Raw genomic sequence first — 55917 nt, 5'->3', positions numbered from 1 at the left:
GTCTCGACAAAGAAGGGTGGGGCAACGAGGCCGCCGACGTCGTCGGAAAGACGGCCACAGCCGTCGACTGGGGCTACTCGGTGGGCGGCTACGTCGGAGGTGCCGCGATCGGCGGATGGGACTGGAGCTGATCAACTGCGAACAGGAAGGGGCGCAAGCGTGGAGAACCTCGATCTGGCAGCCGGAGGGGGCAGCGGCTTCTGGCCCACCGGCGTCGTGATGCTCGTCGTCATCACCGTCATCGTGGTGCTGGTCGGTGTCTGGCGAAGCCACAACGCCAAGAAGGGAACCGGAAGAACGGGGAAGTAGGAACAGCAAAGCCCCGTACCCGCTGCCGGGTACGGGGCTCCGCTGTTCCCTCTTGCCCGACCAGCGACATCGCGGGCCGGACTGCCTTGAGGGAGATCAGGCCTTCTTGGTCTCCCAGAAGATCTTGTCGATCTGGGCGATGTAGTCCAGAGCCTTCTGGCCGGTGGCCGGGTCGGTCGAGCCCTTGGCGGCCGAGAGGGCCTTCAGGGTGTCGTTGACCAGCTGGTGCAGCTCCGGGTACTTCTCGAAGTGCGGGGGCTTGAAGTAGTCGCTCCACAGCACCGAGACGTGGTGCTTGGCGAGCTCGGCGCGCTGCTCCTTGATGACGGTGGCGCGCGCCTGGAAGTGCGGGTCGTCGTTGGCGGCCATCTTCTCCTGCACGGCCTTCACCGACTCCGCCTCGATGCGGGCCTGGGCGGGGTCGTACACACCGCAGGGAAGGTCGCAGTGGGCACTGACCTTGACCTTGGGGGCAAACAGGCGGGAAAGCATGGAGCATTCCTTCCTCGTGATCGTCTTCTCACAGGGGACATTACTCCGTGACGGACGGCTTTTGGCGGGTGCCCCCATGGGCTTAGGACAAAAGTCCGGGGTGAGACTGAGACTGGTGGAGGAAGAACCGGGGAGGTGCCGGGTGATGCCGGAGCTGTCGCAGGAGTCCGAGCGGGGGAGGCCCGCCCCGCCCTTCGGGGTGGCCGAGGTGACCGGGCCGTCCATGGTGCCCACGCTGTACCACGGTGACCGGCTCCTGGTGCACTACGGGGGCCGGGTCAGGCCCGGGGACGTCGTCGTGCTGCGGCATCCCTTCCAGCAGGACCTGCTGGTCGTCAAGCGGGTGGCCCAGCGGCGCGAGAGCGGCTGGTGGGTGCTCGGGGACAACGCGTACGCCGGCGGCGACAGCACCGACTACGGCGTCGTCCCCGACGACCTGGTGCTGGGGCGGGTCCGGTTCCGCTACCGGCCGCGCAGGTCCGGCCGGAGGTCGCCCTGGGCGCTGCTGGGCTGGGCGCTGTCGGCCGCCAGGCCGGTCCTCTCCGACCGGTCGGCCTCCAGGCGTTTGCGGGCCCGGTAGGCCGCCACGTTGGCCCGGGTCGCGCAGCGGTCGGAGCAGTAGCGCCGGGAGCGGTTGGTGGAGGTGTCGAGGTAGGCGTTGCGGCAGGGCGCGGCCTCGCACAGCCCGAGGCGGTCCACGCCGTACTCGGTCAGGTGGAACGCCAGGCCCATCGCCGCGATCGCCGCGTAGCCCGCCGTGGCGTTCGACGGGTGGTCCGCCAGGTGCATGTGCCACAGGGGGCGGCCGTCGTCGTCGCGGAAGTCGTGCCCGGAGATCTGCGGGCTCACCGGGAACTCCAGCAGCAGCGAGTTCAGCAGGTCGACGGCCAGCCTCTCCTCGCCCGCGTCGGCAGCCTCGAACACCGATCGCAGCCGGGCCCGGACCGAGCGGAAGCGGGTCACGTCCGCGTCGGTGGCCCGGCGGGCCGCCGACTGGCTGGGCCCGAACAGATCGCGGACGGCCTCGACCGACGTCAGGGCGTCCTTGCCCCGGGCCGGTTCCTCGGTGTTGACGAGGCGCACGGCGTAGTCCGAGTAATAGGCCAGTTCCACTTGTAGTCCTTACGGAGGGGCTTTAGGGTCGTGAGCGTGCACTTGTAACAGCTGATGGTGCTTCCAGGGTATTACGAGGGAGGGGCTCGATGACGGACGCGGACATCACGGCGACCACCACCGACTGGCAGGCCTGGCAGGAGAGCTGGGACCGGCAGCAGGAGTGGTACCTGCCCGACCGCGAGGAGCGGTTCCGGATCATGCTCGACATGGTCGAGGCCACCGTGGGCACCGCCCCGCGCGTCCTCGACCTCGCCTGCGGCACGGGCACCATCACGGCCCGGCTGCTGGCCCGCTTCCCCGACGCCACCAGCACCGGCGTCGACCTCGACCCGGCGCTCCTCGCCATCGCCGAGGGCACCTTCGCGGGCGACGACCGGGTCGGTCTCGTCACCGCCGACCTCAAGGACCCCGACTGGCCGGAGAAGCTGCCGTACGACTCGTACGACGCCGTCCTGACTGCGACGGCCCTGCACTGGCTGCACCGGGAACCCCTCGCGGACCTCTACGGCCGGGTCGCGGGACTCGTCCGCACCGGCGGCGTCTTCATGAACGCGGACCACATGATCGACGAGTCGACGCCGCGGATCAACGCGGCCGAGCGGGCGCAGCGCCACGCCCGCATGGAACAGGCCAGGGAACCCGGGGTCCTCGGCTGGACGGAGTGGTGGCAGCTCGCCGCCAAGGACCCGGTCCTCGCCGGACCCACGGCCCGGCGCTACGAGATCTACGGCGACCACGCCGACGGCGACATGCCGTCGGTCCAGTGGCACGCGCGCGTGCTGCGCGAGAAGGGCTTCGGCGAGGCCAGGCCAGTGTGGTGCTCGCCCTCGGACACCCTGCTGCTCGCCATGAAGTAGCGCGGGCACAGACAGGCGAAGGGGGCGGTACGGAGTTCCGTACCGCCCCCTCGCCGTGCGTACCGTCAGAGCACCTTGGACAGGAACGACTTCGTCCGCTCGTGCTGCGGGTTCGTGAGCACCTCGCGCGGGTGGCCGGATTCGACCACCACGCCGCCGTCCATGAAGACCAGGCTGTCGCCCACCTCGCGGGCGAAGCCCATCTCGTGCGTGACGACGATCATCGTCATGCCGGACTCGGCCAGGTCGCGCATGACGTCCAGGACGTCACCCACCAGCTCCGGGTCGAGCGCCGAGGTCGGCTCGTCGAACAGCATCAGCTTCGGGTCCATGGCGAGCGCCCGGGCGATGGCGACGCGCTGCTGCTGGCCGCCGGAGAGCTGCGAGGGGTAGTTGCCCGCCTTGTCGGCCAGTCCCACCCGGTCCAGGAGCTCCTGGGCGCGCGTGCGGGCCTGGCTCCTGCTCACGCCCTTGACCTGGACCGGCGCCTCCATGACGTTCTCCACGGCCGTCATGTGCGGGAACAGGTTGAAGCGCTGGAAGACCATGCCGATGTCCCGGCGCTTGACCGCGACCTCGCTGTCCTTCAGCTCGTAGAGCTTGTCGCCCTTCTGGCGGTAGCCGACCAGCTCACCGTCCACGTACAGGCGGCCGGCGTTGATCTTCTCCAGGTGGTTGATGCACCTCAGGAAGGTCGACTTGCCGGAGCCGGAGGGGCCGATGAGGCAGAACACCTCGCCGGACTTCACCTCCAGGTCGATGCCCTTGAGGACCTCTACGGGACCGAAGGACTTGTGAACGCCCTCGGCCTTGACCATGGCGGTCATGCGGTGCCTCCCGTCGACGCCGAGCGGTTGGACAGGGACAGCACGTTCGCCTTGATCTTCTGGAACGGCGTGGCCGGGAGCGACCGGCTCGAACCACGCGCGTAGTACCGCTCCAGGTAGTACTGGCCGATGCTGAAGACCGAGGTCAGCAGCAGGTACCAGGCCGCTGCCAGGAACAGCATCTCGGCGGGGGCACCGGAGGTCTGGCCGATGTCCTGAGCCGCTCGCAGCAACTCGGGGTACTGGACGACCGAGACCAGCGAGGTCGTCTTCAGCATGTTGATGACCTCGTTGCCCGTCGGCGGCACGATCACGCGCATCGCCTGCGGGATGACGATCCGGCGCAGCGTCTTGGCGTGGCTCATGCCCAGCGCGTGCGACGCCTCGGTCTGGCCCTCGTCGACCGAGAGCAGACCGGCCCGGCAGATCTCCGCCATGTACGCGGCCTCGTTCAGACCCAGCCCCAGCAGCGCCGTCAGGAACGGGGTCATGAAGTCCGACCACTCGTCCTTGTAGAACGGTCCGAGGTTGATGTACTCGAAGACCAGGCCCAGGTTGAACCAGACGATCAGCTGCACCAGGACCGGGGTGCCGCGGAAGAACCAGATGTAGAACCACGCGATCGACGAGGTCACCGGGTTCTTCGACAGGCGCATCACGGCGAGCAGGACGCCGCCGATGATGCCGATCGCCATGGACAGCACGGTCAGCAGAAGCGTCTTGCCGACGCCGTCCAGGATGCGGTCGTCGAAGAAGTAGTCCGGGATCGCGTCCCAGTTGATCTTGCCCTGGGAGAACGCGTAGACGATGCCGCCCAGCAGGGCGAGCGCGACGACGGCGGAGATGTACCGCCCGTAGTGCCGGACCGGGATGGCCTTGATGGCTTCCGGTCCGGCCGGGGGCGTGTCAGCCGGCGTCTTGTCGATGTCAACAGTCACGGGTGTTGCCTTTCAGTGCCGCTGACCTGCGGTCACTTGCCGCCGTTGATGGTGGCTGCGTCGATGGAGCCGTCCGTGACGCCCCACTTCTTCATGATCTTCTCGTACTCGCCGTTCTTGATGACGGCGTCGAGGGCGGCCTTGAGGGCGTCCCGCAGCTCGGTCTGGTTCTTGGCGACCGCGATGCCGTACGGGGCGGCCTCGACCTGCTCGCCGACCAGCTGGAAGTCCTTGCCGCCACCGGAGGTCTTCACCGCGTACGCGGCGACCGGGAAGTCGGACGAGCCGGCGTCGGCACCGCCCGCGCGCAGGCGGGTCTGGGCCTGCTGGTCGTTGTCGAAGGGCTCGATGGCGATCTTCTTGCCAGCCGGGCACTTCTTCGACTCCGCCTTGGCGAGGTCCTCGGAGACCGTGCCGCGCTGGAGCACGATCTTCTTCCCGCACAGGTCGGACCAGGTCTTGATGCCCTGGTCGTCGCCCTTCTTGGTGTAGATCGAGACACCGGCGGTGAAGTAGTCCACGAAGTCGACGCCCTCGCCGACCTTCTTGCCGGTGTCGGAGTCGATGCCCTCCTGGCGGTCCTTGGTGTCGGTCATCGCGGACATCGCGATGTCGTACCGCTTGGAGCGCAGGCCCGTGATCAGCGTGTCGAACGTGCCGTTCTCGAACTGGAAGTCGACCCCGAGCTGCTTGCCCATGGCGGCGGCGAGGTCCGGGTCGATACCGACGACCTTGCCCGCGCTGTCCTTGAACTCGACCGGGGCGTAGGCGATGTCGGAGCCGACCTTGATGACGCCCTTGTCACGGATGGCCTGGGGCAGCTTGTCGGCGAGCGGGGCCGAGGCCGCCGTGTCGCTCGAACCGGTGTCCTTGGTCTGGTCACCGCAGCCGGTGAGCATCAGCGCGCCTGCGACCGCGATCGCACCGACCGCTGCTAGCCGGGAGTGCGCGGCGGTCGTACGACGGGTGGAGCTTGCGGTCATGGTGGGTTCCTCCGGCGGATGGGTGGAGTTGCCGATGGGGCGGGCGGCTGCCGATGGGTTCGGCAACGCCGTGGCACGCCGAAGGTTTCGGCAGTGCCGTGGGTCGACGAGAGCACACCTCTTCGAGTGTCGCGACCTCGTGTGATTACGGCATCTTGCCATTCGGACTGCGCGATTCTGGGGGCCAGCCATGTCAAAATCGGATAACGGGCGACCCCCGAACCGCGCCACCCCGGTACATCACGGCCGGACCTTCTATAGGAATCACCCCTTCCGGCCGGAAGAACTTCGGCGTATCCCGGGATTTCAAGACGGGGCATGCGAGCTTCGCTGATGGTTGAGTGGTTGTGGCTGGTTTGTCCAGGGCTTGTCCCGATTTTGGACGAAGAGTCAGGGCGCTGTCATGTGACCTTCGCGTTATGGACTCGTCGTCGATGCCATCCGTCCGGTAAGAAGGGTCTTTACACCCCTCATCCGGGGCTCAGGGCGCGTGTGCGGCGCGCCCGTCGCGTACGCGCCCGTACGTATACACGTACAAGCACGACATGGGCCGGCGCGGTGCCCGCCCACCCCTCACCAGGAGTGGCCACCCTCAAAACAATGAAGATTTAAGGGGTAAAACGAAGTGGCAGCGGAGATCGTCAATCCTCGCAGCGAGAGCAAGACCGGCGATACGGATCACGAGGGCGGTGCGGAGCCCCTCGACTCCTTCGACCCGGCGTTCGCGTTGCACCGCGGCGGCAAGATGGCTGTGCAGGCCACCGTGCCGGTCCGTGACAAGGACGACCTGTCCCTGGCGTACACGCCCGGCGTCGCGAAGGTGTGCAGCGCGATCGCGGAGCAGCCGGAGCTCGTGCACGACTACACGTGGAAGTCATCGGTCGTCGCCGTCGTGACGGACGGTACGGCCGTGCTGGGGCTCGGTGACATCGGGCCCGAGGCCTCCCTCCCGGTGATGGAGGGCAAGGCGATTCTGTTCAAGCAGTTCGGTGGCGTGGACGCGGTTCCGATCGCCCTCAACTGCACGGACGTCGACGAGATCGTCGAGACCGTGGTGCGGCTGGCGCCGTCGTTCGGCGGAGTCAACCTGGAGGACATCTCGGCACCCCGGTGCTTCGAGGTCGAGCGGAAGCTGCAGGAGCGGCTTGACATTCCGGTCTTCCACGACGACCAGCACGGCACGGCCGTGGTGACGCTGGCGGCCCTGCGGAACGCCGCGCGGCTGAGCGGGCGGGCGCTGGGTGAGCTGCGGGCCGTCATCTCCGGCGCCGGTGCGGCCGGTGTCGCCATCGCGAAGATGCTGGTCGAGGCCGGGATCGGGGATGTCGCGGTGGCCGACCGCAAGGGTGTCGTGTCGGCGGACCGGGACGACCTCACGCCGGTGAAGCAGGAACTGGCCGGGTTCACGAACAAGGCCGGGATCACCGGGTCGCTTGAGGCGGCGCTGGAGGGTGCCGACGTGTTCATCGGCGTCTCCGGTGGCACGGTCGCGGAGTCCGCGGTGGCGACGATGGCCAAGGGCGCGTTCGTCTTCGCCATGGCGAACCCGAACCCCGAGGTGCACCCCGAGGTCGCGCACAAGTACGCGGCGGTCGTCGCGACCGGACGGTCGGACTTCCCGAACCAGATCAACAACGTGCTGGCGTTCCCGGGGATCTTCGCGGGGGCGCTGCAGGTGCGGGCCTCCCGGATCACCGAGGGGATGAAGCTGGCCGCCGCGGAGGCGCTGGCCGCTGTGGTCGGGGAGGATCTCGCCGCCGACTACGTCATCCCGTCGCCGTTCGACGAGCGGGTCGCTCCGGCGGTCACGGCCGCGGTGGCGGCTGCGGCTCGGGCCGAGGGTGTGGCCCGGCGCTGACGTGACGCCGGTGTTCGTGTGATGTGGCCCCGCCCGGGATCGGGCGGGGCCATTTCTTTGCTTTGGGGTGGGCTGTTCGGGTGGTGCGGCGGTGGCGGGGTGCAGGTCTTCGCCTTCCGCCGGGGTGTGGGTCGGGGCCGCGCCGGGGGGTGTCCGTCCTCGGAACGGCGCGATGGGGTCTCACGCCGGCTGACTGGCGTTGACGCGCCAACCGCTGCGGGCGGACACCCCCCGACACGTCCCCTTCTCGCCGTACGCGGGTGCGCAGCTACATCGCCCCGCCCACCTGGCAAGAGGGCGTGTCTCACAGGGCCGGATGGTTCCTTCAGCCCCCCGAGGAACCTATCGTCAAGGCCATGTTCGCTGTCTACGCCGCCCGAATCGACCGCGACCAGCCGCTCTCCGGACTGGAGTTGGGAGAGCGTCCGGCTCCCGAGGCCCGTCCCGGCTGGAGTACCGTCACGGTCAAGGCCGCCTCCCTCAACCACCACGACCTCTGGTCCCTGCGTGGCGTGGGCCTCGCAGAGGACAAGCTGCCGATGATCCTCGGCTGTGATGCCGCCGGTGTCGACGAGGACGGCAACGAGGTCGTCCTGCACTCCGTGATCGGACAGAGCGGGCACGGGGTCGGCCCGAAGGAACCCCGCTCCATCCTCACCGAGCGCTACCAGGGCACCTTCGCCGAGCAGGTTGCCGTGCCGACCTGGAACATCCTGCCCAAGCCGAAGGAGCTCTCCTTCGAGGAGGCCGCCTGTCTGCCCACGGCGTGGCTGACGGCGTACCGGATGCTGTTCACCAACGCGGGGGTCCGGCCCGGTGACTCCGTGCTGGTGCAGGGCGCCGGCGGTGGTGTCGCCACCGCCGCCATCGTGCTGGGCAAGGCCGCCGGCCTGCGGGTCTTCGCCACCAGCCGGGACGAGGCCAAGCGGAAGCGTGCCCTGGAGCTGGGGGCCGTGGAGGCCCTGGAGTCCGGGGCGCGGTTGCCTCAGCGGGTCGACGCGGTGATCGAGACCGTCGGGGCTGCCACGTGGTCGCACTCGGTGAAGTCGCTGAAGCCCGGCGGCACGCTGGTCATCTCCGGTGCCACCAGTGGCGACCGGCCCTCGCACGCGGAGCTGACCCGGATCTTCTTCCTCGAACTCAAGGTCGTCGGTTCCACGATGGGCACGAAGGACGAACTGGAGGATCTGCTCGCGTTCTGTGCCGCGACGGGAGTGCGGCCCGTCATCGACGAGGTGATGCCCATGGACCGTGCGCGTGAGGGCTTCGAGAGGCTGGCTTCGGGTGAGCAGTTCGGGAAGGTCGTGCTGACGAATCCCTGAGTCCTCCTGAGGGTGTGTCGACGGCCGGTCCCGGGTGGGCCGGCCGTTTTCGTGTGTCAATGATGGTTGACGCATGCCGGGGTGTCAACGTAGGTTGACGGTATGACCGAAGCAACCGATCTGGCCGAGCGTGCCGGTGACCGTGATCCACGGGTCGGCCTGCGGGCCGTCGCCGCGCTGCGCCGGCTGCTGGAGCAGTTGGAAGCCGTGCAGGTGCGCAACGCGCGCAACCAGGGCTGGTCGTGGCAGGAGATCGCCACCGAACTCGGTGTGAGCAGGCAGGCCGTGCACAAGAAGTACGGGAGGCATTGATGTTCGAGCGGTTCACGAAGGACGCCCGCGACGTGGTGAAGAGCGCGTACGAATACGTGGACGGGGGTGGTGAGGGCGGGCAGGTCGTGGAGCCGGAGCATCTGCTGCTGGCGCTGCTCGACCGGGAGGGCAGCCGTGGCTCCTTCGCGCTCGTGGCTCTCGGCCTCGGTGACCGGCGGGAGTCCGTGCGGGAGGCGTTGCGTGAGGCGCGGCGGCGGGCCGGGCTGACGCAGGCCGAGACCGATGCGCTCGCCGGGCTGGGGATCGACGTGGAGGAGATCGTCGCCCGGGTGGAGGAGGCGCATGGGGTCGGCGCCCTGGCCGGTGACCGGAAGGACAAACGGTGGTGGTCGGGGCGTACCTCCTTCGGCCGGGGAGCCAAGGACGTGCTGGAACGCTCCCTGCGGGTCGCCCTCGCCCAGCGGGACCGGCACATCGGGGACGAGCACATCCTGCTGGCCCTGACCCTGCGCCCCGGTGTGCCGGCCGAGGTCCTCGCCGACCACGGGGTGACGTACGAGCACCTGGCGCGGGTGCTGTACGGCAGTGGTGGCGAGGCCAAGGCGGGCTGACGGACCGAGCGCGCGCTACGTGCCCTGTGTGCGCAGGAGGGCTCCTATGTGGGCCGCCGCCGTCGACAGATGGCGGCGGGCGTCGCGCAGCTGGTCGGGGGTGACGCCGTGGTCGCGGGCAGCGTCACGGATGTCGTCCCGGAAGCGGTCGAGCAGGCGGTCCAGGTCGCGGGCCGGGTCACCGGTGGAGTCCGCGGCGTCCTCATGGGCCCAGGCCGGTTCGTAGGCGGCCGGGAAGTCCTCCGGGGGCTGTGCGTGGCTCGGCTCCTCGGCCGACCTGCCGGTGCCGGTCCAGTCGAAGCCGAGGTCCTTGCCGAGGTCCTTGCCGTAGTCCTTTCCGAACTCGCCGACTTCCTTGACCAGTTCGGTCAGGCCCTCGCGCAGACCCGTCGGCCAGTCACCGCGGGCGAAGTGGTCCTGCACCTGCTCCTGGACGCGGCGGGTGATGCGCTGGACCTGCTCCTGGGCCTGTGCCCGGGCCTGTTCCTGGGCCTCCTTGGCCTGGCGGCGGGCGCGCTGGGCGTCCTCGCGGGCGCGGCGGCTCTCGTCCTTCGCCCGCCGGGCCTGCTCCTTCCACTCCTGCCGGGCGCGGCGCATCTCCTCCTTGGCGATGCGCCAGGTCTCCTTGTCGCCGTACTGCGAGAAGTCGCCGTAGGGGGCCCCGGCCGGGCCGTCGTCCTTGGTGCCGGTGTCCCGGCGGGCCTCCGTCGCCGCTGCGCGCATCTCGCGGCGCAGGTCGCCGGCGGCTCCGCGCACGTCGGCCTGGATCTCCGCGGCCAGTTCCGCGACGGACTCCCTGATCTCCAGTTCCAGGTCGGCCAGCTCGCCGCTGCGGTCGGCCAGTTCGGCGCGGCCCGCGTCGGTGATCGAGTAGACCTTGCGGCCGCCCTCGGTGGTGTGGGTGACCAGGCCCTCGGCCTCCAGCTTGGCCAGGCGCGGGTAGACCGTGCCCGCCGACGGTGCGTACAGCCCCTGGAACCGCTCCTCCAGCAGGCGGATCACCTCGTAGCCGTGGCGAGGAGCCTCGTCCAGCAGCTTCAGCAGGTAGAGGCGGAGGCGGCCGTGGGCGAAGACGGGGGGCATGTCAGAGCACCTTCTTGTCGGTCGTACCGTCGGCCGGGACGGTGGTGGGGGCATCGCCCGGGCCGGAGACGGAATTGTCTCCCGAGCCGCCCTCGGGGCCCCTCGCCGGGGCCGCCGGGGCGCTGTGGCCGGCGGGCGGGGTGTCCCACGGCTCGGCGGGCTCGTCCTCTCCGGCCGGGCGGCGCAGCAGGGCGATCGAGCCGGAGACGGTGGTGGCCCGCAGTCTGCCGGTGCCCGCGCCGAGGCGGCCGGTGATCTTGTGGGCGCCCCACTGGCCGTGCACCCGGAGGCCTTCGAAGGCGTTGGAGACGGAGCCGCTCGCGGTGTTGGCCTCGACCTCCGTGTCCGCCGGGTACGGCAGCCGGATCGCGATCTCACCCGAGACGCTGGTCAGCCGCACGTCCGTCGGGCCGTCCGGGTCGAGGTCGACGATCATCGAGCCGCTCACCGAGTCCGCCCGCACGGAGGGGCCGGAGCATTCGACCACCGTGAGGTCGCCGGAGACGGAGTTGAACCGGAGGTCGCCGGTCACGTCTTGGGCCTCCAGGCTGCCGGAGACCGTGTCGGCGCGGACCGGGCCGGAGAGGCCCACGAGCGTCGTGTCGCCGGTGACGCCCTTCACCACCGACGGACCGTGGATGCCGGAGATCACGGCTGCCGCGCCGACCACACCCACCTCGACGCGGGTGCCGGCCGGGACGGCCAGGGAGACCACCGCGCTGCGGCGCCAGCCCTTGCGGTCCAGCCACTTGAGGAAGCCCTTCCAGGGCAGGTCCTCGTAGGCCACCGTGAGGACGCCGCCCTGCTGGGTCACCACCAGGGGCGGCCCCTCGATCTCGGAGATCTCCAGGCGGGCGGAACCTTCGTCCGTGCCCACCACGTTCACCGTTCCGTTGACGAGACGCACGTGCAGATCGCTCACGGGCTCGTCGAAGGTGAGCTTCCTCGGTTCCGTGACGGACCACTCGGACATGGTGCAGACCTCCCCGTCTCGACGCGCCATATCGCGTCCTCTCGTATTCACGATATATCGCGGCTTGGGAAAGTCAAGACACCCGTTTCGGGGAGGGGTGAGCAGGTATAAGTGCTCACACGCCGACAATTCGCCCTAGCGTGTGACCATGTCGACGGAAGCCGCCCGTACCGGTCCCGCAGCCGGGGCGCTGCTGTTGTGCCGGGCGGCGCCCGGGCGCGTGGCCCCCGTCGCGGGTCTGCTGCGCGAGCCGATGCAGCTCACGCCCGCGGGCGACACCTGGAGCGTGCTCGTCCCCGAGGGCCGGCCCTGGCGGGACGGCGCCGAGCCCGTCGACCGCGTGGCCACCGGCTGGGCCACGGCCCTCGCCGTCGGCGCTCCCTGGCCCGTGCTCGCCCTGTGGTGGGACACCGACCACGCGGGCTTCACGCTCGCGTCCGGTTTCCGCCGCCCGGTCGGGTTCGTCTGGCTCGCGAGCGGTGTCCCGGCGGGGGAGGGCGAGGCGATGCGCACCTTCGCCGCACGGATGGGCCTCGACCCCGTCCTGGACGTCCAGGATCTCGACCGGCTGGCCGAACCCGACACCACGGCCGACGCACGAAGCCGCTTGCGCGGCCTGCTCGCGGTCCTGGCGCGCGCGGGCGTCTCCCTCCCCGCGGAGATGGCCCCCGGCGAACCCGCCGGCCGCCTCCGGGAAGCCGCCGCCCGCCGGCCCGACAGCAGGCCCGTCGAGAGCACCGGCCGACGCGAGGCGGGCGCTGAACGCGACCCCGTCGACCACCACACCCGCCTCGGCCCCTGGATGCCCTGGACGGGCGGCCCCAGGGCCCGCGCCCTGGCCCTCGCGCAGCTGGCGGCGGGCCTGCCGCTGCTGGTCAGGGGCCTGCGGCGGCGAGGCGGCGGCTGGGCCACGGCCGGGGCACTGCTCCTCGCCCACGGCGCCCTGGGCCTGACCTACGACCTCACACGCCCACGCGACTGACGCCCCCGCAGCGGCCGGAGCGGGTGCAACCGGTCCCTACTCGTCGTCCTCGTCGTCCAGCCGGGCGAGCCACGTCGCCAGCCGCTCCACCGGTACCTCGAAGTCGGGATTGAGATCGACGAACGTCCGCAGCTGCTCGGCGAGCCACTCGAAGGTGACTTCCTCCTCGCCGCGCCGCTTCTCCAGTTCCTCGATGCCACGGTCCGTGAAGTACATGCCCCCAAGGATATGTGCGCGCAAACGGCCGGGCCGCACCCCCCGAGCGGGGGATGCGGCCCGGCCGCGCACGCACTGCGCTGAGGCGCTTACGCCTCGAACACCTCGCGCACCAGCTGCTCCTGCTCGGCCTGGTGCCGCTTGGCGGAACCCACCGCCGGGGACGAGCCGTGCGGGCGCGAGATGCGCCGCAGCCGCTCGCCGTGCGGGACGTCCGCGCCGACCGCGAGGTCCAGGTGGTCGATCAGGTTGAGCGCGATGAACGGCCAGGCACCCTGGTTCGCCGGCTCCTCCTGGGCCCACAGGTACTTCTCGGCGTTCGGGTACTTCTTGATCTCCGCCTGGAGCTCGGCACCCGGCAGCGGGTACAGGCGCTCGATGCGGATGATCGCCGTGTCCGTCGCACCGCGCTTCTGACGCTCGGCTTCGAGGTCGTAGTAGACCTTGCCGGCGCAGAAGACGACCTTCTTGACGGCGGCCGGGTCGACCGAGGAGTCGCCGATGACCGGCTGGAACTGCCCGGTCGTGAACTCCTCCGCCTTCGCCGCCGCCGCCTTCAGGCGCAGCATCGACTTCGGCGTGAAGACCACCAGCGGCTTGTGGTGCGGGTTGTGCACCTGCCACCGCAGGAGGTGGAAGTAGTTCGACGGCGACGTCGGCATGGCGACCGTCATGTTGTTCTGGGCGCACATCTGGAGGAAGCGCTCCGGGCGGGCCGAGGAGTGGTCCGGGCCCTGGCCCTCGTAGCCGTGCGGCAGGAGCAGGACGACACCGGAGGTCTGCGCCCACTTCTGCTCGGCCGACGAGATGAACTCGTCCACGACCGTCTGCGCGCCGTTGACGAAGTCGCCGAACTGCGCCTCCCACATCACGAGCGCCTCGGGGCGGGCCAGTGAGTAGCCGTACTCGAAGCCCATCGCCGCGTACTCGGACAGCAGGGAGTTGTAGACGTTCAGCCGCGCCTGGTCCTCGGAGAGGTACTGCAGCGGCGTGTACTCCTCGCCCGTGCTGCGGTCGATGATGACCGCGTGGCGCTGGCCGAACGTACCGCGCTGCGAGTCCTGGCCCGCCAGGCGGACCGGGACGCCCTCCAGCAGGAGGGAGCCGATCGCGAGGGTCTCGCCCATGCCCCAGTCGATCGTGCCGTCCTCGACCATCGCCGCCCGGCGCTGCAGCTGCGGCAGCAGACGCGGGTGGACGGTGATGTTGTCGGGGATGTTGACCTGGGACTCGGCGATCCGCTTGACGACCTCCGTGGTCACCGCGGTGTTCACGGCGACCGGGAACTCGGCCTGCGGGTCCGTGGACTCGACCGTCCCCGGCTGGGACGTGGCCTCACGGACCTCCGTGAAGACCTTCTCCAGCTGGCCCTGGTAGTCCTGCAGCGCCTGCTCGGCCTCTTCCAGGGTGATGTCGCCGCGACCGATGAGCGACTCGGTGTACAGCTTGCGCACCGAGCGCTTCTTGTCGATCAGGTCGTACATCAGCGGCTGGGTGAAGGCCGGGTTGTCCGACTCGTTGTGACCGCGGCGGCGGTAGCAGATGAGGTCGATCACCACGTCCTTGTTGAACGCCTGGCGGAACTCGAAGGCGAGCCGCGCCACGCGGACCACGGCCTCCGGGTCGTCGCCGTTCACGTGGAAGATCGGGGCCTCGATCATGCGGGCCACGTCCGTCGCGTACATGGAGGAACGCGAGGACTCGGGGGCCGCGGTGAAGCCGACCTGGTTGTTGATGACGATGTGGACCGTGCCGCCGGTGCGGTAGCCGCGCAGCTGCGACATGTTCAGGGTCTCGGCCACCACGCCCTGGCCCGCGAAGGCCGCGTCGCCGTGGATCGCGACGGGCAGGACGGTGAAGTCCGTGCCGCCCTTGCCGATGATGTCCTGCTTGGCGCGCGAGACGCCCTCCAGGACCGGGTCCACCGCCTCCAGGTGCGAGGGGTTCGCGACCAGGGAGACCGCGATCTGCTCGCCGTCCAGACCGGTGAAGGTGCCCTCGGCGCCCAGGTGGTACTTCACGTCGCCGGAGCCGTGCATCGACTTCGGGTCGAGGTTGCCCTCGAACTCGCGGAAGATCTGCGCGTACGACTTGCCGACGATGTTGGCGAGGACGTTCAGGCGGCCGCGGTGGGCCATGCCGATGACGACCTCGTCCAGGCGGGACTCGGCGGCCGAGTCCAGCACGGCGTCCAGCAGCGGGATGACGGACTCGCCGCCCTCCAGGGAGAAGCGCTTCTGGCCGACGTACTTCGTCTGCAGGAAGGTCTCGAAGGCCTCCGCCGCGTTCAGCCGGCGCAGGATGCGCAGCTGCTCCTCGCGCTCCGGCTTGGTGTGCGGGCGCTCCACGCGGTCCTGGATCCACTTGCGCTGCTTGGGGTCCTGGATGTGCATGAACTCGATGCCGGTGGTGCGGCAGTACGAGTCGCGCAGGACGCCGAGGATGTCGCGCAGCTTCATCATCGACTTGCCGGCGAAGCCGCCGACGGCGAATTCGCGCTCCAGGTCCCAGAGCGTGAGGCCGTGCTCGGTGATGTCCAGGTCGGGGTGCTTGCGCTGCTGGTACTCCAGCGGGTCGGTGTCGGCCATGACGTGGCCGCGGACCCGGTAGGAGTGGATCAGCTCGAAGACGCGGGCGGCCTTCGTGACGTCGTCGTCGTGGCTGGCGTCGATGTCCTTGAGCCAGCGGACCGGCTCGTAGGGGATGCGCAGCGCCTCGAAGACGTCGTCGTAGAAGCCGTTCTCACCGAGGAGGAGGTTCGCGACGATCCGCAGGAACTCGCCGGAGGCGGCGCCCTGGATGACCCGGTGGTCGTAGGTCGACGTGAGCGTCATGACCTTCGAGATGCCGAGCTTGTTCAGCGTGTCCTGGGAGGTGCCCTGGAACTCCGCCGGGTAGTCCATGGAGCCGACGCCCATGATCACGGACTGGCCGGGCATCAGGCGCGGCACGGAGTGGACGGTGCCGAGGCCGCCGGGGTTGGTCAGGGAGACCGTCACACCGGTGAAGTCGTCCATGCCCAGCTTGCCGTCGCGGGCGCGGCGGACGATGTCCTCGTAGGCCTGCCAGAACTCGAAGAAGTTCAGCGTCTCGGCCTTCTTGATGCCCGCGACCACGAGCTGGCGGTCGCCGTTGGGCTTGACCAGGTCGATCGCGAGGCCGAAGTTGACGTGCTCCGGCTTGACCAGGGTCGGCTTGCCGTCCTTCTCCGCGAAGGAGTAGTTCATCGACGGCATGGCCTTGATGGCCTGCACCATCGCGTAGCCGATCAGGTGCGTGAAGGAGATCTTCCCGCCCCGGGCGCGCTTCAGGTGGTTGTTGATGACGATGCGGTTGTCGAACAGCAGCTTCACCGGGACCGCGCGCACGGACGTGGCCGTGGGGACCTCCAGCGAGGCGTTCATGTTCTTCGCGACCGCGGCGGCGGGGCCGCGCAGCACGACCTGCTCGGGGCCCGAGGGGGCCTCGGCGGTGGGCTCGGCCTTCTTCGGGGCCGCGGCCGGCTTGGCGGCGGGCTTCGCGGCCGGGGCGGCCTGCGCCGGAGCGGGGGCCTGGGCCGGAGCCTGCGCGGCGGGCTTCGTCTGGGCCGGAGCCGGGGCGGGCGCCGGAGCCGCGGCGGGCTTCTCGGCGGCCGGGGCGGGGGCCTGCGCGGGAGCGGCCGGAGCGGCCGCAGGAGCGGTGGTGGTCCCCGCGGCCCCCGCGGCCGCGGTACCCGCCGGAGCCGAGGCGGCGGCCGCCCCCGGCTTGTAGTCGGCGAAGAAGTCCCACCAGGCGCGGTCTACGGAATTCGGGTCCTGGAGGTACTGCTGATAGATCTCGTCGACGAGCCACTCGTTGGCACCGAACGACGCGGCAGGGTTCTTCCCCGCTTGGTCGGTGTCGGTCGAGATGCTCGAGTTACTGGGGGACTGTGGCGACACGGCGGCAACCGCCCTCTTCCGCTTCACAAGATGATGGACAGCGGGAATCAAGGCTACGCCCCTCCGACGGGGAAGGTCAGGCCGGGCCGGTGCAACGTCGTGCAAGTCACATCTGGAACCGTGTTTCGGGCCTTGAAATGGCGGGAAACAAGCGTGGTTCCGCTTCAGGAGGGAAAAGCGGGGCAGGGCCCCGGGCGCCGATGGCGCGGGCCTGTGCCTGATCACACGTGTCCGTCAGTGCGGACGCTCGTGGATCTTGTGGCTCCGCTTCGAACTTTACGTCAACTTGGCACAGATGACAGTCCCGGAAGAGTGACAAGAATCCGGCAACCGCGCTCGGATTCGGCCACTCCGATCCGGCCCCCGTGCAGGTCCACCGCCCAGCGAGCGATCGCCAGGCCGAGACCCGTGCCGCCGTCACTGCCCGGGCCCTGCGGCCGCTTGGCGCTGCCGCGGTTGAACCGCTCGAAGACGCGGTGCCACTCGGACTTCGGAATGCCGGGGCCCTCGTCCAGGACCTCCAGCTCCAGCGACTCCGGCAGCGGACCGCGCCGCGCCTTGACCGTCACCCGGCCGTGCGGCGGGCTGTGCTTGACCGCGTTGTCGATGAGGTTGGCGACGACCTGGTGGATGCGCTCCGGGTCCGCGTGCGCGGTCAACTCCGGTGGGTGCACGTCGAGATGCAGATGGACGTCCGTACGGGTGTGGCTGCCCGAGCCGGTGGCGATCCCCGCGCGCACCGAGGCGACCATGTTGGCCTCCTTCAGCACGCCCGACAGATAGGGCCACACCTCGAACCGCCGCTGTTTCAGCGGGACGACGCCGTTGTCCAGGCGGGACAGGTCCAGCAGCGTCTCCACCAGCCGGCCGAGGCGCTCGGTCTGCTTCAGCGCCGTGCGCATGGTCTCCGGATCGGCCTGTGTGACCCCGTCCACGATGTTCTCCAGCACCGCGCGCAGACCCGCGATGGGCGTGCGCAGCTCGTGCGAGACATTCGCCACGAGTTCCTTGCGCTGGCTGTCCTGGGCCTCCAGCTCGTCGGCCATGGCGTTGATCGTCACCGCCAGGTCGCCCAGCTCGTCACGGCGGTTCTCCCGCGTGCGGCGGGTGTAGTCGCCCTGCGAGATGGAACGGGCCACCGCCGTCATCTCGTCCAGCGGCGCGGTGAGCGAATGCGCCACGAACTGCGTAATGAGAAGCGTGGCGATCATCGAGAAGACCGTGATGAAGCGCAGCTCCGTCTTCGTGTGCACCGCGATCACCGACAGACCTGTGGTGATCAGCACCGAGATGACGACCAGCGCGCCCAGCTTGGTCTTGATCGAGAACGGGCTCACCCCGCCCCAGGGGTTCTCCCCGGGGTTTCTCCGTGCGGCCGGCCCGCCACTCATGGCGTCGGGGTCTCCAGGGCGTAACCCACGCCGTGCACCGTGCGGATCCGCTCGGCGCCGATCTTCCGGCGCAGCGCCTTGATGTGACTGTCGACCGTGCGGGTGCCGGAGGCGTCCGCCCAGTCCCAGACCTCGGCGAGCAGCTGCTCACGGGAGAGCACCGCACGCGGGGTGTTCGCGAGGCACACCAGCAGGTCGAACTCGGTGGGCGTGAGGTGGACGTCCTCGCTGCGCACCCGGACCCGGCGCTGCGCGTGGTCGATCTCCAGCTCGCCGAGGCGCAGGATGCCGGAGCGGGGAGTGGCCGCCGCGATCGCGGCCCGCTCCACCCGGCGCAGCAGCACGTGCACGCGCGCCGCCAGCTCCCGCATGGAGAACGGCTTGGTCATGTAGTCGTCGGCGCCGACCCCGAGGCCGACCAGCATGTCGGTCTCGTCGTCGCGCGCGGTGAGCATCATCACCGGCACCGGGCGGGCGGCCTGCACGCGCCGGCAGACCTCCAGGCCGTCGAAGCCGGGCAGCATGATGTCGAGGATCAGCAGGTCCGGCTGCCACGCCTCGGCCGTGTCGACCGCGGCCGGGCCGTCACCCGCCGTTTGCACGAGGAATCCCTCGGCCCGCAGGCGGGTCGCGATGGCGTCCACGATCGTCGCGTCGTCCTCGACCACCAGGACCCGGCGCTGTGCGCCAGGAGTAGCCGTCGCCGAACCGTTGTGGGAGGTCTGTGTCTGCTCCATCGCCCGCCCCTGGGGTGTGCTTTCCGGAATCAGTGGGGTGATTCCTTCTGACTGGCTATGCCTGCGCATGGTTGCGATTGACGCTTGAATGATCGGCGTCAGGGGAGCAGCGTACGGGGAGTCAGTACGCCTTTGCTATCCAGGGCTGATGGCGAGGTGCACGACGTCCGGAACGCCCCGGGCAACCGGGATCTCTTCGGTACGCACCTGTTGGAACCCGGCATTCCGCAAGGTTTCCTCGAACTCCGGGGACGGCTGGGCGGACCAGACGGCGAGAACCCCGCCCGGTCTCAACACCCTTGCACAGCTTGCCAGTCCGGCCTCCCCGTAGAGATGTCCGTTGCCGTCCGTGACGGTCCAGTCCGGCCCGTTGTCGATGTCGAGACACAGGGCGTCGTACGTGTCGGATGTCTCATTGACGTGTGCGACGAGATCGGTTTCGACGATCTCCGTGCGGGGGTCGCCCAGGGCCCGGGCGGAGAGCGCGGCGAGCGGGCCGTCGCGGTGCCATTCGACGATCGCGTGCTCGCGTTCGATCACCGTGATCCGTCCCCAGCGCGGGTCGGCCGCGGCGTGCGCGAGGGAGAAGCCGACGCCGAGTCCGCCGATCAGGACGTCGGGGCGGTCCCGGCCGGCCAGGGCGTCCAGTGCCGCGTCGACCAGCCGCCGCTCCGAGCGGCCGTCGGAGGTGTCCATCAGGAAACAGCCGTTGGCGATGATCTCCAGCCGGTCGCCGTGCCGGCGCAGCACCACCTCGCCGTGCGGCCCCTCGCGACGGTCCAGGACATCGGGAATGTCGTACGGGGTAGGCATGGGGGCATCCTGGCAGGGCAGGGGGGTGCGGTGCCCGGTATTTCCCCGCGGCCCGGGCGGGACGCGGAGCGAGGCTTTCGGGTTGCCGTGAATCGGCTCTCGCGTGGCGCGGATCACAGACAGCGGGGTGTCCAGGGCGAAGGCTGGGACATGACGGAAGGAGCGCCCGCTGTGGAACGGACCGCGCCGCCCCACGAGACGGCCCCGCCGCCTCCGCCCGTGGCCGACGTGTCGGGGCTGCTGGACGGAATGCCGCGGCAGCGGGGTCCGTACGGGACGGCGGACGCGGGGGTACGGGAGCCCGTCCCGGCGGCCGTGCCCCGGCTGCGGGCGCTGCGCCCCTGGCGGCTGCTGCCCACCCCCACGGGAACGCCGTTCACCTTCGGATACGCCACCCTCCTCTGCCTCACCTCGCTGATCTCCGCCTACGCGGACCCGGCCCTGGTGCACGCGCTGCTCCAGGGCTCCAGCACGGACGTGGCGCACCTGGTGCGCTCGCCGGAACTGGTGCTGATCGGCAGCGCGCTGTGGGTCGCGGGCGGGGTGACCTCGCCCTTCGCCGTCGCCTTCGTGCTGGTGCTGACCGCGCTGGAACGGCGGATCGGCAGTTGGCGCACGGCCGGTGTCTTCCTCCTCGGGCACGTCCTGGCCACCCTCGCGACCGAGGTGCCCGTGGGGCTCGCGGTGCTGGCCGGGCACCTCCCCGGCAGCTCCCTGCACCGCCTCGACTACGGCGTCAGCTTCGGCGTCGCCGCCGGCATCGGAGCGCTGGCCGGTCTGCTGCCGCTCTGGCTGCGCCTGCCGCTGCTGACCGCCTTCGGCTGGATGCTCCTGACGGACCTGCTCGCCTTCACCGACCCGATGACGAACTGGGGGCACCTCATCGCCCTGGGCATCGGGATCGCCACCTGGCCGGTGGTCCGGCGCTGGTGCGCGTCGCGCCTCGGCCCGGCCGGGGGCTGAACGCGGGGCCTCTCAGCCCCGGGCGGTGGCGGGCGGGGCGTACTTGGCACTGGTGAGCGGGGCCACGGCCGTCCAGCCCAGCGCCTCGTAGAGCCCTCGCCCCGCGGGCGTCCCGGCCAGGACGCCGGTCCGCGCGCCCTGCCGGACCGCGACGTCCTGCAGCGTCCGCATGACGAGGCTGCCCATACCCTTGCGGCGGTGTTCGGGGGCCGTCTCGATCTGGTCGACGACGGCGGTCTCGCCCGTCGGGGCGATCTGGCCGCGCGCCGCCAGGGACCCGTCCGGCGCGGCCACCATCACCCGGGTCACTCCGCCGCGGGACCAACTGCGCAGCCGGTAGCCCTCGGGAGCGGCCGGAGCGCTCCCGGCCGTCAGCGGGGTTGTCATCAGGTAGCCCGGCTCGGGGTCGATCCACCAGTTCTCGTCCAGCCAGCGGCAGACCGCCGTGGGGTCCCGGAAGGCCTTCAGCCACACACCGTGCCCGGTCACGGCTCCGGCCACCTTGCGGACGGTCGTCTCGTCGAGGCCGTCGCCCGTGGCGCCGAGCACGTGCCGGGTGACGTGCCCGTGCATCCCCACGTCGATCGTCCAGCCCCACGGCTCCGGCGTGGGCGGCGCGGCCCCGCGGGACACGACCCATCCGTTCACCCATGCCTGCACGGTGCCGTCCATGTCATCCCCCTGTAACAAGCGCAGTGCATCTTCGTCTATTACTCACGGAACCTTACGCGGCTCTGCGTCCCCGGTGTCACAGGTGATCGCTGACAGCGAACGGCGGGTGGGGAACATTCGGCCGCCCCCGCGCATTGAGTCGGCATAGCTCAACTTGACTGCCGAAGGGGAGATCATGGCTTCGACGTCCACTCCGCTCACCCTGCCCGTGCTGCCGCTCGACGGCGAGGTCGTGCTGCCCGGAATGGTGGTCCCGCTGGACCTGAGCGACTCCGAGGTCCGTGCCGCGGTGGAGGCCGCTCAGGCCGCTGCCCGGTCAACGCCCGGAAAGCCCCGGGTACTCCTGGTGCCACGCATCGACGGGACCTACGCGAACACCGGTGTCCTCGGCACCGTCGAGCAGGTCGGCCGGCTCGCCGACGGCGACCCGGGCGCCCTGATCCGCGGCCGGAGCCGGGTGCGCATCGGTGCGGGAACGACCGGCCCCGGCGCCGCACTGTGGGTCGAGGGAACCCGCGTGGACGACACCGCCCCGGACCCGCTGCCCGGACATGTCGCCGAACTGGTCAAGGAATACAAGGCCCTCGCCACCGCCTGGCTGCGCAAGCGCGGCGCCTGGCAGGTCGTCGACCGGGTCCAGGCCATCGACGACGTCTCGGCGCTGGCCGACAACTCCGGCTACTCGCCGTTCCTGACCACCGACCAGAAGGTCGAACTGCTGGAGACCACCGACCCGGTGGCCCGGCTCAAGCTCGCCACCCAGCAGCTGCGCGACCACCTCGCCGAGCAGGACGTGGCCGAGACCATCGCCAAGGACGTCCAGGAGGGCGTCGACAAGCAGCAGCGCGAGTTCCTGCTGCGGCGTCAGCTCGAAGCCGTCCGCAAGGAGCTGCGCGAGCTGAACGGCGAGCAGGAGGGTGAGGAGTCCGATGACTACCGCTCCCGGGTGGAGGCCGCCGACCTGCCCGAGAAGGTCCGCGAGGCCGCCCTCAAGGAGGTCGACAAGCTGGAGCGGTCCTCCGACCAGTCGCCCGAGGGCTCCTGGATCCGCACCTGGCTCGACACGGTCCTGGAGATGCCGTGGAACGAGCGCACCGAGGACGCCTACGACATCCGGGGCGCCAAGGCCGTCCTGGACGCAGAGCACTCCGGCCTGGAGGACGTGAAGGAGCGCATCACCGAGTACCTGGCGGTGCGCAAGCGGCGTGACGACCGGGGCCTCGGCGTGGTCGGCGGGCGGCGCGGCGGTGCCGTGCTCGCGCTCGTCGGGCCGCCCGGCGTCGGCAAGACCAGCCTGGGCGAGTCCGTTGCCCACGCCATGGGCCGCACGTTCGTGCGCGTCGCCCTCGGCGGCGTCCGCGACGAGGCCGAGGTCCGGGGCCACCGGCGCACCTACGTCGGCGCCCTGCCGGGCCGTATCGTCCGGGCGATCAAGGAGGCCGGGTCGATGAACCCGGTCGTGCTGCTCGACGAGATCGACAAGGTGGGCTCGGACTTCCGGGGCGACCCGGCCGCCGCCCTGCTGGAGGTCCTCGACCCGGCGCAGAACCACACCTTCCGGGACCACTACCTGGAGGTCGAGCTGGACCTGTCGGACGTCGTCTTCCTCGCGACGGCCAACGTCCTGGAGGCGATCCCGGAGGCCCTGGCCGACCGCATGGAGATCGTCCGCCTGGACGGCTACACCGAGGACGAGAAGGTCGTCATCGCCCGCGACCACCTGCTCCCGCGCCAGCTGGAGCGGGCCGGGCTCGACAAGGACGAGGTCACCATCGACGAGGGCGCCCTGCGCAAGCTCGCCGGAGAGTACACGCGCGAGGCGGGCGTGCGCACCCTGGAGCGGTCCATCGCACGGCTGCTGCGCAAGGTCGCAGCCCAGCACGAACTGGGCGAGCGGAAGCTGCCGTTCACCGTCCGGGACGAGGACCTGCGCGACCTGATCGGCCGGCCGCACCACGTGCCCGAGTCCGCCCAGGACCCGGCCGAGCGGCGGACGTCCGTGCCGGGCGTGGCGACCGGGCTCGCGGTGACCGGAGCGGGCGGTGACGTCCTGTACGTCGAGGCGTCCCTGGCCGACCCGGAGACGGGCGCGGCCGGGCTGACCCTGACCGGTCAGCTGGGCGACGTGATGAAGGAGTCCGCGCAGATCGCGCTGAGCTTCCTGCGCTCCCACGGCGCCGAGCTGGAGCTGCCGGTGGCGGATCTGAAGGACCGGGGCGTGCACATCCACTTCCCGGCGGGCGCGGTCCCCAAGGACGGCCCGAGCGCGGGCATCACCATGACGACGGCCCTCGCGTCCCTGCTGTCCGGCCGGCTGGTCCGCACGGATGTGGCGATGACCGGCGAGGTCTCGCTCACCGGGCGGGTGCTGCCGATCGGCGGTGTGAAGCAGAAGCTGCTCGCGGCGCACCGGGCCGGTGTCACCACGGTGATCATCCCCAAGCGCAACGAGCCCGACCTGGACGACGTCCCGGCGGAGGTGCTGGACAAGCTCGACGTCCACGCCGTCACCGACGTCCGCCAGGTCCTGGAGCTGGCGCTCGCGCCCGCCACCGCGGGTGTGACGCCGGAGGTTCCGGTGGCCGCGTGACGGAGGTCATCGGATGAGAGAAGGCCCGGGTCCCTGTGAGGGAGGCCCGGGCCTTCACCGTGTGGTGACCCTGTGTACGCGTACGCCCGTGACCTGCGGAATACTTGCCGGACTGCGGCGAGGGCGGCAGGTGGCGGAAAATTCCAGTACCGGACTCCCAGGGCCGGGCGACGACCGAGGCAGGGGCTGACGTGCACGAGGAAGGCAACGACGGACACCGCGACGCCGGTGTGGCCGCGAGCGGTGTGGACCAGCCCGCCTTCCTGGCACTGGAGCGCGAGCTGACCGTGTTGCTGCGGCGCGCCCGGGCCAGCCAGGGCGAGATGGCCCGCGAGGTCCACCCCGACCTGGAGTCGTCCGCGTACGGCCTGCTGGTCCGGCTGGACGAGTGCGGAAAGCAGCGGGCCACCGAACTCGCCGCCTACATCGGGGTCGGCAAGGCGACGATGTCCCGCCAGCTGCGCGCCCTGGAGGAGCTCGGGCTGGTCGCGCGCGAGCCCGACCCCGCCGACGGACGCGCCTGGCTCGTCGCCCTCACCCAGGAGGGCCACGACCGCGTCCGCCGGGTCCGGGAAGCCCGCCGCGCCCGGTACGCCGGCCGCCTGGCCGACTGGGACCCGCGCGAGGTCACGGAACTGGCCCGGCTGCTGAACCAGCTCAACCGGGGCATGGAGAAGTAAGCCGGGGGAGAGCCCCGGACCCTAGAACTCGACGTACACGACCGTCGCGTCGTCGTGCCGCTTGCCCCGGCCCGGGAACGTCGCGGCGGTGTCCGACCGCTCCAGGCTCCGGACGCGGTCCACCAGGGCCTGCGGACCCTCCTTGCGGACCAGGCGGAAGCAGTCCGTCCAGTCGCCCTCCTCGAACCGTTCCACCCAGCGGGAGGCGCCGTCCGTCAGTGCGGCCAGGGCACGGACCCGGTCGCGGGGCACCGTTCCGGTCACCGCCCGGGCCGCCACCGAGGGGTCGGCCGCCGCCGTGAAGAAGCCGCCCTCCCTGTTGCGGAGCGTGGAGTCCACCAGCGCGTCCGTCGCCAGCGCCGAGCGGGGGAGCAGGGCCAGCCGGTCGTCGAGGACGGGTGTCACCTCGCCCTGCGGGGACTCCAGGAGGAGGGCGGAGTCGGACAGGACCAGATACTCCACGGTGGCCGGATTCCAGCGGGTCACGACCACCGTGGCCTGAGGGGTTCGAGGGTGAGAAAGGTCACAGGTTGCGGCGTGCGCCTCGGAGGTACGCGCGATGGCGCGGGACAGGGCGTCGACGAGGGGAACATCCGGGAGTGAAACGGTCAGTTCGGTCAGTGCGCCGCCGAGGCGCGCCGTGAACCAGGGGACGGAATGCAGACAGCCGGTCCCGGTCCTCGGTGGCGTGACCCCGTCCAGGACGACCACCGAACCGCCCTGCCCCGAGGCCGGTAGCCCGACACTGGCGAAGTCCTCGTTGGGGCGGTCGGCGTCTCCCGGCTCCGAGGCGAGTTCAGTACGCATCCAGCCAGTCTGCACGAGCCCTTCACAAGGTCCGCAAAAGGCTGCCAATGGTTGCCGTACCGGCGCAGCCACGCAGGTCAGACGCCGGGTTTGGGCTGGAATGATTTGTTCCGGGAAGGCGTGGTGGCGAATACTGCCACCGGCCGTCCCTGTCGTCCAACCGGCGTGCCGCGCCAGGTCGCTGTACGGACCTGCGGAACTTGCCCCTCAACTCCGGTCCGGGGTTCACTCCTTCGGGTGGCGGGTCAGGTGATGCGCGTGCGCTGCCCACCGGCGCTGGGAGGGTCGGGAAGTGTACCGGGAGTACGCACCAGTTGACGGAGCGTCATCCGGGCCCAAGGGTTCACGAGTCAGGAATGCGAGCACCGGTGCAGAAGACGCGGCCTCGTCGCACAGGCAAGCAGACGGCCCCCGTTCAGGGTGCTGAGCCGACGCCCCCCACCGGCAAGGGACGCCCCACCCACGTACGCAACCGGCTGATCGTCGCCGTGGCCGTGGTGGCCGCGGCCATCGCCGGCGCCGGCGCCCCCTCCGTCACCGCCGCCTCCGGGCAACTCCACGACACCCAGGAGCTGGTGACGCTCGCGGAGCAGACGCAGGACGCCCTCGCCCTCGCGCACTCCCTCGCCGACGAGCGGGACGACGTCACCTCCTACATCGCCGCCGGGCGCCCCAAGTCCAAGGCGCCCTCCGAGCAGCACAGCGCCCGGGTGGACCGGCAGGTCGAGGAGCTGCGCTCCGACACCGACACGCCCGCCTCGCTGCGCTCCGACCTCGACGGCATAGCGTCCGTGCGCAGGGCGGCGCTCACCGGCAAGAGCAGCGCCCTCGAAGCGCACCAGGCGTACTCCGCCGCCATCACCGAACTGCACCGACTCGCCGAGCAGCTGGCGCAGCAGACGCCGCCGCGCGCCGGCTCCGGCTCGTACGCGCTGGCCGAGCTGGACTCCGCCGTCCAGCAGGCCGCCTCGGCCCGCGGGCTGCTGCTCGCCGCCCTCAGCGTGCCGCGCAGCACGGAGACGGTCATCGACCCCGTCACCGGCCTGCCGACCGAGACCTCCACCTCCTCGGACACCGACACCCGGCAGCGCGACGCCCTGAGCGCCGCCGCCCAGCAGGCCCGGCTGCGTTCCGACGCGGCCCTGGCCGACTTCCGCGGCTCCGCGCCCAAGCCGGCCCGCGCCTCCTTCGACTCCACGGTCACCGGCACCGAGGTCAACTCCGCCGACAAGTACCTCGCCACCCTGACCGACCAGCCGACGCTCTCCCGCACCGACCTCGCCACCAGCACCAAGAGGCTGGACGCGGCCCTGTCCGCCCGCGTCGACCTGATGCGCGGCGTGGAGTCGGCCCTGTACGACCGGCGCACCAAGGAGCTGGAGGCGCTGCGCGACGACGACGTCACCGCGCTGGAGATCCGCGTCGCCGTCCTCGGCGCCCTCATGCTGCTGGCCGTCGGCGTCGCCACGGGCATGGCCCGCAGCCTCACCCGGCCGCTCGCGGTCCTGCGCCTGGGCTCGAAGCGCCTCGCCGAGGCCGAGGACCCGGCGGCCGAGGAGCCGGTGAAGTTCACCGGCCGCAACGACGAGTTCGCCCAGGCCGTCCGCTCCGTCAACGCCCTGCACGCGCACGCGGCCGCCCTCACCGAGCGGATCACCACGCTGGAGTCCGACCGCAAGCACCTGGTCGGCCAGCGCCAGAAGATGGCCGACGCGCGCGAGGAACTGCGCGGCGAACTCGCCGAGTCCGCCGCCCAGCTGGAACGGCTGCGCACCGCCATCGGCGGGACGTTCGTCAACCTCGCCCTGCGCACCCTCGGTCTCGTCGAACGGCAACTGGCCGTCATCGAGAACCTGGAGGAGCGCGAGCAGGACCCGGACCGGCTCGCCACCCTGTTCAAGCTCGACCACTTCGCCACGGTCATGCGCCGGCACAGCGAGAACCTGCTGGTCCTCGCCGGTACCGAGCACGTCCAGCACGCCGCCGGGCCCGTGCCGCTGGTGGACGTCGTGCGCGCCGCGGTGAGCGAGATCGAGCGGTACGAGCGGGTCCGGATCGCCGCGCTGCCGCCGCACGCGCACATCGCCGGGTTCGCCGCGGACGACCTCTCCCACCTGCTGGCCGAACTCATGGAGAACGCCACCTCGTTCTCCCCGCCCGACCTGCCCGTCGAGATCTCCGGCTGGCTGCTGGAGAACGGCGAGGTCATGCTCTCCGTCCAGGACGAGGGCATCGGCATGGCCGAGGACCGGCTGGAGCGCCTCAACTCCCGCCTGGCCGACTTCGATCCCGAGGCGCCCTACGACCAGGAGGGCGAGGACGGCCTCGGCCTCGGCCTGTACGTCGTGGCCCGGCTCGCCCACCGCCACGGCGTGCGCGTGCAGTTGCGCGAGCAGAAGCAGGGCGGTGTCGCGGCCGTCGTCGTCCTGCCCCGCACGCTCCTCGCCGCCGCCCCGGCCGTGGCCGTCCCGGCCTCCGGCCCGCTCGCCGGCGCGACGCACTCCGTCTCCTTCCCGGGCGCCGACGCCGAGGCCAACTCCAACGTCCTGCCCGGCCGCACGGCCGGCGACGACCCGTTGGTGGCCCTGGCGGAGAAGGCGGTACGCCAGGACGAGGCCGGGGGAGCCACCGCGGCGCCCGAGGCGGAACCGGCCGGGGCGACGGCTTCCACGACGCCCGCCGGACCCTCGACGCACGACGACTTGTCCGCGCCCGCGGGCCCGGCAGCGCCTGCCGAGCCGGGTGCGCCCGTCGAACAGTCCGCGCACGACGGGCTGGTCGCGCCCGCCGAACCGTCGACGTCAGTGGAACGGCCGGCGTCCGCCGAGCAGCCCGTCCACATCGACCCTGCGGCGCCCACCGGGCCGGCGGCACCGACCGACCTGGTCGCATCTGCAGATCCGGCGGCACACGCCGACCCGGCGACGCCCGCCGCATCGGACGTACACGCCGACTCGGCGACGCCTGCCGATCCGGCCGCACACGCCGATCCGGCGCCGCCCGCCGCGCCCAGCGCCCCCGCCACCCCCGCCGACCCGCCGGTACCCGCCGAGCCGGACGACGCCGCGGCACCCGTGGAATCCCCCGCGGAGACCACGATGGAACTGCTCATTCCCGTGCAGCCGGGGGCGCCGGACCCGGTCGGGCACGAAGCCGTGGCCGGTGACGGCGAGGACATATCGCACGGCCCGTCCGCGCCCGACGCGGGGAGCGTCGGGGACGAGGACGGCAGCCCGGAGCACGAACGCGCGCCCGACGAGGAGGAGGACCGCGTCACCGACAAGGGCCTCCCCAAGCGCACCCCGAAGATCACCGCACAGACCACCGCCCCGCGCCAGCGCAGCGGCTCCGTCGACGCCGACGCCCTGCGCCGCCGACTCGGCGGGTTCCGCCAGGGCGCCCAGGCCGGCTACCGCGACGTGGAGGCGGAGATCGCCGAGAGGACGGCCTCGCACCAGCGGCCGGCCACCGGCACTGCACGACCAGCTGGATCCGGAGAATCCACGGGGGGCACAGTCGAGGAGGCAAGCAGTTGACCGCGCCCAGTACCTTCGGACTGATCGGACTGAGCAGTGAGGCCCGCAACCTGCACTGGCTGCTGACCAACCTCGTCGAGGAGGTACCCGGCATCCAGTCCGTCGCGGTCGTCTCCTCCGACGGGCTGCTCCTGCTCTCCTCCGACGACCACCGCAACAAGGAGGCCAGGGAGGCCCTGCAGGCCCGCGGGACCAAGCGGACCGGTCCGCGCGGCTCCGCCGCCGACCTGGCCACCATCGTCTCCGGCATCGGCAGCCTCACCGTCGGCGCCGCCCGGCTGATGGACTTCGGCGGGGTCCGGCACACGATGGTCGCGATGGACGAGGGCAGCCTGTTCGTGATGTCGATCAGCGACGGCTCGCTGCTCGGCGTCCACGGCTCCGCCGAGTGCGACATGAGCGTCGTGGCGTACCACATGGCCCTGTTCGTCGGCCGTGCCGGCCACGTGCTGACGCCGGAACTGCGCAGCGAGCTCCGTAAATCCCTGGAGGATTCCCAGACGGCGGGGAGTGCCCGATGAGCAGTAAGCCGAAGCAGCACCTGCCCGTCCGCGGCGGCGACCGCAAACCCGCCCGGGTCCGCCCCTACTCGCTCACCGGCGGCCGCACCCGCTTCGGCCACGTCCTCCTCGTGGAGACGTTCGTGGCGAGCACGGCCGCGCTCGACGCCCCCGAGGAGCGCAGGGAACTGACGAACGGCCACCTCTCCACCCGCGTGATGCCGGAGCTGCGGGCCATCGTCGAACTGTGCCGCCGGATGCGTACGGTGGCCGAGATCGCCGCGCTGCTGAAGATGCCGCTCGGCGTGGTCCGCGTGCTCCTCAGCGACCTCGCGGACCAGGGAAAGATCCGTGTGTACGGAACGGGCACCGGCCACGGCACGGGCCGCCCGGACCGGGCTCTGCTGGAAAGGGTGCTGAGTGGACTCCGTCGTCTCTGACGCCGCTCACGGCGTTGCTGGTTCCTCCCCGTTCGTCCGGCCGGACGACAGCATGCACGCCTGGGAGACGGACCGCACCCGTGCCCCCATAGCCACGAAGATCGTGGTGGCGGGCGGCTTCGGCGTGGGCAAGACCACGCTGGTCACCGCCGTCTCGGAGATCACGCCCCTGCAGACCGAGGCGCTGATGACCGAGGCGAGCGAGGCCACCGACGACCTCACCGCCACCCCGGGCAAGACCACCACCACCGTCGCCATGGACTTCGGGCGCATCACGCTCGACGACGACCTGGTGCTCTACCTGTTCGGCACGCCGGGCCAGCAGCGGTTCTGGTTCATGTGGGACGACATCGTGCGCGGCGCGATCGGCGCCGTCGTCCTGGCCGACACCCGCCGCCTGAAGGACTGCTTCCCGGTCCTGGACTACTTCGAGAGCTCCGGGCTGCCCTATGTGGTCGCGGTCAACCACTTCGACGGCAGCGAGCTGTTCGAGCCGGAGGACGTGCGGGAGGCCCTGACCATCCCGCGACACATACCTGTCATGATCATGGACGCGCGTCGCCGGATCTCCGTGATCGAGACCCTCCTGGCCCTCGTGGGCCACGCGCTCGACGAAACCCCCGAGTAGAGGACAGCCCGCATGCGGAAGATACTCGTCGTCGGAGCCGGTCAGTCCGGGCTCCAGATCGCCCTCGGCCTCCAGTCACAGGGGTACGAGGTCACCCTGATGTCCAACCGGACGGCGGACGAGATCCGCACCGGCCGGGTCATGTCGACGCAGTGCATGTTCCACACGGCCCTGCAGCACGAGCGCGATCTCCAGCTGAACTTCTGGGAGTCCCAGGCCCCGAAGATCGAAGGACTCGGCGTCTCGGTCGCCGCCCCCGGTTCCTGGGCCGAAGGCCCCTCCGCCCGCGCCATCGACTGGCTGGGCAGGCTCGACGGCTATGCCCAGTCCGTCGACCAGCGCGTGAAGATGGCCGGCTGGATGGAGACGTTCGCCCAGCGCGGCGGCCAGCTCGTCATCCACGGCGCGGCCGTCGGCGACCTCGACTACTTCTCCCGCACCTACGACCTCGTGCTCGTAGCGGCCGGCAAGGGCGAACTGGTCCAGATGTTCGGCCGCGACGCCGAGCGCTCCCCCTACAGCGAGCCGCAGCGCGCGCTGGCCGTGGCGTACGTCCACGGCCTCGGCCCGCGCCCCGAGCACCCGGACACCGAAGCGGTCCGCTGCAACCTCGTGCCGGGCGTCGGCGAACTGTTCGTCATGCCCACCCTGACCACCTCCGGCCGCGCCGACATCCTGTTCTGGGAGGGCATACCCGGCGGCCCGCTCGACGCCTTCAACGGCGTCAAGGACCCCGCGGAGCACCTCTCCCTGACCCTGGAACTCATGGAGCGGTACGTCCCCTGGGAGTACGCGCGGGCCACCAAGGTCGAACTGACCGACGCCGGCGGCACGCTGGCCGGGCGCTACGCCCCCACCGTCCGCAACCCGATCGGCCGGCTCCCCGGCGGCGGGCTCGTGCTGGGCGTGGCGGACGTCGTCGTGGCCAACGACCCGATCACCGGGCAGGGCTCCAACTCGGCGTCCAAGTGCGCCGCCGCCTACCTCGCCTCGATCACCGAGCACGGCGACAAGCCGTTCGACGAGGAGTGGATGCGGGCCACCTTCGACCGCTACTGGAACACCGCCCAGCACGTCACCAAGTGGACCAACGCGATGCTCGCGCCGCCGCCGGAGCACATCCTGAACCTCATCGGCGCCGCCGGTGAGCTCCAGCCGGTCGCCGACCGCTTCGCCAACGGCTTCAACGACCCGGCCGACTTCGAGAACTTCTTCTACGACCCGGCCAGGACGCAGGCCTACCTGGCCGACGTGTCCGGCGCGGGCGCCGCGTAACCCTCGTAGCCCTCGTCCGACCCGTCCGTGGCACCCTCGGGGAGCTCCGGCGGCACGTACCGCCGCAGGGGCTTCCCGTCCGGGTCCGGACGCACGGCGCCCAGGACGGGGTTGGCCGCGATCGGTGAGACCTTCACCTTCGCGCCCGGGCGGGGCGCCTGCACCACCATGCCGTCCCCGAGGTACAGCGCCACGTGCGTGGCCTTCTCGAAGTAGACGACCAGGTCGCCGGGGCGCAGCTCGTCCAGCGGGATGCGCCGCAGCCGCTTCCACTGCTCCTGGCTGGTCCGGGGGACGGTCACCCCGGCCTCGGCCCAGGCCTGGGAGGTCAGCCCCGAGCAGTCGTACGTCTTCGGGCCCTCCGTGCCCCACTCGTACGGCTTGCCGAGCTGCCGCACGGCGTAGCGCACGGCCCGGCGGCCCTCCGCCGACGGGGCACGGACGCCGCTCCTGCTCTCCTCGCTGCCCTTGCTGCCGCGATTCTTGTCGTCTCCGCCGGTGTCGTCGGTCTGGTCTGCCTTGTCGTCGTCGCCGTTGCGTTCGCTGCCGAGGGCGCCGGACGCCAGGAACTCCTGCTGCGCCTTCGCGATGCCCTTCCGCTCGAACTCGGCGAGGTCGGTGAGCTGGTCGCGGCTGAGGGAGGCGAGCAGTTTCTCGACGTCGTGCAGGCGGGCGCGGACCTCGTCCCGCTCCTTCTTGCGCCGCTCGGTGAGGGCCAGTTGCCGGTCGAGGGCCGTGCGGGCCTTGCGGGCCAGTTCGCCGGCCTTGCGTTCGTCGCCGGTCAGGCGGCCGACGGTGTCGGCCCGCTCCCGGGCCAGCCGGCCGATCACATGGCCCTGCTCGATCGCGTGCTGCGGGTCACGGGCCAGAAGCAGGCGTACGTACGGGGAGATGTCGGTGCTGCTCTGGTACTGCTGCCGGGCCAGCCGGCCGGCAGCGCCCCGGCTGTCGTGCAGGGAGAGCCGGGCGCGCGCGAGGGCGCGGTCCAGGCGGTCGGTCCCGGCGCGCTGCTCCTTCAGCTTCTCCTCGGTGGCGTTGTAGGCCTCGGTGGCCTCCTCGGCCTTCCTGTACAGCTTCTGAAGCTCTGTCAGGAGGTCCGCGACATGGCGCTGTTCAGCGTCGGGCTGGGGAGCGGCCGTGGCCGGGACGGGCGCCAGGACGGTTCCGGCCGCCGTCGCCGCGACGCAGACCAGACGCAGAAGCTTTCCTGACATGCCATCACCTCCGGTGCGGGGGCGGCGTGGTGCCGCCGGACATCGTGAGGATCGGGCGTGTGCGGGCGGTGCGCGCGGTGGGTGTGCGCGGTTCGGCGCAACGGGGTCACCCGTCGGCGTCGTCCGGCTTGCCGGGCGGCGTGGCGTCTGGCTTCGACCAGGGCCAGTTGAGCCGGCGGGGCGGGACGCCCTCCGGGGCGTACTCGTACTTCCAGCGGTTGGACAGGCCGACCCGGCCCGGGCCCCGGGGGACGCGGCGGTAGACGAGCACGGTGTCCGGCCCGCCGGCGGGGTCCGGGACGGGGATGCGGTACGTCTTGGGCGGGTGGCCGGTGATGCCGAGCAGGACGGGCAGGACCCTGCCGTCCATCGGGCCGCCCTCGAAGGGGGTGTCTTCGCTCTTCACGGGATCAGTGTCAGACATCCTCGGCGAGCGCCCGGACCAGGGCGTCGGTCTGCGGGTCGCGGCGGGCGGTCACGGTCAGCATCGCCACGAACTGCTCGACGAGCCAGTCGCGGAGCTCCTCGGCGGGGGGCTGCTTGTCCTCGTCGAGCCAGATGAGCGACGAGGCCTCCACCGCGGTGATCCACATGCGGACGGTCATGCGCAGACCGGGGCCGGGGCCGGTGACGCCCAGGTGGCTGAGGATGTGCTCGGCGGCGACGCGCCGGACGCCGTCGACGATGGCCGTGGTGCGGGAGGTCTCGACGACGCTGCCGCCCTGGAGGAGGGCGCTGAAGCCGGTGTCGTGCCCGTCGACGAAGGTGAGGTAGCGGTCGAGGGCGCGGGACAGGCGGGGGAGGAGCGGGCCTTCGCGGGGTTCGTCGAAGCAGAGCTGGAGCTCGTCGGCGGCGGAGCGCAGGGCGGCCTCGTAGAGCTGCTGCTTGCCGCCCGGGAAGTACCGGTACACCAGGGGCCGCGAGACCCCGGCCGCCTCCGCCACGTCGTCCAGCGACACCTCCTCCGGGGAGCGGTGGGCGAAGAGGTCCAGCGCGGAGGTCAGCAGCTGACTGCGGCGTTCCTCGACGCTGAGTCGCCGGTAGGCGGGGGTGGGGGCGGCTGGTGTCATGCCTCGCAGGGTAATCGGGGCACCGGGATGTCCGCCCCTACGCCAGCAGCCCCGACGACTTCCACAGCCGCCGTCCGACCCCCCGCAGCACCCCGATGTCGTCCAGGAAGTCGGTCAGCTTCCTGGAGCCGTTCTGCATGACCTCCCGGCGGTGGCCGCTCGCGCGGACCTGCGCGAGGGCCTCCCGCTTGTCCAGGCCCACGTTCGTGTAGACGTCCGGGTTCACGAATGCCACCGAGAAGACGCGGGCGAACTCGCCGGAGGTGATGCGGGTGAACTCCTGGGACCACTTGGGCGCGGTCACCATCTGGCGGCGGAGTTCCTCACGGGCGTAGCGGACGTGACGGGCCTCCTCGACGACGTGGATGCGGGTGACGCCGCGGACCAGGGTCTGGACGCGCTCGTCGGGGAAGGTCAGCCGCTGCATCCAGTCCAGGACCTCCTCGCCCAGCAGGGTCGCCGTGAAGGAACCCGGCGTGGTGGAGATGGTCTTGAACAGGCGGCCCAGCTGCTGGTGCGCGCGGCTGACCGGGTACCAGGGCGTGTCGCCCTGGGCGATCAGCCGGGCGAACATCCTGGAGTGCCGGCACTCGTCCTCGATCTCGGTGAGCGCGTAGCGGACGTGCGCGCTCGTGGCCGCCTTGTCGTAGATGTGCCGCACCAGCAGCTGCATGAGGATGATCTCGAACCAGATGCCGAGCGAGGCCAGGGCCGCCGCCTCGTGCTGGGAGAGCAGGATCCGCTGCTCCTCGCCCATCCGCTTCCACAGCGGGGTGTCGTAGAGCGACACGAGCTCCGGCGGCCAGAACCACTTGCCCTCCTCGAAGGGCGCGTCCCAGTCCAGTTCCTTGTCCGGGTCGAAGGAGTGCTTGGCGGAGGAGTCGAGCAGCCGCTGGGCCACCTGCTCCCGGTCCTTCAGCAGGCCGAGGGCGTCGCGCAGGCCGTCGAGCGCATCGGCTTCCGTCAGGGTCGTCATGGCTGCCCACCTCGTTGTGCACACGTCACTGATGCACTTATGAGACTGCTTGTCAGCAAGCTCGTCAATCCCCTGTGCGCCACTTGTTGACCCGATGTCTACTCCGGGCGCCCGTCAGAGCGCGCAGCCCAGCCCCTCCGGCACCTCTCCGATCAGCGGCTGGGCGCCCTGGGGCGGGAACTGCGTCCGCAGTGTGAAGGCGTACGGCGTCGGGCCGTGGGTGCGGATGTGCAGCAGACGGGACTCCGCCTCGGCCACGGTCGGGCGGTGACCGGCCGGCACCCACCACAGGGTGACCATGGCCTCCTCCACCCGCTCGAACCACTCACGCCGCCGGGCGAGCATCTCGCGGTGCCTGCCCTGGTACATGTACGCCGTCAGCGAGTCGGCGTCGCGCCACACCGACATGTTGAGGATCAGCCAGGAGTCGCCGAAGACGGGCACGTCCGTGGCGTTGCCGCTGTCGCTCTGCAGGCGCCACACGAAACCGTCGGCCGCGTCGGCGTCGGCGTTCACCGGATCCAGGGCGTCGACGAAGTCCTTCAGCTGCGGTGAGTCCAGCGGGGCCTTCAGGCGGGCGATGTTGACCTCGGCGAGTTCGTACGGGGCAGTGGGCTCAGTCATGGACCGAACGGTAGGTCGGGCATTTTCCGGCCGGTAGTCCCGTCTCACCAACCGGGCAACGGTCAGGGCGACTTGAGTACCGCCTCCATCACCGCCCGCGCGATCGGCGCCGCGTCACCGCCGCCGCTGATGTCCCCGCGCTCCGCGTCCGCGTCCTCCACGACGACCGCGACCGCCACCCGCGCCGCCAGGTCGCGGTCGCCCTGCGCCCAGGAGACGAACCAGGCGTACGGCGTCCCGGAGTTGCCGAGGCCGTGCTGGGCGGTGCCGGTCTTGCCGCCGACCTCGGCGCCGCGGATGGCGGCCTTGCGCCCGCCGCCGCTCTCGACCACGTCCCGCATCATCGTCCGCAGCCGGACGGCGGTGGACGGGTACATCGCCTGGCGGATCGCCCGCGAACCGGCCGTCACGAGGGTGCTGCCGCCCGGCCGGGTCGTGCGCTCCACCAGATACGGGTCGCGCACCTGGCCGCCGTTGGCCACGGCCGCCGCGACCATCGCCATCTGCAGCGGTGTGGCACGGGTGTTGTACTGGCCGATCGACGACAGCGCCAGCTGGGCCTTGTCCAGCGTGGTGTCGAACGTGGACCGGGCCACCGGGAAGGGGATCCTCAGTCCCCCGTTGTTGAAGCCGAACGCCTGCGCCGTGGCCGTCATGTCCCGCCCGCCCACCTCCACACCGAGCTTGGCGAACACCGTGTTGCAGGAGAGGGTGAAGGCCTCGCGCACGGAGGCGTCCTTGCAGCTCTTCGACGCGTTGGTCAGGCGCGTCCGCGTCCCGGGCAGCCGGTAGGGGTCGGGGGAGTCGGTCGGTGCTTCGAAGTCCGTGACGACACCGGAGTCCAGCGCCGCTGCCGCGGTGACGACCTTGAAGGTCGAGCCCGGCGGGTACGTCTGCCGCACCGCCCGGTTGAGCAGCGGGCGGTCCTCGTCCGCGTTGAGCCGCGCCCAGGCCCGGGCCGCGGCCGAGCCGTTGCCGGACAACGGCTGGGGGTCGTAGGACGGGGCGGACACCAGGGCCAGGATCCGGCCGGTCGACGGCTCCAGCGCCGCCACCGCGCCCTTGCGGCCCGCGAGCCCCCGGTACGCGGCCTCCTGCGCGGCCGGGTGGAGGGTCGTGACGACGTCTCCGCCGGCGTTGCGCGCCCGCGTGAAGTCGTTCCACAGCGGGAACGGCGCCAGCATCGGATCCGCGCCGGACAGCACGCCGTCCTCGGCGCTCTCCAGCAGCGTCGTCCCGTAGAGCTGGGAGGCGAAGCCGGTGACCGGGGCGTACATCGGGCCGTCGGTGTAGGTCCGTTCGTAGCGCAGGTTCTCGCGGGTGTCCCGGGAGCCGGTGACGGGCCGCCCGCCGACCACGATGTCCCCGCGCGGCTGCTCGTAGCGGGAGATGTCGGGGCGCCGGTTGCCCGGGTTGCGCTCGTACGACGGTGCCTGGACGACCTGGACGCGCGCCGCGTTCAGCAGCAGCGCCACCAGCAGCAGGACGCAGAAGTATCCGGCGTGCCGGATGTGCCGGGTCACCGGGCGTCCTGCCCGTCGTACCCGCGCCGGGCCGAGTCGCTCACCCGGACCAGCAGCGCCACGATCGCCCAGTTGGTGACCACCGACGAGCCGCCCTGCGCCAGGAACGGCATCGCCATGCCGGTCAGCGGGATCAGCCCGGTCACCCCGCCCGCGATCACGAACACCTGGAGTGCCACCAGAGAGGCGAGGCCGACCGCGAGCAGCCGGCCGAAGGGCTCGCGCTGCGCGAGACCCGCACGGAAGCCGCGCTCCACCAGCAGGCCGTAGAGGAGGAAGACCGCGGCGATGCCGGCCAGGCCGAGCTCCTCGCCCGCGGTGGCCAGGATGAAGTCCGACTTCACGGCGAAGCCGATGAGGTACGAGTGGCCGAGTCCGAGGCCCGTGCCGAGCAGGCCGCCCTCCGCGAAGGCGAACAGCGACTGGGCGAGCTGGTTCGCGCCCTCGCCCGCCTCGATGGACGCGAAGGGGTGCAGCCAGGTCTCGATCCTGCTGTGCACGTGCGGCTCCAGCCGTCCCACGGCGACCGCACCCAGCGCGGCCAGCAGCAGGCCGACCGCAATCCAGCCGGTGCGGCCGGTGGCCACGTAGAGGAGCACCACGAACAGGCCGAAGAACAGCAGCGAGGTGCCGAGGTCGCGCTCCAGGATCAGCACGCCGACGCTGACCAGCCAGACGGCGACGATCGGGCCGAGCACGCGGCCGGTGGGGAGCTGGAGTTTCCAGACGCGGCGGCCGGTGTAGGCGAGCGCGCTGCGGTTCGCCGCCAGGTACGCGGCGAAGAACACCGCCAGCAGCACCTTCGCGAACTCGCCCGGCTGGATGGAGAACCCGGCGATCCGGATCCAGATGCGGGCCCCGTTCACCGCCGGGAACAGGATCGGCAGCGTGAGCAGGACCAGGGCCGCGATCACGCCGACGTACGTGTAGCGCTGGAGCACCCGGTGGTCGCGCAGCAGCAGGACGACCAGGATGAACAGGGCCACGCCCAGGGTCGACCACACCAGCTGGGCGGGCGCCGCCCGGTCCCCGGGGGTCTCCAGGTCGAGCCGGTAGATCAGCACCAGGCCGAGTCCGTTGAGGAGCACTCCGATGGGCAGGAGCAGCGGGTCGGCGTACGGGGCCCGCAGACGTACCGCCAGATGGGCCAGCAGCGCGAGTACCCCGAGCCCGGCGCCGTAGCCCGCGGCACCGGGCGGCAGCGTCCCGTGCCGGGCGAGGCCCACGGCGCAGTAGCCGTACACCGACAGCAGGACGGCCAGCACGATGAGGGCGAGTTCGATGCCCCGGCGCCGGGGGAGGCGGCGGACGGCGGGCGGGGGCGGGTCCGCCGTCGCCACGGTGATTCCGGCCTTGCTCATGTCCGGAACTTACCCAAACCGTGCATCTTGTGTGCCTTTGGGGGACCGAGTGTCAGCACCAGCGTGGCGCGGGGCCGATGTTGTCGATGTACCGGGCCGCGCCCCAGGCCCAGGTGCCGTCCGTCAGCAGGTACCAGCGCGGATTGCCCCGCACGGTCTCGCCGCCCGTCTTGCAGAAGATCTTGACGACGTCGCCCCGGTGGGCGAACCGGATGATCCGCGAACCGCGGTTGGGGGCGCTGCGCAGTGCCAGGGTGTCCGCCGTGACGACGCCCTCGTAGAGGCGCTGGTCGTGGTGGCCGTTGCCGTTGCCGCCTTGGCTGTTGCCGCCGTTGCCGTTCCAGCCTTGTCCGTTGCCGTTCCCGCCGTTGGGGTCGTGGTGGCCGTTGCCGCCGCTCGGGTCCCAGTCGTCGTACGCGGAGGCGGGCGTGACGGCGGCCGCGGCGGCGAGGAGCCCGGCGGCGGTGGCTATCGAGAGACGGCTGCGCAGGGACATGGGGGCTACCTCCATGCGGGGCGAGGGTGCCGAAGCTGACTTATCGCCACATTAGGAGCGCCCAGGGGGCATCGCCCTTCACGCTGGGCCATAGGAGAACGGGCCCCGGGCCCTCACTCCGCCGCCAGCTTCAGGGTGGCCACCGCCCCGCCCTCCGGCGCGTTCGCGAACTCCAGCCGCGCTCCCAGCACCTCGGCCTGCCCCCGCGCGATGGTCAGCCCCAGCCCGTGCCCGCGCGTACCGCCCTCCGTGCGGAACCGCTGCGGCCCGTGGGCGACCAGGTACTCGGGGAACCCGTCCCCGTGGTCGCGAACGGTCACCACCGGACCGTCCACGGTCAGCACCACCGGCCCCCGCCCGTGCTTGTGCGCGTTCGCCACGAGGTTGCCCAGCACCCGCTCCAGCCGCCGCCGGTCCGTCTCCACGGACACATCCCGTACGACCCTGACCTCCGTGCCGTTCCCCGCCGCCCGCACCGCCCGCTCGGCCAGCGGCCCCAGTCGCTCGGTGTCCAGCTCCACCCGCTCCCGGCCGGTGTCCAGCCGGGAGATCTCCAGCAGGTCCTCGGTGAGCGTGCGCAGCGCCGCCACCCGGTCGCGGACCAGCTCCGTGGGACGGCCCGGCGGCAGCAGCTCGGCCGCCGCGTGCAGCCCGGTCAGCGGCGTGCGCAGTTCGTGCGCGACATCCGCCGTGAAGCGCTGCTCGGCGAGGAGCTTGCCCTGGAGCGAGGCCGCCATGGAGTCCAGCGCGGCGGCGACCGCGGCCACCTCGTCCTGCGGGCCGGCTTTCCTGCGCGGGCCCGTGCGCGAGCCGGCTTGCGGGCCTGTCCGCAGGCCGGTGCGGGGACCCGTGCTGGGGCCCGTGCGGGGGTCGTTCACGCGCGCGTCCAGATCGCCCGCGCTGATCCGCCGCGCGACCAGCGCCGTGGTGTGCAGCCGTCGCGTCACCCGCGTCACCGCGAACGCCCCGACCAGCAGCGTCGCCCCGATCGCCAGGCCCGACGACCACAGGATCGCCCGGTCCAGGCCCTCGATCGTGCGGGCCTGCTGCGAGTAGTCGACCGCGACGGCCAGCGCCCGCTCGCCGTCGACGGGACCCGCCGCCCACATCGTGGGGCGTCCCTCCCGTTCGGCGACCATCGTGCCGCGGTCCCCGGCCACCGCCAGGTCCCGCAGCTCCCCGGGCAGCTCCGGCGGGTCCACCCCGGCGCCCCGCCGCAGCGTGTCCCCGGCCTCGTACCGTTCCGTCGCCTGCGTCAGCCGTTGCAGTGCCTGGTCGCGGGCCTGGCCGACGGTCTGGTTCGTCACCTGCACGTGCACCAGGACGCCGAGCAGGGCCGCCAGGGCGCAGCACATCACCGTGATGAAGGCGGCGGCCTTCGCGGCGAGCGTCCCGGACCACGGGGGCAGCACGGGCCTCATCCGCCGCTCACCGAGGCAGAAGCGGACGCGGAGCCGGACGGGGCGGACCCGGAGCCGGACGGGGCGGACCCGGAGCCGGACGGGGCGGGCCCGGAGCCGGACGGGACGGCGCCGGGGGAGGCCGACGGAGGCCGGGAGTGCTTGCGCGGGCCGGTGCGCAGCATCTCGTCGTGGGTGAGGAGCATGGCCCGCTGGTCCCGGTCCCAGGTCCACTGCAGGCGGTACTCGTAGCCCGCGACCTCCGACGGCGAGCGGATCACCAGGGAGCGCCCGGCCAGCTCGACACCGCTGAGCGCGTCCTCCCAGGCCATCACCTGCACCAGCCGGTGCTTCTCGACGGTGTAGACGCGGACCGCGGTCGTCTTGCCGGGCAGCAGCGGGAAGCCCAGGGTCAGGTCGTCGCGGCCGTCGCCGGTCAGGTCCCGGTAGTACGGCCTGAGCACCGGGCACCTCCCGTGCCCCGGGCCCTTCGCGCAGCCGGCCATCCTGCGCTTGGTGTCGCGGTAGGGCGCGTCGCCGCCGTCGTACTCGCCGGGGTGCCGGGCGATCTCGGCCCGGACGATCCCGACCGGGTCCACCCGGCGGATGTCGTCGCCGGGGACCTCCACTCCCTTGACCACCTCGGTGTTCACCTCGCCGATCTCGAAGGCCGGGCTCGACGCCGGGGTCAGCTCCGGCCAGAGCCGGGCCGGCCCCTGCGCCGTCGGGGTCGACCCCGCGCCCTCCAGCCCCCCGGCGTCCCCGCAGCCCACGGCGGCGGCCAGCAGGAGGGCGACGACGGCGAGGCGACGGGCGGCCTGTCCGGGGCGGCTGAGGGGCACTGCACTCCTGGCGTTCGTGGGCGATCACACGGGCGGACGCGACCGTCGGCCGCGTACACCTTATTCATGGGGAAGTCCCATTTTGCGCGAGAGGGCGGCCGGATGTGCGCGCCCGCGGGCGGGAAGCCGTACGGGTGGCGGGCTTCTCGAGGAGCTGCCGGGCTGGTCGGTGAGCTGCCGGGCTTCGAGGTGAGCTGCCGGGCTGCTCGGTGAGCCGCCGGGCTACTCGGTGAGCTCCTCCAGCAGCCGGGCCGTGGCCAGCCCGGCCCGCAGGTACTCGACGAACAGGTCGTTGTGCAGCGCCCAGGGCGAGCGGCGGTCCCGGATCAGCCGGATCGCCGCCTCGGCGGAGCTGCCCTGGCGCATCAGCGCGTGCGCGACGACCAGACCGGAGCGGTTGTACCCGTGGTAACAGCGGACGAGAACCCTGCGGCCCTCGCTCAGCGCCTCGCACGCCGCCTCGGCCAGCCGGATCACCCCGGCGAGCTGCGTCCCGTCCAGGGGACCGTCGGGGATGGGCCACACATGGTGCCGGACGCCGGGATCGGGCCCGTGCCCCGGCAGTCGCAGCAGCGTCTGCACGAGGTCGAACTCGTTCCGCACGACGGCGAACTCCAGGCGCCCCAAGGCCCCCGTGTACTCGTGACCGCCCATCCAGAGCCCGGGGACGACCTCGCTCCACGGACTCTCCGGAGCGGGCACGTCGGGTTTACTGCGGGTACGCAACGGCGCCTCCCCACGTCTACCGCCCGAGGGTCCGCGGGCAGGCCCAACTCCTCTCCAAGGTAACCGGGTTCTTGCCCCCGCAGCACCCCGCCTGTTCCCATGGACTGGGGTGATGGTGCATGAACGGACTGCGCGTCATACCGACCTGGCGGCACGGCCGGGAACGGCTGTACGTCTGCCTCCCGGACGGCAGGAACATCGCCTGGTACGACCGTGAGGCCGCCCGGGTGAACCTGCTCGGCCAGGACCGCGAGGACGACGTCCTGCGGGCCCTCGGCCCCTTCATCACCGGCCCCGTGACCGTGGGGCCGCCCCCGGTGCCGACCCCCGCCGAACTGGCCCGTCTCGCCCTCCACCCCGACGACGACCTGGCCCCCAACCGCCCAGGCGAGGCCCTCGTCGTCGCCCTCGACCGCGACCCCGGTCCCACTCACCGGCTGCGCCCCGACCCGCGCCGCAGGGCCCTGGCCGCCGAGCAGACGGTCGGCGACGCCCTGGACCGCCTCGACGGGGCCGGCTGGCACGCCCTGCACTCCGTGCCACTCCCTGGCGGCGACCGCATCCACCACCTGCTGATCGGCCCCGGCGGCCTCTACGCCGTCCACTCCCTCCACGCCCGCAGGCAGCGCGTCCGCATCGCCGACCCCATGATCACCCTGGGCCGCCGCGACCCGTACCCCCTCCTGCGCCGTGTCCGCTCCGACGCCGACCGCGTTTCCTACGCCCTGACGGCGGAGGTCCGCCCGGTGCTCGCCCTGGTGGACCCGGCGACGCTGTCGGTCCCGGCCGCCCCACGGGAGGTCCAGGTCCTGACGGCCGCGGAGGTGGAGGGCCTGTCCCGGCGGGGCGGCGTCCTGAAACCGGCGGACGTGGAGGCCCTGCATGCGATGGCCCGCGACCGGAACACGTGGACGCGGGTGTGAGGATGCGCCACGACCGGAACACGTGGACGCGGGTGTGAGGGGGCGCCGTGACCGGAACACGTGGACGCGGGTGTGAGGATGCGCCACGACCGGAACACGTGGACGCGGGTCTGAGAGCCGCTGCCGGCGCCGACCGGGCGGGACACGGCACCTGACCACGGCGACGCCCGTCGGGAATCCGTCGGCCGTCCGGCTATGGGAGCGTCCCGGCCGTGTCCGCGTCCAGCAGGGGAGCCAGCAGGTCGCCGTAATCCTGGACCCGCGGGGCGATGTCGACCGCGTGGAAGTCCAGCCGGCCGGGTGCCCGGCACTCCTCGACCTCCCCCCAGGTCACCGGGGCCGAGACGGTCGGCTCGGGGCGGGCCCGGAGGGTGTAGGGGGTCGCCGTCGTCTTGCGGGCGGCGTTCTGGCTCCAGTCGACGAAGACCTTCCCCGGGCGCAGGCTCCTGGTCATCCGGTGCAGCGCGAGGCGGGGCATGGCCTTCTCGGCCTCGACGGCGAGTGCCTTGGCGTACTCGGACACGCGCTCGGAGGACGCCCCCCGCACGGCGGCCAGCAGATGCAGCCCCTTCGAGCCGGAGGTCTTGGCGTAGGTCTCGATGCCGTCGGCCGCGAGCCGCTCCCGCAGCCACAAGGCGACCTCGCAGCACTGCACGATGCTCGCCGGCGCCCCCGGGTCGAGGTCGAACACGATCCGGTCGGCTTCGTCCGGGGTGTCGACGAGCCACTGGTGGGTGTGGAACTCGGCCACGAGGTTCGCCGACCACATCAGGCTCGGCAGATCCTGCACCAGGACCATCCGCGAGGGCCCCTCGGCCCGTGGCACCTCGGCGGTGGTGACCCACTCGGGCGTACCCGGCGGCACGTTCTTCGTGAAGAACACCTGCCCGTCCGGACCGTCCGGGTACCGCAGGAAGGACACCGCCCGGTCCCGCAGATGGGGCAGCAGGACCTCGGCGACGGTCGCGTAGTAGTGCAGCACCTCGCCCTTGGTGAAGCCGGTGGCGGGATACAGCACCTTCTCCAGATTGCTGAGAGCGAGCCGTCGCCCCTCCACCACTGTGATAGGCGCCATACGATAAGAATCCCACGCAAACCATGACGAACACTCCCGAGCGTGACCGGAAGGGTGCAGCACGTGAGATCCATCTGGAACGGCGCCATCTCGTTCGGCCTGGTCAGCATTCCGATCAAGCTGGTGAATGCCACCGAGAGCCACTCGATCTCCTTCCGCCAGATCCACACCGAGGACGGCGGCCGCATCCGCTACCGCAAATTCTGCGAACTGGAGGACCGTGAAGTCACCCAGGGGGAGATCGGCAAGGGCTACGAGGACGCGGACGGCACGATCATCCCGATCACCGAGGAGGACCTGTCCAGCCTGCCCATCCCGACGGCGAAGACGATCGAGATCGTGGCCTTCGTCCCGGCGGACCGGATCGACCCGCTCCAGATGGACGCCGCGTACTACCTCCAGGCGAGCGGTGCCCCGGCAGCGAAGCCGTACACGCTGCTGCGCGAGGCCCTCAAGCGCAGCAACAAGGTGGCGATCGCGAAGTTCGCCCTGCGCGGGCGCGAGCGCCTGGGCATGCTCAGGGTCGTCGGCGAGGCCATCGCCATGCACGGCCTGCTCTGGCCGGACGAGGTCCGCGCCCCTGAGGGCCTGGCCCCGGACACCAACGTCACCGTCCGCGACCAGGAACTGGATCTGGCCGACGCGCTGATGGACACCCTGGGCGAGGTCGACCTGGAGGACCTGCACGACGAGTACCGCGAGGCAGTGGAGGAGGTCATCGCGGCTAAGGCCGCCGGCGAGGCCCCGCCCCAGGCCCCGGAACCGGCCACGGGCGGCAAGGTCCTGGACCTGATGGCGGCCCTGGAGAGCAGCGTCCGCGCGGCCCGCGAATCCCGGGGCGAGGACGCCGAGCACGCCGAGGTCAAGTCGCTCCCGCAGCGCAAGACGGCCCGCGCGGCCCCCAAGCAGACCGGCGGCAAGAAGTCGACGTCCACCGCGAAGAAGACGGCGGCCAAGAAGACCACGGCGGCGAAGAAGTCGACGGCCAAGTCGGGCCAGGGGCAGGGACAGGGACAGGGGCAGGGGACGACCAAGAAGACGGCGTCGAAGAGCACCGCCAAGAAGACGACGGCGAAGAAGTCGACCCCGCGCAAACGCTCGGCCTGACGGTTCCCATGCGTACCCCCTTCAGGGAAAACCGGAGGGCACCATGCCGCAGCCAAAGAACCACCACGACGGGCAAGACCACCACGACCGGCGGGACCACCACTCTCACCTCACCGGCGACGCGATCGACATCCACTTCATCGGTAATGCGACGGTGCTGCTGTCGTACGGCCCGCTCACCCTCCTCACCGACCCGAACTTCCTGCACCGAGGGCAGTACGCCTACCTCGGACACGGCCTGCTGACCCGCCGCCTGACCGAACCCGCCCTCGACGTGCACGAGTTGCCCCGTCTCGACGCGGTCGTGCTGTCCCACCTGCGCGGCGACCACTGGGACCGCCGCGCCCGCCGGCACCTGGACCACACGGTGCCGATTCTGACCACACCGCACGCGGCCCGCCGCCTCAGGACCGTGCACGGGTTCCACCGCACGGCGGGGCTGCGCACCTGGAAGGCGCTCACCCTCCGGCGCGACGGCGCCGAGGTGACGGTCACCGCCCTGCCGGCCCGGCACGCCGGCCACGCCGTGCTGCGCAGGCTGCTGCCCCCGGTGATGGGAAGCATGCTGGAGTTCGGCCCGGCCGGTGGGCCGCCCCGCATCAGGCTCTACATCTCGGGCGACACACTCGTCTACGACGGCCTCGACGAGATCACCGACCACTTCCCGGCCGCCGACCTCGCCGTCCTCCACCTGGGCGGCACGCGCCTGCCCGGGGGCTTCGTCGTCACCATGGACGGCGCGCAGGGAGCCGAACTCGCCCGTCGCATCGACCCCCGGCTCGTGCTGCCCGTGCACTACGGGGACTACACGGTGATGCGCTCGCCGCTTTCCGCGTTCCTGGCCGAGGCCGAGGCCGACGCCATCGGCCTCGGCGACCGGATCGTCCACTGCGGCCACGGGGAGCACGTACGCGTGCCGTGCGGCCCCGGGGCGGCCCCGGAGGTCTACTGACCCCGGGCCTCCGGCCCTCAGGCCACCCGCCTGCCCTCCTGCTGCTCGGACTCGTCCTCCTCTTCGTCGGGCAGATGGACATCGTCGACGGCGATGTTGACCTCCACGACCTCCAGACCCGTCATCCGCTCCACGGCGTTGACGACGTTCGTCCGGACGTCCGCCGCGGTGTCGGCGATGGCGGCGCCGTACTCGACGACCACATCGAGATCGACGGCGGCCTGACGCTCGCCGACCTCGACCTTCACCCCCTGGGTGACCCCACTGCCCCCGCCCGGCACCCGCTGACGCACAGCCCCGAAGGCCCTGGTCATTCCTCCGCCGAGGTTGTGCACCTCGGGAATCTCCCGGGCCGCCATGCCCGCGATCTTCGCGACGACCGTGTCCGCGATGGCGGTGTTCCCACGGGTGCCGGGAGCGCCCTTCCCGCCCTGCGATGTCGCCCCGTCCTGCCGGCCCGCTGTGTTCCTGCGCTGAGTGGTCTCCGTCATGACCGTCACCTCGATGATCGGTGAGGGGATGAGCAGCGTCGTTCCTCTCCACGGTAGAACAATGGTGCGTTTGGGGCGAAAGTGGTGCCTTGTTCTGCGATCGCGTGCTTCACCCTTCCCGGGTGAGGCGTCCCCCATCCCGCCCGTGCACGCTGAAAACGGATGACGTTGGCGCACGCGGGCGACAGGGGGGCGACACGGGGGGGTGACCGGGGAAGCGAGGGAGCCGGCATGACCACCACACACCCGGACAGCGCCCGTACGTCACTGCGGGAATGGGCCACCGGCGTGACCGTCTTCGCGGCCATCATGCTCATGCTCGGCGGCATTCTCGACATCATGCGCGGCATCGCGGAGATCGCCGAGGACGACGTCTTCGTCTCGACGCGGAACTACGTCTTCGCGTTCGACCTCACGGCCTGGGGCTGGATCCACCTCACCCTGGGCGTGATCGCCTTCGCCGTCAGCTTCGGCCTGTTCATGGGGTCAACATGGGCGCGCGTCCTCGGCGTCATCATCGCCGGCCTCGTCATCATCGCCCACTTCCTCTCCCTGCCGTACTTCCCGCTCTGGTCGATCATCATGATCACCGTCTCGGGCTTCATCATCTGGGCGCTGTGCGCGATGCGAAAGGATGACGCGTTCGTCCCGTTCGAGAGCCCTCGGAGCATGTGAGCCACAACGAGAAGAGGGCGGGAGCCAGTGACCCGACTCCCGCCCTCTTCTGTCGACATCCACCCAGGTCTCGATTCAACTCCGAACGCAGACCAGGCGAGTGCCCCCGGCAGGATTCGAACCTGCGCACACGGCTCCGGAGGCCCCTTGCGTCCTGGATAGAGCAGCAGGTCACTGCCCTGCCCATGCCAGGTCGGGTGGGCTCAGTCCACAAATAGTCCACGACCCACTGTGCCCCTAGAACCAACCAGTTGACCGGCGTCACTGAAGCTGCCGCTGGCAAGTGGAAAAATATTGCCATGACGGCGTGCTCGTGCCCCCCCGCTATCAGGGTTGATGGGTGCCGCCTTGCGGGACACGCTCCGAATCTTTCACTTTCCTGTGCTTTGAGAAGAACCGGTTTCGAGACTCATGACTTCCATACGAAGGCGCGGCCCTTAGTTTCGAGAAGCACGAGAGAGGTATGAATTCGCAACGCCTGATGGCTATTCACCTCGTACAAATAGTACATTCCTTGATTTGTGCCTAGATAGAAAAGCGGCCCACCTTTCTGCCACCCCTCCTTTTTCAGGTTTGGGCTAACCCAGCTCAATCTGGCAGGCTTTGCCTCCAGTCCCATAACCCCTTCACTTCCGGACACCCATGGCAACATGATATTCCATGAAGATATTCTGACGCAGCTACAGGGGAGCTCCTCGCCTCTCCAAACGAAACCAGCCGCGCGATAGCCGAGGGCGCCTGCCGCTCCGAAAACAGCGGCCACAAGAATTGCCACAAGTACACTAATTCCAGCCCACCGCCCTTTTAGCCAATGAGTCACTTTCTCCGAAATTTCCGGGACGCCCTGTAGTGATTTTGCCGTGTACGCACAGAATATAAACAAGGTCGCCATAACGCCAAGAGCCACCCAGCGGTTCGATGCTGGCAAAAATGGAATCAAAAGCGCGTATGCCAGCGGGGGGGTAAAGGCGGACCATGTTGGCCCGTGTTTGCGAACCATGGTGATCGCGCTAAGTGGGACTATCAGGCAGATTGCGGTGAGTACGAGTATCACCCCTGCCACCCTTCCCAGGGTCAGCGCAGGAGTCAAACCGACGTCTTCCGGAGTCAATCCAAGACGTGCATAAAACGCCGCCTGAGCGAAGCGAGTTGTTCCGTAGATGAGGAGCCCAATGATGGTCACCAGGGCAGCCAGTGAGGATATAAGATCCGTCCATCTCGGACAACGTTCGTCATTGCTCGCAATGTCCGAATTGGTTTCACCTTGAGTCTTTGCGTCGTTGTCCATAAGAAGATCCTCTCGTTATGGCACGCTGACAGACTACGATCCGAGATTTCCTCCCGACACTTAACGAGGACCAAACGAGCAGAGGGCAGCCGGGCGCCTCAGTGGGTCAGGTCCCTGGACTGGGCTCACTGCGACTCGCGCTCTCATGCTTGGGAAGCAGCTGTGGGCATTTGGGGGCGATCGGGGCGCTGACCTGGGCGGCCGGATGGCGACTTCTTCGGGCAGGGACGCCTTCACCGTGATTCCCCGCTAGATCGGGTGCGCTTGTGGTGCGCGCCTGTCGCCCGCAAGACTCGGATGGTCGTCACTCAGTTTTGGGAAGCTCGGGCTCTTTGGCAACAGTCCCTGCGCTCACCTGCGGCGAAGTGGCAGGGAGGCCTGCCTGACCGTCGACCTGGCACCCGCCATTCCCCGCACGATCTGGCACGCACGTGGCACGTGGGGCCTCGATCGGTTGCGCCCTTGCAGTCGTTGACCATGTGCTTAGAAGATGCGGGCAGGGCGTCGAGGGCCGGTCGGATCGCCTCGTCCCGCTACCGTGCTGGGCCGCTGAGTGCCGCTGACGCTCGTCCTGGAGCGGGCCGCCGACAAGCTGCGTCACCGTCACCCGCTCAGGGGTGAGGACACTGCACTGGTCCGCCCGTGCGTACTGGCGCACGAGGCGCGCGCCGCCCGGCGGCTCCCGACGGTCGTGATTGCTCCGTACCTGCCGACCGACGCTTGGTCGACACTCCAGGGGGCTCACTGATGCCCAAGCGGCGGCAGACCCTTGGCCCGGGCGCCACGGCCATCCCGTATTGCTCGACTGCTTGCCAGATCGGCACCCACCAGGCGTGCACGGAGTCCACTACGGATTTTCCACCGAGAACTGGAGCCGGCCGAATGCACGAGTCGCATCAAGTAGTCGACCTCGGCACCGGTCGACCTTCCATTGATCTACGAGGCTTGTGGCTGCGTTTGCCACTCGGCATGCAATGGCGCGTCGGCGCCCGACATGGAGGCCACCGAGGGGCGGGTGCAGCGATGACGTCACGGGACGATCTGAGACTTCTCCCGTGGGCCGGGCCGGACGGCAAACCGTGCTACCTGAGCGCCGACGACCAAGGCGGCTACGTTTCCCGCCTGGCGGACCACATCGAGGCGTACCAACTCGGTATGGCGTCTCAACTGCTGCAGTATGCACGTCAGGTGCTCGACGACGAGACTGAAGAGCTGGAGGAGTTGCAAGTTCTTGCAGCCCAGCTGACCAGTGCACTCCGGGACGTGCTGCGCGTAGCGACCAGCCGCGGACGTAGGCCGGTCACGCCTGGACGCCCCTGAGCGGCAGCCCTGTGAACGAGAGGGAGCCTCGGCAATTATCCGGGGCTCTCTGTTCTTCTCCAGTCATCTACGTGCAGTGCCAGTGCTCGTACGGGAGACCGTTACCAGAGGCGCTCAGGCTTCATGGGCTCGTCCTCGACCTCAGCCCACTCCACATCTACGTCTGTGTACTGCGCGGACGTCTCTGCCCAGCGGTGGTCCCAGGTCGTGTGGCTACGAACTGTTGCTGTTCGGCTTGCCCTGTGTGAGGGCTGGACACCTACGACTCCGGGCTCCGCCTCCCACCTCGACCAGTCCGTCGGCTTCAAGCTTTTGTGCTGCTGATCAGGTGTCTTGCCGCTATCTTCTCATTAGAGGGCTGATGAAGGCACTCACCGTTCTTCGGTACAGAACGGGTGTTGACGAAGGATCGGTGAGTAGGTGGCTATGGCGGGGACTGGGCGCATTTGGATAGCGGTGACGGTTGCGCTGACCAGCGTGGCGACCGTTGGGCTGGTCCTGGTCGCCGTTTTCGCGGACCCTGACACGACAGAGCGGACCGTAGGGGTGGCAGGTGCGGTTGTCGCGATGCTCGGCTTGCTGGTCTCTCTGATCGCGTTGTTCCGAAGTCCAGGAGGCGGGAGCGCGGGTGGGCGCCGCGTGCGGGGCGGCCGCCGATCGGTCGTGGCGGGCGGTGACATCACTGGCTCCGCGATAGGGAAAAACTCGAAGGTGACCGGCCCCCAGTCGTCGCCCAGTCGTACTGCGGCGAGGCGGAATGCGGATGACGTGCGAGCGGGTCGCGACGGGATCGCCGCTGGTGGTGACATCACAGACAGCGCTCTCGGGGAAGGCAGTGAACGGTGACGCCGTTCTCCTGGATTCGTCGCAAGGGTAGAACCTCCTCTCTGGGAAGTGAAGAAGCACCGGTCGAGGACGCACCGACGGTTCTCGCTGGCCCCGGCGCGGTGGCGGCTGGCGGAGCAATCATCGGTTCTGCGGTGGGTGACAACAGCCACGTCACATACATCGACAAGCAGTACGTGACCGACGGCAGCGCCTCGCTAAAGGCGGCTCATGCCGCTTTCGAGAAGGCGCTAGCCACGTTGCCACCGTTACTCCAAGAGGAAGCTCGCCAGTTGTGTGATCACTGGCCTGACGTGGAAGCGGTGGTCAACAACCTTCCCTCTGGTAGGTCTGCGCGGAACGACATACTCGAGCAATGGGCCAAGCATGAGCCACCCTGGCTCTCCAACGCCCCTATCCGCGCGCTTCCGTGGCTTGGCCAATTGGCCTCCGCTTACGATGCCGAGAGTGCCTCATTCTCGTTCTATGACCGGGCCGTACGCGAGGGGGGCTATCCTCGCGACCTCTTGATCGTCCAGGCTGCCCTACAGGCAGAAACATTGACCGAGGGCAGCGCCCGTTCATACCTAGCGGCCCATGTAGGCCTCGACTCGCCATTGGTCCACTCCGTGTGGTCCGCCCTCGATAAGGACTGGGACGCAGCCCTGGACCACCTGAACCGGTGGACTGATCCTGCTGGCAGCGGACAGGCTCTGCAACGTCTCCTACGGGCGCGGATCCTCCTGGCGCAGGATCGAATTGACCAAGCTCTGCCACCTCTGCGTGAAGCAGATTTCGCACGTTTTCCTCAGCTCGGGCTGGAACTTGCACAGGCTCTGCTCCAGCGAGCCAGGCGCCGTGCCACTCGCAATAGGCTCGCTGACGCGCAGGAAGCTCTGGCTGTTGCACTCCGAGTGCGTAACGCACGTCGAGAATGGTTCGGTGACAGCGCGGAGGCAGTCGTCCTTGCAATGCGGGCCGCAGTATCCAGCCAGGATCTGGCAACCGCGTGGGCGATCTGCCAGCCGGCTCCAGAAGGGGACGCTAACGCGCAAGAAGCGGAAGATCCTCGGGTATTGGGGGAAAGTGCCCTGATTGCGGCGCTGACGGGCCGCGAACAGCGTGCGCATGAACTGTTGGCCGTGGTGACTAGCCGGTTTATACGCGCACAGGTGCTGGCTGTGCTCGAGGAACGCCGGGCTGACAGCAGCGAGGATGAGCGGGTAGCGGAGGCTTGGCAACGCACTTGGGACGCAGCGAGATCGGGACCCGACCAGTTGATGGCGGCAATGGGGCTGGTGGAGTCCGGGCAGGCCCTGCCCGATCTCTCTCACCTGAAGGACGACTATCCCGAGGCGGTAGCTGATCTAGAGAAGCTTGCCCACGCCGTCAGCGGCACAGCAGGCGGCGACCTGTCGCTTCTGCGTGCCAACGCGAACCAGAACCCGACGATCGCCGTGAAACTGGCGCAGCGCTACCAGCAACTCGGCGATCCCGAGAAGGCTGCGGCCACCCTGCAGGAGTCCGCGACGCACTTGCGTGACCCGCAGCTGATGACATTGGCCGCTCGTGGCTTCCAACGCGCCAGGAACTACGAGAAGGCCAAAGAATGTGCTGATAGTGCCCTGCGGATTGCCGGCCCGGGTTGGGCTGCGCAGGGCGCCATGTACGAGTTGCTCGTTGAGACGGAATCCGCCGCAGGAAACTGGGAGCAGGCCACAGATGCGGCCATCACACTCCTACGCCTAGACCCGCACAACCTCGACGCACGCTGGGCCCTAGTGAAGTGCTATGTCACACGGGCACAGCCCGACGAAGCGTGGCAGACACTCGCCGAACTTGGCGAAGCGGCCGCGCCACGACGCCGCGACGAAGCGATCCTGTGGGTCCAGCTCGGCGCCCGTTTTTCTGCTGATCCGCAATTTGTGGGCCGAGCGCTGGAACTGATGCAGAACTGGCCACAGGACGAAGAGTTGCTGGGGCGCTTCCTGGCAGCTCTCCTTTGGCGAACAACTACGACGCAACCCATGACCGCGGAGGCGGCTGAACTTCTGCGTGAAGCGAGCTCCAATTACTTGGAACGCTTCCCCAATAGTGTGTATTTCCGCGCTCTCGATGCCAGCGATCCGGGCGTGTTACTCGAAGAACTTGGCCGGAGTCTGCGCCGCGAGTACGAAGATGAGGACCGCCGCGAGCTCCGAGAACGCATCGCGCAGGGCCAGCTCCCTGTAGGGATGCTGGCCCTGATGAACGGCCGATCTTACGCCGAGGTGTGTGTACGGCTCACCGAGGAACCTCCCGGCCTCTTCGCATCCGACCCGACGTCGGCCGCGTGGGAAGCAACTGCCGTTCAGGCTGCGCTGACCGGGCGGGTGGTCATGGATTCGAGCGCAGCGGTGTCTCTCGCCCTGTTGGAGCCGGGTACCGCCGAACGGCTCCTCGGCTCCTGCCAGAGCATCGTGACAACTGACCAGATCGTTGGCGACGCCTTCCACGCCCTCGAGTCCTTCGCCCTGCGGTCCGATGCCATGGTGGTTTGGAATGAGGAAGAGGCACGGGCAACTCTTCATGTTGCTCCGGAGGAACAGATGAGTGCCCTGCGAAGGACACTCGAGCGTGCCGCTGATCTAGTTCGTCAACTACCGCGGGTGGCGCGGCCGGAGCTGCGCGCATTGCCGGGGATGCCTGCGGACCGTACCCCACAGGCATGGCTTACGGCCTTGGACCACGCCAAGGAGCACAACTTGGTGTTGTGGTGCGACGACCGAGCTCTGCGCACAGTTGCCCGGTCAGTGGGCGTGGCTGCATTCGGAACGCTTGCCCTGATCGACGCGTGCCAGCGCGAGGAGATCGTGGCACCGCAGGAGGCAATGGTTCTGAGGGCCGAACTCCTCCGGCACTATTACATGGATATACCCTTCTCCAGCGAGCTGTATGGGTTCGCCGCACAAGCCGACGGATGGCAGGCGCGAGCCGTAGCTGCAGCGATCGCACGGCCGACGGCTTGGACTGATGCGCAGGCCGTGGTGCGGCTGGTCCTCAACGCGGCCGCGAAGGTCATCGTTTCTGAACCGAACCATGCTGCTGCATGGCTGGCAGCTGCGTATGTGGGCCTTTGGCGAGCAACGCTGCCCTCCCACAGGGCTGCCAACCTGCAAACGTTCTCCATCCAAGCCGTGACCCAGCCCTGGGTCTCCGCTTCATCATTGCCCTTCCTTCTTACGGGTCTGCGCAACGGCGCCGCAGAGGTCCAAAGCGGTGACGGGCCCCTGATGGCCGCTTTGGCTCGCTACTACGGCCAGCTAGTTGGACAGCTGGGTCATCCTGAGGCAGGGACAGAGTTCATGAGCCTCTTCAGTCAAGCTGCCGCAGCCGACAAGTCCGCAGCGGCACGCATCGTGATTACGTACCGCGACAACTAGGATTTTTTGACTTGGATCACCTGGCGGAGTCGGAGGAAGATGGCCAGGATGCACAGTCCGGCCTGGGAAATGGTGCGGACTTCTCATAGCGAGTTGCCATGCCTCTCCGAGGCTTGGGGCAATTGCTGTGAGGTGAGCCGGCTGCAGTCTCGGTTCAGCCACAACTGATCATCGGCGGCTGTGACCTGCGACCGCCTTATCGATCAACGTCCTGACCTGCTGCTGAGCTGTCGGCAGCTGTCGGCGTTGGTCATCGTTGAGCGCCCTTCCAGGGCCCGAGGACGGCCCGGGAGGGCGCTCCTGTGCGAGCACGTATGAGGGGCTGGATGCCCCTTGGCTTGCACTGTGTGCGATGCCGAATCTTATTTTGCGTCACTGTGCCTGCCGTAACGGCCTACATAGCTATTCAAATCAAATCGCACCAAGGATTCAAGCTTTTTAGCCTCAGTGGTGTCATCGTAATATCCGACAAGTCCGTGCTTTTTCAGTTTACTTTCCATCGCCCGAAATGCGACAAGCTGTTCGGCAGTAGTTGTTTTCGGCAGATCCTTATCGGCGATGTACACCTTAACTGGCTTTCCCTGATCGTTCGCCTTTGTGATCTCCCCTACCGTTCCAGAGATGGCCTCTTCTGTCGGCCTGCCCGCATATCCCCAGAAAACAGCAAGAAGTATATGAGCCCTTTCCAGTACTTCCCTGTCAATGGTCGACTGGGCCGGAATGCCGTAGTCTCTTGGCGCGTCTACTTCCCAGCGCATCGGGTGAAGATGTATGCCCCAGTGTAGTGAGTGATTCGAGTTCCATGAATTGATCTCATTCTTGATTCTCTCTACCTCCTTGAGTGCCTCGGGGTTGCTAGGTGAGGCAATCATCACGTCCAGTATCCTTGCGGACCTTCCGAAGTTAGGGGCATCACCCCCTCGGGTTCGGGTCACTCTATTTACGTGCTGCGGGGTAGCGGGAAGGCAAGTGTTTATCACGTCCAGTCTGCTCTGTATAGCCTCTGTGAACAGGCGAAGGTAAGATTCGAGCGAAACCTTTCCGTTGATTACTTCGGATAGGCTATATTCCGGCGGCTTGCGCAGCCCTTTGATAGTCCTGAAAGTATCGCGAGGGAGGTCCGAGGCTGCGAGCCGGTCGACATGGAATGTCCACTTGCGTACCCTGGTGTAGAGCTTTTCTGTTTCTGGTGATATCGCCAGAGACACGGCAACTTTGAAGTCTTCCGGAAGGTCAGGATGGAGTGTGCCCTCCTCCGCGTAAACTTGGGCGGCTCTGACTGTGGCTTCAAGTTCCTGCAATAGCTTCCGGCCCTCGCGATGCCTCTGCTTGAGGATCTTGATGAGCTCGGGGGGGAATCCGCCATTCGGCAGGGTATCCGCAGTCAACTTTGCGACCTCCCGGAAGGGGCTGCTCTATAACCCACGGTAGGGCCAGCAGGCTTCGCTGTCTTGTCGAGTAGCCGCAGGAAGATCGAGGTTTTGGGTGCGGTGGCTGTACCCTTGAATCCCTAAGCACTCTCTGCGGAGGAATGGCGCTGTCGACTGACTCGGTGACTGTGGAGCGCGGTCGGTGGAGCGGCTTTGGGCTGGAGCTGATTTGGCGCGAGTGATCATGGCCCATTACGCTAGCCAGCGGATCGGGCAGGTCTCTGAGCCTGCCCGTTAGTGCCCGATTTTGGGCCATGATCTTCGAGGCTCGCGCAAAATTGGCTGCCTAACTGGCTGTTCTCTATCCGTTCGCATGGTCGGCCCGATTCGAACGGAGTGCTGGATCGGGTGAGTTGGCCGGTGCGGAGGCATGACAGAAGGGCCT

The 55917-nt window shown here is 69.8% G+C and carries 52 protein-coding genes (1 of these 52 only partly in view); 23 read left to right on the top strand and 29 right to left on the bottom strand.

The features are described from left to right. On the top strand, positions 1-131 hold the 3' portion of the coding sequence (locus OO68_RS46475) for a hypothetical protein (RefSeq protein ID WP_157852792.1). The gene continues 16 nt to the left of window position 1, outside the view; 131 of the gene's 147 nt are visible here — the last part of the coding sequence; the start codon falls outside the window, past its left edge; it ends in the stop codon at positions 129-131. A 28-nt stretch (positions 132-159) separates the two neighbouring features. Next, positions 160-309, top strand: coding sequence for a hypothetical protein (locus OO68_RS46470; RefSeq protein ID WP_157852791.1), 150 nt, complete (start codon positions 160-162; stop codon positions 307-309). A 96-nt stretch (positions 310-405) separates the two neighbouring features. Here OO68_RS46470 and sodN read toward each other — a convergent pair whose 3' ends face one another. After that, positions 406-801, bottom strand: a complete 396-nt coding sequence (gene sodN / locus OO68_RS35875) for a superoxide dismutase, Ni (RefSeq protein WP_031140564.1) — start codon at positions 799-801, stop codon at positions 406-408. 145 nt (positions 802-946) lie between these two features. On the opposite strand from sodN, the gene sodX reads away from it, so the two are divergent. Beyond that, positions 947-1381, top strand: coding sequence for a nickel-type superoxide dismutase maturation protease (sodX, locus tag OO68_RS44730; RefSeq protein WP_102912064.1), 435 nt, complete (start codon positions 947-949; stop codon positions 1379-1381). On the opposite strand, the gene OO68_RS35870 is transcribed toward sodX, so the two are convergent. Further along, positions 1264-1914 (bottom strand): CGNR zinc finger domain-containing protein, encoded by a 651-nt coding sequence (locus OO68_RS35870; RefSeq protein WP_033313543.1) that lies wholly within the window; start codon positions 1912-1914, stop codon positions 1264-1266. The genes sodX and OO68_RS35870 overlap by 118 nt on opposite strands. An 89-nt stretch (positions 1915-2003) precedes the next feature. Between OO68_RS35870 and OO68_RS35865 the strand changes: the two genes are divergently transcribed. Continuing rightward, positions 2004-2774 (top strand): class I SAM-dependent methyltransferase, encoded by a 771-nt coding sequence (locus tag OO68_RS35865; RefSeq protein ID WP_033313542.1) that lies wholly within the window; start codon positions 2004-2006, stop codon positions 2772-2774. Positions 2775-2839: 65 nt separating this feature from the next. Here OO68_RS35865 and OO68_RS35860 read toward each other — a convergent pair whose 3' ends face one another. The 3 genes from OO68_RS35860 to OO68_RS35850 are packed head-to-tail and all read right to left on the bottom strand — an operon-like array spanning position 2840 to position 5522. Continuing rightward, positions 2840-3601, bottom strand: a complete 762-nt coding sequence (locus OO68_RS35860; RefSeq protein WP_033313541.1) for an amino acid ABC transporter ATP-binding protein — start codon at positions 3599-3601, stop codon at positions 2840-2842. After that, positions 3598-4539: an amino acid ABC transporter permease gene (locus OO68_RS35855; RefSeq protein WP_033313540.1), complete on the bottom strand. Its 942-nt coding sequence runs from the start codon at positions 4537-4539 to the stop codon at positions 3598-3600. The genes OO68_RS35860 and OO68_RS35855 overlap by 4 nt, the downstream gene beginning before the upstream one ends. Positions 4540-4571: 32 nt before the next feature. After that, positions 4572-5522 carry an ABC transporter substrate-binding protein gene (locus OO68_RS35850; RefSeq protein WP_033313539.1) on the bottom strand — a complete coding sequence of 317 codons (951 nt, stop codon included), beginning with the start codon at positions 5520-5522 and terminating at the stop codon, positions 4572-4574. A 625-nt stretch (positions 5523-6147) separates the two neighbouring features. On the opposite strand from OO68_RS35850, the gene OO68_RS35845 reads away from it, so the two are divergent. The 4 genes from OO68_RS35845 (at position 6148) to OO68_RS35830 (ending at position 9586) form a co-directional block, all read left to right on the top strand. Continuing rightward, positions 6148-7380 carry an NAD(P)-dependent malic enzyme gene (locus tag OO68_RS35845; RefSeq protein WP_033313538.1) on the top strand — a complete coding sequence of 411 codons (1233 nt, stop codon included), beginning with the start codon at positions 6148-6150 and terminating at the stop codon, positions 7378-7380. Between the two features lie 356 nt (positions 7381-7736). Then, positions 7737-8702, top strand: a complete 966-nt coding sequence (locus OO68_RS35840) for a zinc-binding dehydrogenase (RefSeq protein WP_033313537.1) — start codon at positions 7737-7739, stop codon at positions 8700-8702. Between the two features lie 102 nt (positions 8703-8804). Next, positions 8805-9014: an HTH domain-containing protein gene (locus OO68_RS35835; protein ID WP_003992902.1), complete on the top strand. Its 210-nt coding sequence runs from the start codon at positions 8805-8807 to the stop codon at positions 9012-9014. Then, positions 9014-9586: a Clp protease N-terminal domain-containing protein gene (locus tag OO68_RS35830; RefSeq protein WP_033313536.1), complete on the top strand. Its 573-nt coding sequence runs from the start codon at positions 9014-9016 to the stop codon at positions 9584-9586. The genes OO68_RS35835 and OO68_RS35830 overlap by 1 nt, the downstream gene beginning before the upstream one ends. 15 nt (positions 9587-9601) lie before the next feature. On the opposite strand, the gene OO68_RS35825 is transcribed toward OO68_RS35830, so the two are convergent. Both OO68_RS35825 and OO68_RS35820 read right to left on the bottom strand, forming a co-directional pair. Continuing rightward, a complete protein-coding gene (locus OO68_RS35825; RefSeq protein ID WP_033313535.1) occupies positions 9602-10669 on the bottom strand; it encodes a PadR family transcriptional regulator in 1068 nt (355 codons plus the stop codon). A 1-nt stretch (position 10670) separates the two neighbouring features. Further along, positions 10671-11642 (bottom strand): DUF4097 family beta strand repeat-containing protein, encoded by a 972-nt coding sequence (locus OO68_RS35820; protein WP_033313534.1) that lies wholly within the window; start codon positions 11640-11642, stop codon positions 10671-10673. Between the two features lie 148 nt (positions 11643-11790). Here OO68_RS35820 and OO68_RS35815 point away from each other — a divergent pair, with 148 nt between their 5' ends. Continuing rightward, positions 11791-12624, top strand: coding sequence for a hypothetical protein (locus OO68_RS35815; RefSeq protein ID WP_033313574.1), 834 nt, complete (start codon positions 11791-11793; stop codon positions 12622-12624). 36 nt (positions 12625-12660) lie between these two features. Here the strand turns inward: OO68_RS35815 and OO68_RS35810 are convergent, their stop codons facing one another. From OO68_RS35810 to OO68_RS35790, 5 genes are all read right to left on the bottom strand, one after another. Then, positions 12661-12840, bottom strand: a complete 180-nt coding sequence (locus OO68_RS35810; RefSeq protein ID WP_003992906.1) for a DUF6104 family protein — start codon at positions 12838-12840, stop codon at positions 12661-12663. A gap of 89 nt (positions 12841-12929) precedes the next feature. Further along, positions 12930-16760, bottom strand: coding sequence for a multifunctional oxoglutarate decarboxylase/oxoglutarate dehydrogenase thiamine pyrophosphate-binding subunit/dihydrolipoyllysine-residue succinyltransferase subunit (locus tag OO68_RS35805; RefSeq protein WP_033313533.1), 3831 nt, complete (start codon positions 16758-16760; stop codon positions 12930-12932). 281 nt (positions 16761-17041) lie between these two features. Then, positions 17042-18151 (bottom strand): HAMP domain-containing sensor histidine kinase, encoded by a 1110-nt coding sequence (locus OO68_RS35800; protein ID WP_051814925.1) that lies wholly within the window; start codon positions 18149-18151, stop codon positions 17042-17044. Then, positions 18148-18888, bottom strand: coding sequence for a response regulator transcription factor (locus OO68_RS35795; RefSeq protein WP_030851757.1), 741 nt, complete (start codon positions 18886-18888; stop codon positions 18148-18150). Before OO68_RS35795 ends, OO68_RS35800 begins: the two co-directional genes overlap by 4 nt. Before the next feature lie 135 nt (positions 18889-19023). Next, on the bottom strand, positions 19024-19701 hold the full coding sequence (locus OO68_RS35790; RefSeq protein WP_033313531.1) for a spermidine synthase family protein: 678 nt from the start codon (positions 19699-19701) through the stop codon (positions 19024-19026). A 171-nt stretch (positions 19702-19872) separates the two neighbouring features. Between OO68_RS35790 and OO68_RS35785 the strand changes: the two genes are divergently transcribed. Continuing rightward, positions 19873-20664: a rhomboid-like protein gene (locus tag OO68_RS35785; protein WP_033313530.1), complete on the top strand. Its 792-nt coding sequence runs from the start codon at positions 19873-19875 to the stop codon at positions 20662-20664. A 12-nt stretch (positions 20665-20676) separates the two neighbouring features. Here the strand turns inward: OO68_RS35785 and OO68_RS35780 are convergent, their stop codons facing one another. After that, positions 20677-21336, bottom strand: a complete 660-nt coding sequence (locus tag OO68_RS35780) for a GNAT family N-acetyltransferase (RefSeq protein WP_033313529.1) — start codon at positions 21334-21336, stop codon at positions 20677-20679. A 175-nt stretch (positions 21337-21511) separates the two neighbouring features. Here OO68_RS35780 and lon point away from each other — a divergent pair, with 175 nt between their 5' ends. After that, positions 21512-23926, top strand: coding sequence for an endopeptidase La (gene lon / locus OO68_RS35775; protein ID WP_033313528.1), 2415 nt, complete (start codon positions 21512-21514; stop codon positions 23924-23926). Positions 23927-24117: 191 nt separating this feature from the next. Next, complete coding sequence (locus OO68_RS35770) at positions 24118-24606, top strand: MarR family winged helix-turn-helix transcriptional regulator (protein WP_033313527.1); 489 nt, start codon at positions 24118-24120, stop codon at positions 24604-24606. Between the two features lie 21 nt (positions 24607-24627). On the opposite strand, the gene OO68_RS35765 is transcribed toward OO68_RS35770, so the two are convergent. Beyond that, positions 24628-25413 (bottom strand): protein phosphatase 2C domain-containing protein, encoded by a 786-nt coding sequence (locus tag OO68_RS35765; RefSeq protein ID WP_033313526.1) that lies wholly within the window; start codon positions 25411-25413, stop codon positions 24628-24630. 368 nt (positions 25414-25781) lie between these two features. On the opposite strand from OO68_RS35765, the gene OO68_RS35760 reads away from it, so the two are divergent. From OO68_RS35760 to OO68_RS35740, 5 genes are read left to right on the top strand one after another with little or no spacing between them, the layout of a single operon-like run. Next, a complete protein-coding gene (locus tag OO68_RS35760) occupies positions 25782-28949 on the top strand; it encodes a sensor histidine kinase (protein WP_033313525.1) in 3168 nt (1055 codons plus the stop codon). Beyond that, positions 28946-29470, top strand: coding sequence for a roadblock/LC7 domain-containing protein (locus OO68_RS35755; protein ID WP_033313524.1), 525 nt, complete (start codon positions 28946-28948; stop codon positions 29468-29470). The genes OO68_RS35760 and OO68_RS35755 overlap by 4 nt, the downstream gene beginning before the upstream one ends. After that, the gene (locus OO68_RS35750; RefSeq protein ID WP_033313523.1) at positions 29467-29889 is read left to right on the top strand and encodes a DUF742 domain-containing protein; all 423 of its coding nucleotides are present in this window, start codon (positions 29467-29469) and stop codon (positions 29887-29889) included. The genes OO68_RS35755 and OO68_RS35750 overlap by 4 nt, the downstream gene beginning before the upstream one ends. After that, positions 29870-30517, top strand: a complete 648-nt coding sequence (locus tag OO68_RS35745; RefSeq protein WP_033313522.1) for a GTP-binding protein — start codon at positions 29870-29872, stop codon at positions 30515-30517. Before OO68_RS35750 ends, OO68_RS35745 begins: the two co-directional genes overlap by 20 nt. A gap of 12 nt (positions 30518-30529) precedes the next feature. Next, positions 30530-31792: a styrene monooxygenase/indole monooxygenase family protein gene (locus tag OO68_RS35740; protein WP_033313521.1), complete on the top strand. Its 1263-nt coding sequence runs from the start codon at positions 30530-30532 to the stop codon at positions 31790-31792. Here the strand turns inward: OO68_RS35740 and OO68_RS35735 are convergent. The 11 genes from OO68_RS35735 to OO68_RS35685 form a co-directional block, all read right to left on the bottom strand. Further along, the gene (locus OO68_RS35735) at positions 31756-33006 is read right to left on the bottom strand and encodes a C40 family peptidase (RefSeq protein ID WP_033313520.1); all 1251 of its coding nucleotides are present in this window, start codon (positions 33004-33006) and stop codon (positions 31756-31758) included. The genes OO68_RS35740 and OO68_RS35735 overlap by 37 nt on opposite strands. A gap of 106 nt (positions 33007-33112) precedes the next feature. Next, positions 33113-33412, bottom strand: a complete 300-nt coding sequence (locus OO68_RS35730; RefSeq protein WP_033313519.1) for a DUF8847 domain-containing protein — start codon at positions 33410-33412, stop codon at positions 33113-33115. A 10-nt stretch (positions 33413-33422) separates the two neighbouring features. Beyond that, a complete protein-coding gene (locus tag OO68_RS35725; RefSeq protein ID WP_033313518.1) occupies positions 33423-34076 on the bottom strand; it encodes a TetR/AcrR family transcriptional regulator in 654 nt (217 codons plus the stop codon). Between the two features lie 37 nt (positions 34077-34113). Next, positions 34114-35052, bottom strand: a complete 939-nt coding sequence (locus OO68_RS35720) for an AurF N-oxygenase family protein (protein ID WP_033313517.1) — start codon at positions 35050-35052, stop codon at positions 34114-34116. A 114-nt stretch (positions 35053-35166) separates the two neighbouring features. Beyond that, complete coding sequence (locus tag OO68_RS35715; protein ID WP_033313516.1) at positions 35167-35676, bottom strand: DUF3291 domain-containing protein; 510 nt, start codon at positions 35674-35676, stop codon at positions 35167-35169. Positions 35677-35738: 62 nt separating this feature from the next. Next, positions 35739-37199 (bottom strand): penicillin-binding transpeptidase domain-containing protein, encoded by a 1461-nt coding sequence (locus tag OO68_RS35710; protein ID WP_033313515.1) that lies wholly within the window; start codon positions 37197-37199, stop codon positions 35739-35741. Further along, positions 37196-38560: an FtsW/RodA/SpoVE family cell cycle protein gene (locus OO68_RS35705; RefSeq protein ID WP_033313514.1), complete on the bottom strand. Its 1365-nt coding sequence runs from the start codon at positions 38558-38560 to the stop codon at positions 37196-37198. The genes OO68_RS35710 and OO68_RS35705 overlap by 4 nt, the downstream gene beginning before the upstream one ends. Before the next feature lie 52 nt (positions 38561-38612). After that, on the bottom strand, positions 38613-39071 hold the full coding sequence (locus OO68_RS35700) for an SH3 domain-containing protein (RefSeq protein WP_033313513.1): 459 nt from the start codon (positions 39069-39071) through the stop codon (positions 38613-38615). A gap of 98 nt (positions 39072-39169) precedes the next feature. Then, positions 39170-40477 (bottom strand): ATP-binding protein, encoded by a 1308-nt coding sequence (locus OO68_RS35695; RefSeq protein WP_033313512.1) that lies wholly within the window; start codon positions 40475-40477, stop codon positions 39170-39172. Then, a complete protein-coding gene (locus OO68_RS35690; protein ID WP_033313511.1) occupies positions 40474-41298 on the bottom strand; it encodes a hypothetical protein in 825 nt (274 codons plus the stop codon). Before OO68_RS35690 ends, OO68_RS35695 begins: the two co-directional genes overlap by 4 nt. Before the next feature lie 222 nt (positions 41299-41520). Continuing rightward, positions 41521-42024 (bottom strand): protein-tyrosine phosphatase family protein, encoded by a 504-nt coding sequence (locus OO68_RS35685; RefSeq protein WP_033313510.1) that lies wholly within the window; start codon positions 42022-42024, stop codon positions 41521-41523. A 119-nt stretch (positions 42025-42143) separates the two neighbouring features. Between OO68_RS35685 and OO68_RS35680 the strand changes: the two genes are divergently transcribed. Further along, positions 42144-42947: a nuclease-related domain-containing protein gene (locus OO68_RS35680; RefSeq protein ID WP_033313509.1), complete on the top strand. Its 804-nt coding sequence runs from the start codon at positions 42144-42146 to the stop codon at positions 42945-42947. A 193-nt stretch (positions 42948-43140) separates the two neighbouring features. On the opposite strand, the gene ligD is transcribed toward OO68_RS35680, so the two are convergent. After that, a complete protein-coding gene (gene ligD / locus OO68_RS35675; RefSeq protein WP_033313508.1) occupies positions 43141-44022 on the bottom strand; it encodes a non-homologous end-joining DNA ligase in 882 nt (293 codons plus the stop codon). A gap of 63 nt (positions 44023-44085) precedes the next feature. Here ligD and ku point away from each other — a divergent pair, with 63 nt between their 5' ends. Together ku and OO68_RS35665 are read left to right on the top strand one after the other, a co-directional pair. Next, positions 44086-45129 (top strand): non-homologous end joining protein Ku, encoded by a 1044-nt coding sequence (gene ku / locus OO68_RS35670; RefSeq protein ID WP_450270078.1) that lies wholly within the window; start codon positions 44086-44088, stop codon positions 45127-45129. 43 nt (positions 45130-45172) lie between these two features. After that, positions 45173-46081: an MBL fold metallo-hydrolase gene (locus tag OO68_RS35665; RefSeq protein ID WP_078625660.1), complete on the top strand. Its 909-nt coding sequence runs from the start codon at positions 45173-45175 to the stop codon at positions 46079-46081. 17 nt (positions 46082-46098) lie between these two features. Here the strand turns inward: OO68_RS35665 and OO68_RS35660 are convergent, their stop codons facing one another. Next, positions 46099-46572, bottom strand: a complete 474-nt coding sequence (locus tag OO68_RS35660; RefSeq protein WP_033313572.1) for an Asp23/Gls24 family envelope stress response protein — start codon at positions 46570-46572, stop codon at positions 46099-46101. 231 nt (positions 46573-46803) lie between these two features. Here OO68_RS35660 and OO68_RS35655 point away from each other — a divergent pair, with 231 nt between their 5' ends. Continuing rightward, entirely contained in the window at positions 46804-47247 is a 444-nt protein-coding gene (locus tag OO68_RS35655; protein WP_033313506.1) for a DUF7144 family membrane protein, read from the top strand. Positions 47248-47656: 409 nt separating this feature from the next. Here the strand turns inward: OO68_RS35655 and OO68_RS46465 are convergent, their stop codons facing one another. Beyond that, on the bottom strand, positions 47657-48535 hold the full coding sequence (locus OO68_RS46465; RefSeq protein ID WP_157852790.1) for a hypothetical protein: 879 nt from the start codon (positions 48533-48535) through the stop codon (positions 47657-47659). 1023 nt (positions 48536-49558) lie between these two features. Here OO68_RS46465 and OO68_RS35650 point away from each other — a divergent pair. Next, positions 49559-49855 (top strand): hypothetical protein, encoded by a 297-nt coding sequence (locus OO68_RS35650; protein ID WP_033313505.1) that lies wholly within the window; start codon positions 49559-49561, stop codon positions 49853-49855. A gap of 842 nt (positions 49856-50697) precedes the next feature. Beyond that, on the top strand, positions 50698-54102 hold the full coding sequence (locus OO68_RS35640) for a PIN domain-containing protein (RefSeq protein WP_157852789.1): 3405 nt from the start codon (positions 50698-50700) through the stop codon (positions 54100-54102). Between the two features lie 362 nt (positions 54103-54464). Here OO68_RS35640 and OO68_RS46460 read toward each other — a convergent pair whose 3' ends face one another. Beyond that, positions 54465-55490 carry a hypothetical protein gene (locus OO68_RS46460; RefSeq protein WP_157852788.1) on the bottom strand — a complete coding sequence of 342 codons (1026 nt, stop codon included), beginning with the start codon at positions 55488-55490 and terminating at the stop codon, positions 54465-54467. Positions 55491-55917: the final 427 nt, after the last annotated feature.

Source organism: Streptomyces iakyrus, from assembly GCF_000717055.1.
GTDB classification, from domain to species: domain Bacteria; phylum Actinomycetota; class Actinomycetes; order Streptomycetales; family Streptomycetaceae; genus Streptomyces; species Streptomyces iakyrus.
Note: the sequence above shows the minus strand (reverse complement) of the source record. Positions and strands in the feature narration are given on the sequence as shown.

Bases quoted from the DNA above. Each gene is read 5' to 3' on its own strand.
- OO68_RS35865 (WP_033313542.1), top strand. From the start codon at position 2,004: ATGACGGACGCGGACATCACGGCGACCACCACCGACTGGCAGGCCTGG.
- lon (WP_033313528.1), top strand. From the start codon at position 21,512: ATGGCTTCGACGTCCACTCCGCTCACCCTGCCCGTGCTGCCGCTCGAC.
- OO68_RS35825 (WP_033313535.1), bottom strand. From the start codon at position 10,669: ATGCCCCCCGTCTTCGCCCACGGCCGCCTCCGCCTCTACCTGCTGAAG.
- OO68_RS35810 (WP_003992906.1), bottom strand. From the start codon at position 12,840: ATGTACTTCACGGACCGTGGCATCGAGGAACTGGAGAAGCGGCGCGGC.
- OO68_RS35750 (WP_033313523.1), top strand. From the start codon at position 29,467: ATGAGCAGTAAGCCGAAGCAGCACCTGCCCGTCCGCGGCGGCGACCGC.
- OO68_RS35800 (WP_051814925.1), bottom strand. From the start codon at position 18,151: ATGAGTGGCGGGCCGGCCGCACGGAGAAACCCCGGGGAGAACCCCTGG.
- OO68_RS35820 (WP_033313534.1), bottom strand. From the start codon at position 11,642: ATGTCCGAGTGGTCCGTCACGGAACCGAGGAAGCTCACCTTCGACGAG.
- sodN (WP_031140564.1), bottom strand. From the start codon at position 801: ATGCTTTCCCGCCTGTTTGCCCCCAAGGTCAAGGTCAGTGCCCACTGC.
- OO68_RS35655 (WP_033313506.1), top strand. From the start codon at position 46,804: ATGACCACCACACACCCGGACAGCGCCCGTACGTCACTGCGGGAATGG.
- OO68_RS35740 (WP_033313521.1), top strand. From the start codon at position 30,530: ATGCGGAAGATACTCGTCGTCGGAGCCGGTCAGTCCGGGCTCCAGATC.
- OO68_RS35780 (WP_033313529.1), bottom strand. From the start codon at position 21,336: ATGGACGGCACCGTGCAGGCATGGGTGAACGGATGGGTCGTGTCCCGC.
- OO68_RS35650 (WP_033313505.1), top strand. From the start codon at position 49,559: ATGACGTCACGGGACGATCTGAGACTTCTCCCGTGGGCCGGGCCGGAC.
- OO68_RS35860 (WP_033313541.1), bottom strand. From the start codon at position 3,601: ATGACCGCCATGGTCAAGGCCGAGGGCGTTCACAAGTCCTTCGGTCCC.
- ligD (WP_033313508.1), bottom strand. From the start codon at position 44,022: ATGGCGCCTATCACAGTGGTGGAGGGGCGACGGCTCGCTCTCAGCAAT.
- OO68_RS35830 (WP_033313536.1), top strand. From the start codon at position 9,014: ATGTTCGAGCGGTTCACGAAGGACGCCCGCGACGTGGTGAAGAGCGCG.
- OO68_RS35680 (WP_033313509.1), top strand. From the start codon at position 42,144: ATGAACGGACTGCGCGTCATACCGACCTGGCGGCACGGCCGGGAACGG.
- OO68_RS35850 (WP_033313539.1), bottom strand. From the start codon at position 5,522: ATGACCGCAAGCTCCACCCGTCGTACGACCGCCGCGCACTCCCGGCTA.
- OO68_RS35660 (WP_033313572.1), bottom strand. From the start codon at position 46,572: ATGACGGAGACCACTCAGCGCAGGAACACAGCGGGCCGGCAGGACGGG.
- OO68_RS46465 (WP_157852790.1), bottom strand. From the start codon at position 48,535: ATGGACAACGACGCAAAGACTCAAGGTGAAACCAATTCGGACATTGCG.
- OO68_RS35835 (WP_003992902.1), top strand. From the start codon at position 8,805: ATGACCGAAGCAACCGATCTGGCCGAGCGTGCCGGTGACCGTGATCCA.
- OO68_RS35815 (WP_033313574.1), top strand. From the start codon at position 11,791: ATGTCGACGGAAGCCGCCCGTACCGGTCCCGCAGCCGGGGCGCTGCTG.
- OO68_RS35705 (WP_033313514.1), bottom strand. From the start codon at position 38,560: ATGAGCAAGGCCGGAATCACCGTGGCGACGGCGGACCCGCCCCCGCCC.
- OO68_RS35765 (WP_033313526.1), bottom strand. From the start codon at position 25,413: ATGCGTACTGAACTCGCCTCGGAGCCGGGAGACGCCGACCGCCCCAAC.
- OO68_RS35715 (WP_033313516.1), bottom strand. From the start codon at position 35,676: ATGACTGAGCCCACTGCCCCGTACGAACTCGCCGAGGTCAACATCGCC.
- OO68_RS35790 (WP_033313531.1), bottom strand. From the start codon at position 19,701: ATGCCTACCCCGTACGACATTCCCGATGTCCTGGACCGTCGCGAGGGG.
- OO68_RS35725 (WP_033313518.1), bottom strand. From the start codon at position 34,076: ATGACACCAGCCGCCCCCACCCCCGCCTACCGGCGACTCAGCGTCGAG.
- sodX (WP_102912064.1), top strand. From the start codon at position 947: ATGCCGGAGCTGTCGCAGGAGTCCGAGCGGGGGAGGCCCGCCCCGCCC.
- OO68_RS35665 (WP_078625660.1), top strand. From the start codon at position 45,173: ATGCCGCAGCCAAAGAACCACCACGACGGGCAAGACCACCACGACCGG.
- OO68_RS35735 (WP_033313520.1), bottom strand. From the start codon at position 33,006: ATGTCAGGAAAGCTTCTGCGTCTGGTCTGCGTCGCGGCGACGGCGGCC.
- OO68_RS35795 (WP_030851757.1), bottom strand. From the start codon at position 18,888: ATGGAGCAGACACAGACCTCCCACAACGGTTCGGCGACGGCTACTCCT.
- OO68_RS35840 (WP_033313537.1), top strand. From the start codon at position 7,737: ATGTTCGCTGTCTACGCCGCCCGAATCGACCGCGACCAGCCGCTCTCC.
- OO68_RS35700 (WP_033313513.1), bottom strand. From the start codon at position 39,071: ATGGAGGTAGCCCCCATGTCCCTGCGCAGCCGTCTCTCGATAGCCACC.
- OO68_RS35720 (WP_033313517.1), bottom strand. From the start codon at position 35,052: ATGACGACCCTGACGGAAGCCGATGCGCTCGACGGCCTGCGCGACGCC.
- OO68_RS35695 (WP_033313512.1), bottom strand. From the start codon at position 40,477: ATGAGGCCCGTGCTGCCCCCGTGGTCCGGGACGCTCGCCGCGAAGGCC.